Below are 57,671 nucleotides of genomic sequence, written 5' to 3' on the forward strand. Positions count from 1 at the left end.
CAATTGCGGTCTCTATTTTTTTTATCAAGTAGCTAGTATCAAGCAGTGTTGACTTACTATATTCTCGCGCCAGATTTCTTAAATGAACTTCTTCTTCTCATTTACCGCTTTGCGCAGCAACACAGAAGCACGATAACGGTCTTCGTGATAATCGTTGTACAACTGATCTAAAGTATCCAGCACTTCTTCAGCGCCCAGTTCATCACACCATTGCAGCAAGCCTTTCGGATAGTTCACACCTTTTGTCATTGCCAATTCCAGATCAGCTGCCGATGCAATATTTAAATGCAATGCTTCCACCGCTTCATTTATCAACATAGCGACGACACGGTCTACAATTTGCTGGCCCAAAGCAGTGTCTTTATTTGGTTCCGGCATTACTGCGCCCTCAGCATAATTATAAAAACCCCTGCCTGTTTTACGACCCAGCCAGCCTGCTTCCAACAAACGTTTCTGTGAGAAAGAAGGTTTATACCGCGGATCAAAGAAGAAGGAACTAAACACAGTTTCTGTTACTACATAGTTTACATCATGGCCAATATAATCAGTCAGCGTAAATGGTCCCATACGGAAACCGCCGAGTTCGGTCAACGCCCAATCAATTGTTGCGATGTCTGCAATACCTTCTTCGTAAATACGAATTGCCTCACCATAGAAAGGACGCGCAACGCGGTTTACGATAAAGCCAGGTGTATCTTTTGTGATTACCGGCGCTTTACCCCATTTCAGCATCAGTTCTTTGGCCAGCGGGATTAATGATGGTTCTGTTTGCACTGCAGGAATGATTTCCACTAATGCCATCAACGGCGCCGGATTGAAGAAGTGTAGCCCCATTACACGATCAGCCTTTGTACACGCGGCAGCAATAGAAGTAACTGAAAGCGAGGAAGTATTAGTCGCAAGCACACAGTCGGCATTTACAATTTTTTCCAGTTCAGAAAAAACAGCTTTTTTAACATCCAGTCGCTCAACGATTGCTTCGATGATCAATCCGCAATCTTTGAAAGCACCCATTTCTGCAGCGAAAGAAAAACGTCCGATGATTTCAGTCGCATTATTGATCTTTCCTTTTTCCTGCAATTTATTCAGCGTAGCAGTAAGGTTATTTTTAGCTTTTTCGAGTGCGGCGGCGTTGCTGTCGAACAACACAACGCTATGACCCGCCATTGCGGCTACCTGCGCAATACCTGCGCCCATAGCGCCTGAACCAACTACACCAACTACAATATTATTTTGAAGCATTGTTTCGTTTTTATAAAAAGAAAAAGGCTGACGTTTCAGCCAGCCTTGATAATTATGTTTTGAATTAAGCGGGCATTTTCTTGATCTTCAAAATGCTCCAGTCTGTATTTTCAGCAACAATAGTATTTTTCAGTTTACCCAGACCATCGATTTCCATTTCTACAACATCACCCGGCTGCAGCCATTGTACTTTATAATTAGGATCGTTCAGCAAACCAGTACCGTTTAACTCCAGGAAACAACCCGTTCCTACAGTACCACTACCAATTACATCGCCCGGCAGAATATCTGCACCATAAGCACAACGTTCTACGATTTCGGCGAATGTCCAGTCCATATCCGCCACGTTGCCTTCGCTTACCAGTACACCATTCACCCAGCATTTCATACCGAGATTATAGTTATTACCAACGTGGTTTGGTTTCGCAGGAACTTTATACGCTTCCAGTTCATCTGGAGTAACCAGGATCGGACCGATCACTGTGCTGAAATCTTTACCTTTTGCAGGGCCGAGATTGAGCAGCATTTCTTCCATTTGCAGGGTACGCGCACTCATATCGTTCATAATCATGTAGCCGGCGATATATTGGTCCGCTTCTTCAGCTTTTATGTTACGGCCTTTTTTGCAAAGCACCACCGCAGCTTCCAGTTCAAAATCAAGCTTTTGGAAATGATCCGGCATGCATGGAATTTCACCGGGACCCTGAATCGCATTGTGGTTAGTAAAATAGAAAATCGGATACTGGTCAAATTCGGCGATCATGTCCACTTTACGATTACGGCGTGCTGCAGCAACGTGCTGACGGAATGCATAACCATCGCGGCAAGAAGTTGGGTTTGGAACAGGAGCCAGAATGGTAGCTGTTTCAAAAGCAATGCTTTCTATATTGATTTTGCCGGATTTGATATCAGCTTCTGTACCACGGGCAATATCCACTTTAGCTTCCCAGTCTTTCAGTAACTCCATCATAGTAGACGGAAGTGCAGCGTTCGCAGTATTTGTATTGTACAGTTTATTGTCAATCAAAAAAGCAAGCTGTTCCTTGCCTTGTCTTGAATAAGTAACCAGTTTCATGTTTCTCTATTTGCGGCCGTAAAAGTAAGATGATTTTTAAACTTTTGCCGGCTGGCCCATTAACTACAGATTTAAAAAAATATCGTATATATTGATTAAATTTAACAGACATCTAACATAAACATTAAACCCAATACATTTTACCACAAATTCATTGCCTCAGACATTCATTTCAAATAATATGTACCAATGCAAAAGAAAATTTTTACACTCATCTTTCTGACCTTTCTTTCTTTTCATTCGAAAGCCACCTTCACCCCAGTAACGCTTACCGGATTTAATGGCGACGCAATTGCAAACGGAATAGGCAATGCTTCTGCTTCTACAACTGTAGATGTAGATGGCGTAAACTATGCTTTTGTCGCGCAGGATTTTCAGGCTACCTCTTCCAGTCCCGCTCCAAGTTATTACCTGCCCACAGGTGGCGCACTTACCAGCTTGCTAACTCCAGGCCTGGGATTTCAACTCGCCAGCTATAGCAGCAACAATGTACTTCGCCTCAGCGGGTCTACCTCAACGACAAACACAGGAACACTTTCTTTTGCAACGGCACAGACTGCCGGCGAATTGTATGTGTTATGCACATCAGGCAGCGGAAATTCAACAGCTACAATCACCGTAAATTTTACCAACAGCACTTCTCAGACTTTTACCAATATCAGTGTTCTGGACTGGTACAATGGTACTGCCAGCGTAGCCGGTATTGGCCGGGTAAATACGACCAACAATATTACTGAAGGAACTAGTGCGAATCCTCGCCTTTATGAGGTGAAGCTCACACTAAGCAGTACTAACTACAGCAATCAGATTGCGAGCATCACCGTTACTAAAACTTCCACTAGTACGGAAATTCTGGATGTGCTGGCTGTCAGTAAAAATGATGTCTGCACTGGCACACCAACAACTACCGGCATTACGCCAAGCCCTGCAACTGTTTGCTCCGGCAATGCTGCTGTGCTGACGGTTAACGGCGTTCCAACTTCCGCAGGTATTACCTATCAGTGGCAATCTTTAAGCGGAACAACCTGGGGCAATATCGCAAGTGCAACTTCCCAAAGCTATACAACGCCGGCATTAACCGCACAGGCTATTTACCGTTGTATTGTTACCTGCTCCGGAAGCTCACTCAGTGTTACAACGAATCCAGACACCGTAAATGTGGCAACCTCTTTCACACCGCCATATCTCGAAACTTTTGAGAGTATCATAAACGATAATGATATGCCAAACTGCATGTCAGGAACGCACGTCGGAACTTATATCTACACACGGTCTGCTTCTATAGGGAATAATACGGGCAACCATACGCCGGGCGGTACAAAATATGCTGCATTCAGATATAGTTGTCAGGACACCATGTTTACTCCGGCGCTGAATCTCACAGCGGGAACTACCTACCAGATCGGGTTCTGGTATAACACCGACGGACTAAGCGGATGGACGACCCTGGGTGCGGCAATAGGCACTACACCGAATAGCGCCGCGATGACGACCACAATAGGCACGCCACTTTCGGGCCCGACAAATATGACATACCAGCAATACACTGGTACATTTACGCCAACGACAAGCGGCGTCTATTTTGTAGGTATTTATTGCAAAGCGAATAGCATTCCATGGTATATCAGTATCGATGACATCAGCGTAAACATTTCTACTTGTGCAGGTACGCCAACAGCAGGTACGGCTGCAGCTTCTGTAACGGGAGGTTGTGCCGCTACCAACTTTACACTGAGCATTACCGGAGGCTCCACCGGAAGCGGTATCAGTCGCCAATGGCAATCTGCATCTTCCGCAACCGGCCCATGGACAAACCTTGCAAGTGGCACCACAACAACCTATAGTGTAAGCGGCATCACAGCAACTACTTATTACCGTAATTATGTAAGCTGCTCAGGATCTGGTCTTGGAGATACTTCCAATGTTGTAACAGTAAATAAATACCCACTTGTCTACACAGCCACTACAAGTGGCACTGTCTGTGCGGGCAGCAATGTTACATTGAATACCAGCAATCCTACACCTGGCGCAACCTACCAATGGAGCGGCCCTAACAGCTTTAGTGCCACTACCGCATCCGCCATAATCAACAATGCGACAACGGCGGCCAATGGTTCTTATACATTAACTACGACCGTAAATGGCTGTACGGCAAGCCAGTCTGTTACTGTAACGGTGAATCCGAAACCGGTGATTACCGCTACCGGCACCAACCCAACTACCTGCGGTGGCACCAATGGTACACTGATAGTTTCCGGACTCACTGCCAATACTGCGTACGTTATTGCCTATACATTCAACAGCTCCGCGTCCACGCATAATATCACCACCACGGCAACTGGCAGTTATACATTTACCGGTATGAGCACAGGCACTTACAGCAATATCAGCGCCACCTCAGCTGCAGGTTGTGTTTCTGACCCGGTGAATCCGGTAACAATTTCCAATCCTGTATCAGTACCCGATCCTATTGCTGGCAGCAATGCTCCGATCTGTACAGGCGCTACACTCTCGCTGAATGCCAGCTCCACGCTTTCGGGAGTTGTTTACCACTGGTCCGGACCAAATGGCTTTACAAGCACCACACAAAATCCTTCTATCAGTAACGCAACAGTGGCTGCATCCGGCACTTACACCGTTTATACTACTTATCAGGCATGTACGTCCAATACTGTTTCTGTAAATGCAGCAGTAAATCCGAAGCCAAATGCAAATATTTATGTGAGCAACAGTACAACGATCTGTCAGGGCAGTTTTGTAACGTTGTCTGTTAGCACCGTTGCACCGGGTAATACTTATCAGTGGCAAAACAATGGGGGCAGCATCGGTGGTGCTAACGGTAATACTTATGATGCCAATGCCGACGGTAATTATCGCGTCATCGTAAACAATGCATCTGGTTGCTCTGATACATCGACTGTAATTCCGGTTACTGTAATTGCGTTGCCTGCAAGCGCCATCACGCATTCAGGCCCGTTGACGATCTGCCAGGGTAATTCGACCTTACTTGAAGGACCAACTGGAACTGGCTATTCTTATCAATGGTATAAAGATGGCTCACAAATTTCTGGCGCCACAAATATCGATTACAGCGCTAAAAACGCGGGCTTCTATACATTGATTGTTACGGGAACAGGCGGCTGTAATGCTGTTTCTGCGGGTGTAACAGTTACGGTATCAACGCCGGTGACGCCAATTATCACTTTTGACGGAAGTGCACTCAGCACAAGCGGTTTTGCCTCTTATCAATGGTACAAAGACAACACGCCAATTCCGGGCGCTACCAATGCGACGTTGACGATTACTTCAAATGGTTATTACACCGTTACAGGCACTGATGCAGCAGGATGTACAACTATGTCTGCTATGGCATTGATCTCAACCTTGAATGTAGGCAACCTGACGGTAAATGGTAATGATGTAAACATCTATCCAAACCCAGCCAGCACAATGGTTCATATCGATGCTGCTGCTAAACTGAACGTTCAGATCCGTAATCTCGAAGGCCAGACAGTTATGACCAAAAAAGCTGCAAGTGATATCGACATCTCGGGTATCGCTAATGGGGTGTACATGATCTCGCTCACCGATAAAGATGGCAATCTGATTAAAATCGACAGACTGATAATCGTCCACTAATCCATATTTCAAATGCTGATTGAACTGCCGGAGGTTTTCTTCCGGCAGTTTTTTATGTCCGGCAGCTGACATGATACAATTCACATATATATCTCTAATAAACTTAACCCATAACTAACATTAATATTATTCAAGATGCTTTTCGCCGTACATTGGGCAACTTTTTAGTTTTACCCAAACCAAACATGCAAATGCAAAAAAAACTCTTTACGCTCATTTTCTTGACCTTTCTTTCACTGTCCTCGAAAGCTACATTTACACCAATCACACTCACTGGATTTAACGGCGATGCTATCGCAAACGGAATCGGAGCTGCTTCAACTTCTACGACGGTAGACATAGACGGTGGCAACTATACATTCATTGCACAGGATTACCAAACGACAGCTAATGATCCCACTCCCACTTATTACCTGCCTACCGGCGGCGCAGTCAACAGCCTGCTGACCTCAGGCCTCGGATTTCAACTGGCCGGCTATAGCGGCAACAACGTACTTCGCCTCGACGGCGCCACTACTGCGACTACAACTGCAACCCTGACTTTTGCAACTGCACAGACAGCCGGGGATTTGTACGTGTTGTGTACTTCAGGCAGCGGTACTTCTACAGCGACTTTTACGGTAAATTTTACAAACAACACTTCCCAGACATTCACTGGCATTGATGTTGACGACTGGTACAATGGCACTGCAAGTGTCGCTGGTATCGGCCGCATTAATACAACCAACAACGTTCCGGAAGGGAATTCTTCTGACCCACGTCTTTATGAAGTAAAACTGTCGCTCAACAGTTCCAATTACGCTAATCAGATATCAAGCATTACCGTAAGCAAAACATCTACTGGTGGCGAAGTACTAGTTGTACTCGCTGTTTCTAAAAACGATGTTTGTTCCGGCACACCAACCGCGGGCAGCATTGTTGCCAATCCAGCAACTGTTTGTTCTGGCAAAAGCAGTCTTCTGACGCTTTCCGGCACTTCCAGCTCAGCAGGTCTTACTTATCAGTGGCAATCTTATAATGGCACCGCCTGGAACAATATCACCAGCGCTACTGACAATAACTATACTACAGATCCGCTTACAGCGCAGGGTATTTACCGTTGTACTGTGACCTGTGTGGCAAGTACATTAAGCAGCACAACGAATCCGGATACAGTAAATATAAGTGCAGCGATGACGCCGCCATATCTGGAAACTTTTGAGAGTATACAGAACGATGAGGATTTGCCCGATTGTATGTCGGCAACAAATATGGGCAATTACGTGCACACCTTTACATCTCCAAACGGACATAACTCGGGTAACCATACGCCGAACGGCAGCAAATACGGCGCTTTCCAATGGAGCTGTCAGGACACCATGTATACGCCCGCCCTCAATCTAACCGCAGGTCAAATATATAAGGTGTCTTTCTGGTACAATACGGATGGTTTAACAGGATGGAATACCCTGGGCGCGGCAATCGGCGCCTCACCGAACAGTACTGCAATGACTATTCCTATTGGTACTGCTATTTCGTCTCCGGCCAACACAACTTATCAGCAATACACAGGCACATTTACCCCAACGACCAGCGGCGTTTATTTTGTAGGCATTTATTGCGGCGCAACTTCCAACCCCTGGTACATCAGCATTGATGACATCAGCGTGGTGCCATATAGCCCATGTACCGGCACTCCTACTGCTGGCGTTATTTTAGGAGATACTTCAATCTGTATGGGTGATTCTACGGAACTGAGTCTTTCCGGAGCTACCACCGCTTCCAGCCTTACGTACCAGTGGCAAACTTATAACGGTACTACATGGGTAAACGTTACTACAGGTTATAACGCTACTACCGACATCTACACAACAATACCACTTTCTTCAGACGTGCAGTATCGTTGCTCAGTTACCTGCTCCGGAAATACGGCTTATACGGCGCCGGTCACAGTACATGCCGGTCCTTCGAACATTCCTTATACAGAAGACTTCGAAAGTATTCAGAACGATGATGATATGCCAAACTGCATGAGTTCAACCAGCACAGGTACTGAAGTACTTACTTATACGACTTCAACGGGAAGTTATAATCAGGATAACCACACTCCAGGCGGCAACAAATTTGCTTCATTTAAATGGTCGTGCAGCGATTATCTGTTTACGAAAGGCCTCAACCTTATCGGCGGTCAGACGTACAAACTCTCATTCTGGTACATCACAGACGGCAATGCAGGATGGAATACACTCTCTGCTGCTTTTGGCACTACAGCATCTGCTGCGGGAATGACCGGAACAATTGGCACAGCGATCAGCAATCCTACGAATACAACTTACCAGCAGTTTATTGGCACATTTACGCCAACGACCAGCGGTGTATATTATTTAGGAATTTATTGCGATGCAACTTCCAACCCATGGTATCTCAGCATCGACGATATCAACGTAATCGTGTCTCCTTGTAATGGTACGCCAACTGCAGGTACAGCAGCAGCTTCTGTAGCAGGTGGCTGTGCAGGTACCAACTTTACATTGAACCTTACCGGCAATTCAACAGGCCTGGGCATTAGTGCTCAATGGCAGTCTGCGCCTGCTGCAAGTGGCCCTTGGACCAACTTAGCGAACGGCACCACGACAACAGATAGTGTAACTGGTATTGCAGCTACTACTTATTACCGTGCTTATGTCGCTTGTTCCGGTTCTGGATTAGGTGATACTTCAAACGTGGTAACGGTAAATCAATATCCGCTGGCTTATACTGCTACAGTATCTGGCGCAGCCTGTGCCGGCACCAATGTAACTTTGAACACAAGCAATCCAACAACCGGCGCTACTTATTCGTGGAGCGGCCCGAACAGTTTTACTGCCAATACAGCATCTGCAACAATCAACAATGCAACCCTTGCTGATAATGGTGCTTACACATTGACCACTTCAATCAATGGTTGTACAGGAAGTGAATCCGTTACGGTAACCGTAAATCCAAAACCTGTGATCACCGCTGCGGGTACTAATCCTACAAGCTGCGGCGGCAATGATGGTACGCTCACCATATCAGGACTGGATGCAAACGCAGCTTACACGGTTGCGTATGACCTGAATAGTTCCACAACGACCGCGAACATCACGAGCACAAATACTGGCGACTATACGTTTACTGGTACGAACGCAGGAACTTACGATAATATCATTGCAACATCTGTCGCGGGCTGTACTTCTGACCCTGCAAATCAGGTAGTGATTACAAACCCTATAGCGATGCCGGATCCTACGGCAAGCAGCAACGGCCCGGTTTGTGCTGGCGCAGACCTTGAACTCGATGCAGCGTCTACACTTTCTGGTGTTACTTACCACTGGTCTGGACCAAACGGTTTCATCAGTACTATGCAGAACCCAACTATTCCTGGCGCAACAGCAACGGCTTCTGGCACCTATACAGTTTATACTACTTACCAAAGCTGTACTTCTAATACGGTTTCTGTAAATGCTGTGGTAAATGACAAACCAGATGCAAACGTTTATACAAGCGGCAGCACAACAATCTGTCAGGGCACTACCGTAACATTATCTGTTGCTACGGTGACAGGCGGTAATACTTATCAATGGCAAAACAACGGCACTGATATCGCAGCTGCAAACGGTGCAACTTACGATGCATCTGCAGACGGACATTATCGAGTAATCGTTGAAAGCCCATTCGGATGTTCTGATACATCTGTTGCAACACAAGTTACTGTGGAGAGCGCACCAACAAGCACTATTACTTATTCCGGCTCACTTACTATCTGTCAGGGCAATTCTGTTGTACTCGACGGCTCTGCCGGAAACGGTTATAGCTACCAATGGTATAAAGATGGCAACCCAGTTTATGGCGCTACCAGCATCAGCTACACTGCTACTACCGGTGGTTACTACACACTGATCGTTACAGCGTCGGGTGGTTGTAACGCAGTTTCGGCAGGTGTAACTGTAGTCATAACTGTTCCAACTACGCCAATTATCAGTATGAACGGCACAGAACTCAGCACTACTGGTTTTGCGTCTTACCAATGGTATAAAGATGGCAATCCAATTCCAGGCGCTACAAATGCTACACTAACAGTTACAACCAATGGTTACTATACTGTTGCGGGAACTGATGCCGGCGGATGTACCAATATGTCGGCAATCGCCCAGGTTTCTACCCTGAGTGTCGGCAACCTGACGGTAAACGGAAATGATGTAAACATCTATCCGAACCCGGCCAGCACAACAGTTCATATCGACGCTTCAGCCAAACTGGATATACAGATTCGTAATCTCGAAGGGCAGACGATTATGACTAAAAAAGCGGCAAGCGATATCGATATTTCGGGTATTGCAAATGGCGTGTACATGATCTCACTCACCGATAAAGATGGCAATCTGATCAAGATCGACAGACTGGTGATTGTCCACTAGTCCTTAAATTCAATATACTTTGAACTGCCGGAGGTTTTTCTTCCGGCAGTTTTTATTTATGTTCGTATCGCTAAAAATTAAACGCCTCGTATGAAAAAAGCAGCGCTCTTAGTAACCTTACTGATTTTGTCTCTTTCCGTTTGGGCACAAAAAACAAAAGTTGTGATTACTACCGATTATGGTAAAATCACGATGATGCTGTACGATAATACACCGCAGCATCGCGATAATATGATCAAACTGATCAAAGAAAAATTTTATGACGGTACCTTATTTCACCGTGTGATTCCCGGATTTGTGATTCAGGGCGGCGACCCTGATTCTAAAAAAGCAGTGCCTGGTCAGGCATTGGGTGAGGGCGATCTGAAATATAAAATCCCTGCGGAGATCAATGACGAAGACTTTCACCAGCGTGGCGCATTAGCCATGGCCCGCGATGAAAATCCGGACAAAGCTTCTTCTGCCTGTCAGTTCTATATTGTGGTAGGAAAAAAATACACAGATGCAGATCTGGATAAAATTTCCCAGCGCAATGGCAGAAAATTCTCGACGACGCAACGCGAAATGTATAAAACAGAAGGCGGCACACCTAACCTGGATGGCAGATATACGGTATTTGGAATGGTAACATCCGGAATGGATGTGGTAGATAAAATCGTAGCCGAACCACGTGACAGCAATGATCGCCCAAAGAAAGATATTCATATGATCAGTGTCCGCATCGTGAAAAAGCACAAATTCCTGATCTTCTAATTTGAAAAATCCTGCTCAACGGCAGGATTTTTTGCTTAAGCACAAATCGTAAATTCGCAACGTGGCTATTGAAAATCTAAAAAAACTGCTCGACGAAAAAGTCGCACTATATAATCAACCGGCTTTTATTGAGAAAGATCCGATAATCATTCCGCATTCGTTTTCAAAGAAACAGGACGTTGAAATTTCCGGCCTTTTCGCCGCGGTATTGGCCTGGGGAAACAGAACAGCCATTATTAACAGCAGTAAGAAATTAATGCAATGGATGGATAACGAACCTTACGATTTCGTTTTGAACCATCAGGAAACCGACCTAAAGCCTTTCCTGCATTTCGCACATCGTACATTTAATGCAACAGATGCATTGTACTTCATTCATTTTCTGCAATGGCATTATCGTCAGCATGACTCCTTAGAAGATGCTTTTGTGCCAACAAAAACTTATACAGAAAACACAGTAGAGCAGGCACTCATTCATTTTCACAATTATTTTTTCTCGATCGAACATCCGGAAAGAACAAAAAAGCACATTGCCACACCCGCACGTAAATCGGCCTGCAAGCGTATTAATATGTACCTGCGCTGGATGGTGCGCAAAGACAACAAAGGTGTAGATTTTGGAATCTGGAAAAAGATAAAACCGAGTCAGCTCGTTTGTCCGCTCGATGTACATGTAGCAAGAGTAGCGCATCGTCTCGAACTGTTGGAAACTAACAAGTCGGACTGGAATAATGCGCTACAGCTCACTCTGCAATTACGCCAGCTCAATCCCAAAGATCCGGCGATTTATGATTATGCCCTGTTTGGCCTTGGAATGGCCGAACGTTTCTAGGCAAAAATCTCATGTTCAAGAACGTTCTTCAACCCTTGCTTTGCAGGCAACCCTTCTACTTCTTCTTTCTCAAGAATAGCATCTGGATAAAGGATCAGAGAAGTATTGTTGTTTTTCCACCAGTCGCTTTTCAGGCGGGAAAAATGAACGATACCAACGATAGAGCAACGTTTATCATTGCTTGTCCACTCTTCTATGCGTTCAAATAATTCGTGGCGCACCTGAAATAAGCCATCAAAACTTACATATACGCGCAGGTAAAAATCATCAGTCAGCTCAGCAGTGAGTCCACTGTTTTTCTTTTTGTATTCGTATTTATAACCGTAACGCAATGCAGAGAGATCGCTCAATACAGCAGAAGCTGTAGGAAAGCCCCCCGCGCCTTTTCCGTAGAAAAACTGCTTGTCTGCCAATCCACTTTCAATCACTACACCATTGTACTCGTTCTTCACATTATACAGCTGGTTTTCTTTAGTGATAAACTGAGGCAAAACAAAAGCCGCTACTTTACCGCTGCGCAATTTTTTTGCTTGTGCTACCAGTTTGATTTCATATTGTTTCTCCTTCGCAAAAACCGCATCCTGCGCGTGCAGCAAATGAATGCCGGAATGCACCAATTCCGTTGGGTGAGAAACAATGCCGTAAGCATGCACCAACAATAACGTGAGCTTGTTTACCGCATCAATACCTTCAATATCCAATGCGGGATTGCTTTCTGCGAAACCTTCGTCCTGCGCCAGTTTTAAAGCTGCAGCAAATGAAAGCCCATCTTCGGCAATACGTGTGAGGATATAATTTGTTGAACCATTTACAATGCCTTGCACACCTTGCAACAGATCATTGTCATAGTATTCTTCCAGATTGCGGATTACCGGAATACTCGCACAACAACCGGCTTCATAGAGGAATGGCGTTTTATTTTCCTTTTGCAGTGCCAGCAATTCCGGCAAATGTTCTGCAATCAGTTTTTTATTCGCGCTCACTACAGCTTTTCCGCTTTTCAGCGCACGGCTTACAATGTAGAATGCTGCGTCCGCATCATCAATCAGTTCTATGATCACGTTGATGGAAGGATCGTTGAGCAATACCTCCGCGTCTGTAGTAAATAATTCAGCCGGTGCGTTTCTCTTTTTCTCCGGATGTTTGATGCAGACCTTTGTGATGCTTGCATTCAGCGATGCCGTTTGCTGCAACACTTTATAGAGCCCTTCACCTACTACACCGAAGCCGAATAAACCAATATTGAGTTGTTTTTGTTGAATAGACATTTGGTAAGAATTTTATGTTGTTAAATAGTTTTATTGATTGTAAAGATGTTTTGTTTGATCGCGTTGATCACACCGACTAACTATGCTGAACCGCTATCTAAAAAGAGTGACAAGATGTGGCGTATAATTTTTCCGTCGCGAAATCAGATTGCAACGTCATCCCCACAGCTCTGCTGTTTGGGAATTCCTCGCAATGACCCGCAGAGGGTTATAACTCGCGTTGAGTAACACATAATCCCGGTCATCCCGAGGTACGACGTGGGGATCTGATTTCGGGTATAATACTCGCGCTGTTTCTCAAACTTGTCATTGGCACTCAGAAAGCAACCCGCAGAACTTAGGGCTACGATCAAATACTCGCGGTTATGTAGTTGTTAGATTCAGTATGCGCATGCACACGTTGCAATGCCTGATCAATATCTGCAATCAGATCCTCTGGGTCTTCCAGACCAATGCTCAGACGAATCAGACTGTCAGCTACACCAGCAGCTCTGCGTTTTTCAACGGGCACCGATTTATGCGTCATGTTTGCGGGATGGCAAAGCAAACTCTTGATCCCTCCAAGACTTTCTGCCAGCTTGAACAGACTTGTATTGCACACCACTTTGAATGCCGCATCTTCTGTATCATTTTTCAGCGTGAAAGAAATGACGCCACCGAAACCACTTTGTTGTTTTACAGCAATATCATGATTCGGATGTGATGGTAAGCCCGGATAAAACACCTGATCTACCAATGGATGCGTTTGCAAATACTCAGCAACGATTTGTGCATTCTTGCAGTGCTTTTCCACGCGCAGCGGCAATGTTTCAATACCGCGGATTACCAGCCAGCTATCATTTGGCGATAAAACGGCGCCGCTTGCGTTCTGTATAAATTTGATCTGCTCTCCAAGTTCAGCAGTGCGGGACACTACAATACCTGCAATGAGATCGCTGTGACCACCCAGATATTTGGTGGCGCTGTGCACAATAATATCCGCACCCAGTAAAATTGGTTGTTGTAATGCAGGAGAAGCAAATGTATTATCTACACAGAGCAGTAAATTATTTTGCTTCGCAACTTTCGCAATGGCCTCAATATCGCTGATCTTCAAAGTCGGATTGGTAGGCGTTTCCAACCAGATCAGCTTTGTTTTTGGCGTGATGGCATCGATCACGTTCGTAACATCTGTTGTGTCTACATAGTTTACGCGAATGCCAAATTTCTCGTAGATCTTCGTAAACAAGCGGAATGCGCCGCCGTAGATATCATCAACCGCTACAATTTCATCGCCGCTTTCCAGGAGTTTTACCACAGCATCGATCGCCGCAAGGCCGCTGGCAAATGCTGATGCAGCTGCACCACCTTCCAGCTTTGCCACAATCTTCTCCAGTGTTTCACGCGTCGGATTATTGCTGCGGGCATAATCGTATCCCTTGTTCACGCCCGGCGCTTGTTGCACGAATGTAGACGTCTGATAAATCGGCACTCCGATAGAACCTGTCAGCGGATCAACGGGAATACTGTGGATGAGTTCTGTAGCCTTGCTCATATCGTTTGGTTTGTTTTTGAAGTTTTGAAAATCTTACAAACACGTACCAAAAGAGGCTTACCGGACAAACCTTTCTATCGCACGGTATCTAGTACAGGTACAATAAAAAAGCTCCTCCGATAAGTCAGAGGAGCTTTAGTTATATTTTTCAGCTAAGCTGTTTTATTTAAACTATTGCATCTGACTTATCTATCACACAATTGTGTGATGGAATTAGCACCAGCTTCCCGTTGTTAAAAACGAGAGAGGTTGCTAAGGCTTCGCAGGGCCATTTCCCTCTGCCTTTCTTGATAAGTGACGTTGTAAAGAACTGATGCAAATGTAGCATCACGATTTTCAATTTTCCAAATTTTAAATAAAAATTTTTTTTCGAATTATCTGAAATCGTCTACAGTAGCGCGTTTGGGCAGGTATAAAAAATCTCCTTACCATATCCATCGCATTCCACGCATTAATTCATCTGATGTTCTCAGTTTCATCGACTAATTTTGCAGACATCAGATGTTTTTATGAAAAACGACAAACAGAAAAAATCTTCCAGCCTAGCTGATTTTGTAATCGAAAAACTGCAAAAAGAAATTGCCTCCGGAAAATTCAAAAAAGGAACAAAAATTCCACCGGAACCGGAACTGATGGAACGCTACAATGTAGGCCGCTCTACGATTCGCGAAGCAATCAAAACGCTCGCAAAACAAGGTATGCTGAAAGTACAGCAAGGATCCGGGACATTTGTAACCGGTGATAAAAACACTGCTGAGCCGCTGGAACAAAAATTGCGCAAAGCCGCAGCTAAGGAGATAAACGAAGTAAGCACACTGCTTGCGAAAGAGACTGCGCGTCTTGCCACAATCAACAGAAAAGAGAAAGATGTGAAAGCACTTGTGCAAACACTCGGCGAAAGAGCAAAAGCAATAGGTGCTGCAGAATATGACGCTGCGAAGGAAGCGGATGTACGTTTTCATTCCATCATCGCAAAAACATCTGGCAATACGGTAATGGCGGATCTGTACGAAACATTCACCCAAAGCATCCGCAATCGCGATAAAAGCCAGAATGTTTCATTCTTCCAATCCACCCAAAAACTGCTGGAACAATTGTTAACTGCCATCCAGTCTCAAAACGAGAAAAAAGCAGCGACCATTATTTCACAGTTACCACAATAAACAACAATAATGTCCATTTTAGTATTTACCCTGATCCTGCTGGTGGGCGCTTTTGCCGCCGGCTTGCTGGGATCACTTACAGGACTTGGCGGCGGTGTAGTCGTTATTCCACTGCTTACATTAGGTTTCCATGTTGACATTCGTTACGCAATCGGCGCTTCGCTTGTCGCATCAATTGCCACTTCTTCCGGCGCAGCTTCTGCTTATGTGAAAGAAGGAATCACCAATATCCGGATCGGGATGTTTCTGGAGATTGCAACTACTACCGGTGCGGTAATAGGCGCGCTATTGGCGGCATATGTAGCTCCGGGAATTGTAGCCGTACTCTTTGGCTTTGTACTAATTTTTTCCGCAATCATGTCGCTCAGAAAAAAAACAGAGCACCTCGAATTGTCTGATACTAGTCCGCTGGCGCAAAAATTGAAACTCAACGGCAGCTATCCAACTGCCGAAGGAAAGGTTTCTTATTATATCCGGAAAGTACCTGGTGGCTATATTCTAATGACTATCGCAGGTGTTATCAGCGGTTTACTGGGCATTGGTTCGGGTGCGCTTAAAGTGCTGGCAATGGATGTGGTCATGCATATTCCGTTTAAGGTTTCTACAACCACCAGCAATTTTATGATCGGTGTTACTGCCGCCGCGAGTGCGGTCGTGTATCTGCAGCGTGGCTATATTGATCCGGGCATCGCCATGCCGGTAATGCTGGGCGTACTGATCGGCGCCATGAGCGGATCTAAGATTCTGGTAAAGGCCAATACTCATAAACTACGTCAGATTTTTGCTGTCGTGATTGTATTCCTCGCATTTGAGATGATCTATAATGGTTTAACCGGTAAAATTTAATCGTATGCTGACTAAAAAATACTGGCAGGATAAAGATGTTGCTTTATTGGTAGGCAAAACCTTACGCACAGGCGTGCTTTGTGCAATGGGTATTACTATTGTCGGCGCGCTTATTTATCTGTTTCACAATGCTGGCGGCAAGCCGGAATATCATGTGTTTAAAGGGGCTGACCTTTCACTTCGTCACTTACCAGGGATTCTGACTGGTGTTACTCATTTCGACGGCATGGCCATTATCCAGCTAGGTGTCGTCATATTGATCGCCACTCCGGTAGTTCGCGTGATGCTTTCTGCAATCGGCTTTCTTATTGAAAAAGATTACATGTACGTATTTATTACACTACTTGTACTAAGCATCATTATCGGCAACATGCTGGCCGGTCTTGGCGGGTAATATTCCCCAGCAACTTACAGTCATCCGTTTTAAGCAACACTTCAGATGATACAATATTATAATCCTGATATGCACTGCATATCAGGATTATACATTTTTAAGAATTGTTATTTTCATACAAACGATGGCTTTCGATCTATAAATCCTGATTTTTTGAGCTAACTTGCACGCCCATCCTTCCAACTGAATGGACTTACCAGAAGGCAAAAAAATTTATTTCGCTTCCGATTTTCATCTCGGCATTCCCGACCGAGCCAGTAGTCTGGCACGTGAAAAACGCTTATGCGACTGGCTAGATACAATCAAGGCAGATGCAGCACAGCTGTACCTTGTTGGTGACATTTTCGATGTTTGGTTCGAGTACAAAAATGTAATTCCGAAAGGTTATACGCGCTTTCTTGGAAAGCTGGCAGAACTTTCTGACGCCGGTCTTCATATTGAAGCATTTACTGGCAATCACGATCTCTGGATGCGTGGTTATTTTCAGGATGAACTGAATATTCCGGTGCATCACGAACCAGTTGAGCGTACATTTAATGGAAAGAAATTTTTTATTGGCCACGGTGATGGCCTCGGCCCTGGTGATCATGGATATAAATTCCTGAAGTCCATTTTACGCAACCCGTTTTCACAATGGCTTTACCGCCGCATCCACCCCGATACAGGCGTTGGAATGGCTGGCTGGTTCAGTCGTCTTGGCCCTAAGCATGAAGATGGTAAAGAAGAAGTTTTTCAAGGCCCGGAAAAAGAGTGGCTGGTACAGTTTTGTCTTGAAAAATTAAAAGAAGAGCATTTTGACTATTTCATATTCGGACACCGTCATATAGCTATAGAATATCCGCTGCCGCAAAACAGTTTATATGTAAACCTCGGCGACTGGATTCGTTTTAATAGTTATGGCGTGTTTGATGGCCAAAATCTACGGTTACAGTATTATAAAGCGAAGCACTAGTTATGCAACGTACCTTGATAATGATTCGTCATGCCAAATCGAGCTGGGCTAATCCGCTGCAAAGCGATTACGACCGTCCGCTCAACGAACGCGGCTTGCACGACGCACCTATGATGGGAGAACGATTGAAGAAAAAAGGATTGATTCCTGATCTGATTATTTCCAGCACGGCGAAAAGAGCTGCACAAACAGCAAAGAAAATTGGCGCCGCGGTTGGTTTCAGTGAAGAAAATATTCTTTGGAAAAACCGTTTGTACCAATGTATCCCTTCAGTGTTTGAAGAAGTGATCCAGGAAATTGACGATGCTATCCAAACAGTTTTTGTTGTAGCACACAATCCGGGCATCACTGATTTTGTAAACGAACTCGTACCTGGCTTCCGCATTGATAATATGCCTACCTGCGCAATGGCAGGTGTACATGTTTCGGCAGAATCCTGGAGTGATTTTCTACACGCACAGAAAGAAGTTTTTTTATTTGATTACCCCAAGAAGCAACCATGACCGCAAAGACGACTACGACAGTAATCAGCACACTCGAAAAACTATTTGAAGAACATTTCGGTAAGCCATCTGAAGAAATCACCGCATTGCCAGTATCTGGCTCTGATCGCCGATACTACAGACTTTCCGCAGGCAGCACTACTGCTATTGGTACTTACAACGCCAATGTAGCGGAAAACAATACTTATTTCTATTTCACGGAACTTTTTCGCAAACACGAAATCAATGTTCCGGAAGTTTATAAAACCAGCAAAGACCGTCGTTCTTATCTGCAGCAAGATGTAGGTAGTACTACGCTTTTTGACCAGCTGATGAAAGAAGGTCTGACGGATGAAGTGCGTAAGAACTTTCACAAAAGCCTGGAGCAACTGGCGCGTGTACAGTGGATCGCTGGTCGTGAAGCAGATTTCAACCAATGTTTTGCCACCCGTCAGTTCGACGAAAAAGCAATCATGGGCGACTTGCTGTATTTCAAATATTATTTCGCCGACTTGCAAAAGGTGCACTACGATCGTCAGACGTTGATGGGCGAAATGGAACTTTTGAGTAAAGAACTCGGCCGCATTCAGCCGCAAATGCTGATGTATCGCGATTTTCAGAGTCGCAATATTATGCTGCACGAAGGCAAACTTTATTTCATAGACTATCAGGGCGGCATGCAAGGACCGCCACAATATGATATTGCGTCTTTACTCTGGCAAGCCAAAGCAAAATTGCCCGCTGCCTGGAAAGAAGATCTGCTGAACGGCTATATCGCAACACTCAACAGCCTGCCAATTCCACGCATGGACGAAATTCACTTCCGTCGTGGATATACGCAGTTTGTATTGATACGTTTGCTGCAAGTCCTCGGTGCTTACGGTTTCCGCGGTTTACTGGAACACAAGCCACACTTCCTGAGCAGCATCGGTCCGGCGCTGAAAAATCTGGAAGGTTTCATTTCTGATAATCCACAGTTATTGCCTTCTTATCCGGAACTGCGTTCATTGCTCGAAAAAATCAGTACTCCTGAAATTCAGGCTCGCTATGGTGGTGCAAAAACCGTAGCGGAAGAAGTAAAACTGAAAGTGGAAATTTCCAGTTTCTCTTATAAAGTAGGCGGCGTTCCGAAAGATAAAACCAGTCACGGTGGCGGTTATGTTTTCGATTGTCGTGGCATTCTGAATCCAGGCCGCTATTCGGCATATAAAACGCTTACAGGTCAGGACGAATTAGTGCGTCAGTTCCTTGATAAAGAAACCCAGATGCCGGAATTCCTGCAACACGTATATGGTTTGGTTTCTATCAATATCGATGACTATATCGCTCGTGGATTTGAGCATTTAAGTGTTGCATTCGGTTGTACGGGTGGCCAACACCGCTCTGTTTACGCAGCAGAATCACTCGCTAAATTTATCGAATCTAAATACCATGTTCCAGTAACAGTGACCCACCATAACCAACAGAAATGGGTACTTGCTTCTGAGCAGTTAAATGGTTAATTGGATAAAGGGTTAAATCAGTCGGTGATTGGGTAAATGGTTAAAACAGTAAAACTGTAAATCAGTTGTTGTGTGACTCGCGACGTATTAACCTTTTAACAGCTTAACGTTTTATCCTGCGCAACGACGAATTAACTTCAACGAAATAAGATTAAAAAAAAATGCCCCGCAATTTGCGAGGCATTTTTTTTTAAATCTTATTTCTGGTCATCACCCAGTGCTTTGCGCGGATTGCGCTCCAGCACTTCGTCAACCATACCGTAATCTTTTGCTTCCTGTGCAGTCATCCAGTAATCACGATCGCTGTCCTTTTCTACTTTGCTGAATTTCTGTCCGCTGTGGTTAGCGATAATTTCATAAAGTTCTTTTTTCAGCTTCACGATTTCACGTGCAGTGATTTCGATGTCGCTTGCCTGACCTTCAGCGCCGCCTAATGGCTGGTGAATCATCACACGGCTGTGTTTTAGTGCAGTACGTTTACCTTTTGTACCAGCGCACATCAGTACGGCAGCCATAGAAGCAGCAATACCGGTACAGATAGTAGATACATCAGGGTTAATGATCTGCATGGTATCATAAATACCCAGACCAGCGTAAACGCTACCACCCGGACTGTTGATGTACATCTGCACATCGCGGTTACGGTCAGTGCTCTCCAAGAACAGGAGCTGAGCAGTTACGATATTCGCTACATAGTCATTGATCGCTTCGCCCAGGAAGATGATGCGATCCATCATCAAACGGGAAAATACGTCCATGGAAGCTACGTTAAGCGGACGTTCTTCAATGATATAAGGCGTTAATGCCGATGGAGATTTTATCAGAGAAGAAGTATAATTGTCTAAAGCAAGACTGCTGATGCCATGATGTTTAATGGCATATTTGCGAAACTCATTTGAATTCATAAATCGTATTTTTGAACTTGAAGGTTTTCAAAAAATAATAAGGCAAATTTTAAACCATTATAAATATAGTGTCATTACGGCACTTTTCAATTTCACAATTTGGCATTTCGGCGATTTCGGTATGACTTAATTAATCATATCTAAATATTTATCTTGCCCGACTGCCAAATCTGCGACAACTAAATATGAAAATGGCGAAACTTACTCAGACAGAGTTACTTGAAATATTCCAAGCAGTCAAAAAAGAAATGAAACCTTATGAAAAAGGAACGATTGTAGCACGGTTCGATATAGAAGGCAAATATGATCTCTGGAGCGAAAAGAAAGGTATCAACACTTATGGACGCATCCGCGATGAAGTGGCATTTGCCGCCGCGATTGTACAAAGCACTTACGTAGGATTTTATTTCATGCCTGTTTACAGTTCTGAAGAAATCAAAAGTAAAATGCCCGAAGAATTAATGAAACTGCTAAAAGGCAAAGCTTGTTTCCATATCAAAAAGAATGATCCGGAAATTATGAAGCAGATCGGAAAAGCCCTGAAAATGGGACATGCTGGGTACGATAAGCTCGGCTGGATTTAAATAATGGACAATTGACAGTTGACAATGCTCATCGCGATTGTCACCCTGAGCGGAGTCGAAGGGTTTCTTGCGGATTGTTTCCACGCAAAGACTCGAAGGTTTTCTCTCACGGCGGCACAAAGGCGCTAAGCCCTTATTTACGTTTTACGAAACTCACAATTGACAACTCACCACTCACAAAATTGACTATTCACGGTGCCACGCACAATCCTTCGGCTACGCTCAGGATGACTCCGCGCAAGATTTTGAATTTTGACTTTTGAATTTTGACTTTGAAATGCAACTCACACTCGACATAAACATTCCCGCTTTACCAAAGCGCATTACTTACATCGATCAGCTTTTCCTGATTGGGTCTTGCTTTTCGGAAAATATGTATGAAAAACTGGCGCACCATAAATTTCAGGTGTTGTCTAACCCGCATGGTATTCTGTTTAATCCACTAAGTGTAACTCAAAGCCTGGATAGCTATATTGACGGAAAAACGTACACAGCCGGGGATCTGTTTCTGTTAAATGAATTGTGGAATAGCTGGGATCATCATACGCGGTTTTCAGATGTTAGTCAGGAAGAAGCGCTGCGCAAAATCAATACATCACAGGCCGAGGCGGCAAAAGCCATTCGCAAAACCAATTACCTGATCATCACTTTAGGCTCTGCATTTCAATATTATCTCAAAGAAAGCGGCCGCCACGTTGCCAACAACCACCGTGCGCCGGGACAATGGTTTGAGAAACGGCTTTTACCCATAAAAGAAATCACAGAAGCATTATCCAATACGCTCCAAAAGCTTATTGTCGTCAATCCAAATGTACAAATCATCTTCACAATCAGTCCGGTACGGCATATCAGAGATGGGGTGATAGATAATAATCGCAGCAAAGCGCGTCTGTTAGAAGCTGTACACGAATTATGCGAATTATTTCCTCAGGCGAATTATTTCCCTGCTTACGAATTGATTATAGACATTTTGCGTGATTACCGTTTTTACGATATTGACTTCGTGCATCCCAATTATCTGGCGACGAATTTCGTTTGGGAACATTTCGTAAAATCCTGCATTTCAGATGATACTAAAGATTTAATGAAACAGGTTTTAGACATAATGACCGCCCGCAATCACAAAACACGCTTTCCGCAAACAGAAGCACACAAGACCTTTTTGTCTAATTATACAGCCAAAGTGTCCAGCCTTTTAAAACAATATCCGTATCTGAATTTGCAAGATGAGCTGGCTTATTTCCAGAAAAAGGATTGACGGATTTTCTACAAATGGTTAAAAAATACCCCGTTTCCTCAAATCACCCTATAAATCACATATCCTAAAACATAAATAACCTACCTTTGCGGCTCATTTTTTCCCATTCATGGATCGTAATAATGTCATTGGATTTTCCCTTTTGGCGGCACTGCTAATCGGGTACATCGTTTACAACAACCACTCACAAAAGGTGATGCTGGAGCAAAAACAGAAAGATTCTGTAGCTTATGCAATCGCTCATCCTATCCCTAAAATCGATAGCACTGCGCTCAAAGCCAAACTAGCTGTAGCAGATTCTGTAACTGATTCTATCCGCAGAAGCATGCCACCAGCTTACAATGGAACCGCTCAAATGGTGAAATTGGAAAACAAGAAACTGGCACTGACGTTTACTACTAAAGGTGCTTATCCTGTTGTTGCCAACGTTAAAGATTATAAAACATACACACAGCAACCACTGTTGTTGTTTAACGGCGAGGGAAATAAACTGAGCGTTACACTGCCTATTAATAATAATGGCGTGGCCAGCTCTGATCTTTATTTTGTTCCTACGCAAAAAACGGAAACAAACGGTGACCAGACTGTAGACTTTGCTGCAGACCTCGGTGGCGGCAAGAAAATCGATATCGTGTACACCCTGCCAGCAGATGCATACATGATGAAATGTGCTATCAACGTAACAGGCATGCCAGCCAACAGCCTGCCTTTGCTTTGGGAAACACAAGCACTGCATACTGAAAAAGATGTTACTACAGAACGTACGACGACACAGGTTTACTACCGTTTCAAAAATGATGATCATGATTACTTCACTGTAAAAGGTGATGAGAAAAAATCATTGTCAGATAATACACATTGGCTCGCGCTGCGTACACACTATTTCAACAGTACACTGATTTCTGATAACAGCAGCTTTGGCCGTGTAGACATCAATGCGAACGTTACGTTGCCTGATAGCAATGTCGTAGTGAAAAGCAAAAACACAATGGAACTCGCATTGTCTGCAGGCGCTACGCAAACTGCTAATTTCAGCTGGTTCATCGGCCCGAACGACTACCGCACACTTAAATCATACAACATTGGCCTAGATGATATGGTACCGCTGGGTTATGGCCTGTTTGCGTTTGTAAAATACATCAACAAATGGGTGCTGATTCCGATCTTCTATTTCCTCGGTAGCTTCATTACCAATTATGGTATCATCATCATGCTGATGACTATTTTCATCCGTTTGATTCTTTCTTTCTTCACGTACAAAAGCTATTTGTCTGCTGCGAAAATGCGCGTGCTGAAACCAGAGGTTGATGCGCTGAGAGAGAAATACAAAGATGATCAGCAGAAATTCGGCATGGAGCAAATGAAGCTCTTCCGCACTGCTGGTGTGAATCCGCTCGGTGGTTGTTTACCAATGCTGTTCCAGATTCCGATTCTGTTTGCGATGTACTATTTGTTCCCATCGTTTATCGAATTCCGTCAGCAATCATTCCTGTGGGCGGGTGACCTTTCCACTTATGATAGCATTATGAAGCTGCCATTCAATGTACCATTCTACGGTGATCATATCTCTTTGTTCACTTTGCTGATGACAGCTTCCAGCTTATTCCTGGCGCTGTATAACCGCAACATGACGGCTCAGGATCCAAACAATCCGATGATGAAATATATGCCTTTCGTCTTCCCGATCATGCTGATGGGTGTGTTCAACAAAATGGCCGCTGCCTTGACTTTCTACTATTTCTTCTCTAACTGTCTGAGCATTCTGCAACAATTCATCATTCAGAAATACATCATTGATGAAAAGAAAATTCATGCGCAGATTCAGGAAAATAAAAACAAACCTGTAACGCCATCCAAATGGCAACAGCGTATAGATGAAATGCAGAAAGCGCAAGCTGCAAGACCTAAAAAATAGATTTTTTTGAAATAATTTTTGAAACCGGGCTCTGTTGGCCCGGTTTTTTTATAATTAAACCCAATACTGGTAAAAACCTTCGTTGGGATAATAAAATATATTATACGATCAATTTTTAGGACCTATTTTACTAGAAGAAAGCTTTTTACAAATTTTAATTAATTAAAGTTGACAATTTTACAAATAATGTCTTATATTGTGGTCGCATTACTTTGGGAGAGAGAGTATTGCAATTCACTTTTACGTTTTAATAAATCATTTTCTAAAGATATTTATTCGGTGGCAACGCTGAATTAACCTCGCTTTCGTTTCAATAGGGGTAAAGGTTTATTGCTTTCGCGCAATCAGAACCGCACAATGAAAAAGAGCCTTGTAGTCTTACAAGGCTTATTTATTTCCAGCAATTTTCGTTTTTAATATCAAGTAGTAAGTATCAGATATCAAGCTGGCGCTATAGCTATTCGACATGTCTGCATAGTATTGCAAAAGATCGAATCACAGATAAACCGCAATTCGCGATGGGCAAACACGAACCAATGTCGTTTCCTTAAGGAAAATTGAGTCGTTGTTTCTCGCGCCACCGCGAATTGCAGATGCGGTCCTTAAGGGAATGACATTAAAACACGAATGTCCCTTCGGAACATTCGCGCCAGAATAAGGCAATAAAAAAACGCTCCTCAAATACTGAGGAGCGTTCTTGCTTATCTTTTATACGATCAATTAAGCATCAATACGCGCGTATTTCGCATGTGATTCAATAAACTCTCTGCGTGGCGGAACTTCATCACCCATCAGCATAGAGAATACACTATCCGCATTTGCCATACTATCAATAGTGACTTGTTTCAGCGTACGTGACTCCGGATTCATTGTTGTTTCCCAAAGCTGTTCAGCGTTCATTTCACCAAGACCTTTGTATCGTTGTACCGCTACGCTGTCTTCCTTGCCATTCGCAAATTTCGTTACATACGCTTTGCGGTCTTCCTCATTCCAAGCATAAGCCTGTTCTTTACCTTTTTTCACGAGATACAACGGTGGTTGTGCGAGGTACAGATAACCTTGTTCCACCAGCTCTTTCATATAACGGAAGAAGAACGTGAGGATCAATGTCGCAATGTGCGAACCATCCACATCGGCATCGGTCATGATGATGATTTTGTGGTAACGAAGCTTCGTCAGGTTCAGCGCTTTCGGATCATCAGGCGTACCAACAGAAACGCCCAGCGCCGTGAACATATTCTTGATCTCTTCGTTTTCGTAGATCTTATGTTCCTGCGCTTTTTCAACGTTCAGAATTTTACCACGCAAAGGCAGAATCGCCTGATAAGAACGGTCACGACCTTGTTTCGCAGTACCACCGGCCGAGTCACCTTCCACCAGATACAGTTCACATTTTTCAGGATCTTTTTCAGAACAGTCAGCCAGTTTACCAGGCATACCACCACCGGAAAGCACGCTCTTACGTTGCACCATTTCACGGGCTTTACGTGCTGCTGCACGCGCCTGCGCCGCCAGGATCACTTTGTCAATGATCATCTTGGCTTCTTTCGGATGCTCTTCAAGATATGCTTCCAGCACACGGCTCATACAAACATCCACCACACCCATTACATCATTGTTACCGAGTTTGGTTTTCGTCTGACCTTCGAACTGCGGCTCTGGTACTTTTACAGAAATAACAGCGCTCAGACCTTCACGGAAGTCATCACCGGTGATTTCAACTTTAGCTTTTTCAAACAGTTTGTTTTTATCGCCATAAGCCTTGAACACGCGAGTGATAGAACGACGGAAACCTGCTACGTGCGTACCACCTTCAATGGTGTTGATGTTATTTACGTAAGAGAAAATATGCTCGTTGTAAGAAGTGTTATAGCTCATAGCTACTTCCACGGCTACATTACTATCAGCATCATAACCTTCTACGTAGATTGGCGCAGCCAACAACGGATCGCGTTTCCCGATTTTATCGAGCATCAGTACGAATTCGGTAATACCGCCTTCGCTGAAGAATACTTCCGTAACATACTGTCCGTCTTCACCTTGTTCGCGTTCATCAATCAGGGTAATCGAAATACCTTTGTTGAGGAAAGACAATTCACGCAGACGACCAGCAAGGATTTCGCGGTTGTAGATGTTTTCTTTAAAAATGGTAGTATCCGGATGGAAATGCTGCAGCGTACCACGTTTGTCGGAAGTGCCGATTTCACGCACTGCATATTGCGGGATACCCTTTGAGTACTCCTGTTCAAATATTTTTCCTTCGCGGAAAACGGTTGTATGCATGTGGTCACTGAGTGCGTTCACACAGCTTACACCTACACCGTGCAGACCGCCGGAAACTTTATAAGAATCTTTATCGAATTTACCACCAGCGTGCAATACCGTCATTACTACCTCCAGTGCAGAGCGGCCTTCTTTCGGGTGAATGCCCGTAGGGATACCGCGACCATCATCCAAAACGGAAATGGAGTTGTCTTTGAGAATAGTAACAGTGATGTTTTTGCAATAACCGGCCAGGGCTTCGTCAATAGAGTTATCAACTACTTCATACACCAGGTGGTGCAAACCTTTGACACCGATATCGCCGATATACATGGCCGGGCGTTTTCTTACCGCTTCCAGACCTTCCAAAACCTGTATACTTCCGGCATCATAGCCTGCTGATGAAGGCTGTAAAACCTCGTTTTCTGTACTCATATTTACTGACCGAAATAATTTTAAAAATTGCGGAAAATTCTCCACACTTTCATAGAAAAATGTATCGAATAGAACATTATATTATCTTGAAATATAACTATACAAAGATAACGAATATTAGCAGGCTTAACAAGGAAAAACGTGCCTTTTAAACGATTAAAATGACACCGGTGAATACCGTGGGAACATTTAATGAAACAGGCTATCCCAGCATATCATCCAGCTCTTCTTTACGCAGCATCATAAACACCTTTTTGCCATCTGGTGTATATTCTGGCTGCGAACACGCGAAAAGCTCGTCTATGAGTGCCTGTTGACCCTCAGGCTGTTGAATGGCGTGCTTGTTTCTGGACAAACGGCGGGCCATTTGCATGAGAATACGTTCGGTGCGGGAAGCCACAGCATCGTGCGATTCATGCTTTAATTGGTCCAGTACTTCGTCGAGCACATTTTTCTCTTCGCCGGCAGGCAAATCAGTCGGAACACCCTGTACAACAAACGTATTTTGTCCGAAAGGAGAAATATCAAAACCAATGCGTGCGAGATCCGGCAATACTTCAGTCAGCAAAATGCAATCCTGTGGCGGCATTTCGTAAGATGCAGGGAAAAGCACCTGTTGAGAAGGCGTGTTACCGGCATTCCACTGTTGCAATAAACGCTCGAACCATATGCGTTCCTGCGCCCTGCGGATATGAATCAGCATCAGGCCCGAGCGAACTGTAGTAACCAGCATAGAGCCTTGTACCAGCAAATTATTTTGCCTCCCCGATGACGGCACGTTTTCGTTTTCCGGCAACAATGTAGCGGACTGCGACGGAATAGTTGTCCCCTGTGTTGCGCCGCCATCTGTGCCATTGCCCGGCTCTGCGATTTCATACAGTTCTTTCCAACGTTGCAGGCCTTCTTTGTGCTCTACAAAATGCGCCTGATTTTTCTGGGAAAATGTATTAAACAGATAGCTTTTTTGCGCATTGGCCATCGTCTGCTGCGTATGCGGCATTTGAATGGCTGGCAATTGCATTACTTCCGAATTCAACGTGAAATCAAGCGACGGCGCGATATTATAGCGGGCCAGGGCGTGTTTCGCCGTAGCATGCAAATATGCATACATCATCCGGTCATCGTCAAACTTTACTTCCTGTTTGGTTGGATGCACGTTCACATCTACACGCGAAGGATCCACATCCAGGAATAAAACATAAAACGGAAACGCTTCTTTTTCGATCAGTCCTTCATATGCCGTCATGATGGCGTGATTCAGGAAAGAACTTCTGATAAAGCGGTTATTAATAAAGAAAAACTGCATGCCGCGGGTGCGGGTAGCAGCTTCCGGCTTGCCAATAAAACCGGAAATATTGATGAGTTCGGTATTTTCTTCTACCGGAACCATATTTTTCTCGAAAGAGTTGCCCAAAAGGCCAATGATGCGGGTTTTCAGATTGCCGGCTTCCAGATGGAATTGCTCCACATTGTTGTGCCACAAACGAAATGCGATCTTTGGATGGGCGAGTGCCACGCGGGTGAATTCGTCCAGTATATGACGGAATTCAGTGGTATTGCTTTTTAAAAAATGACGACGGGCCGGAACGTTGTAAAACAGGTTTTTCACCATGATATTGGTGCCCGGCGCTGCTGCTGCCGGCTCCTGCAGTTTTACATCGGTTGCTTCTACGCAGATGCGCGTACCCACTTCGGCATCGTGTTGCCGCGTTTTCATTTCTACCTGCGCAACGGCAGCAATAGAAGCCAGCGCTTCGCCGCGGAAACCCATTGTACGGATGGTAAAAAGATCGTCTATGTTGCGAATCTTAGAAGTGGCATGACGCTCAAAACTCATTCGGGCATCTGTCACCGACATACCTTTGCCATTATCGATCACCTGTACCAGCTCCTTACCAGCATCTCTGACTACCAGCTGAATTTCTGTAGCACCAGCATCAACAGCGTTTTCCAGTAACTCTTTTACAGCCGACGCCGGCCGTTGAATTACTTCACCGGCAGCTATCTGGTTAGCAATATGGTCTGACAAGAGTTGGATTACGTCTGGCACAGTGCAACTAAAAATTTGCGCAAAGTTACATCTTTACGGGCAGGGTTTAAGCTTGTTATTTTACAATTTCTTCAAGCGAGTTTTTTCTTTTTGTGCATTTATTGATTAAGGACTTCCGGCAGCGACAAAACCTGTAAACCTTTGTCAACTACACGATACAATTTGTCTGCATATATATCATTAGACTTTGCCGGTTCTGTTTGCAAAACTGCCTGACCATCTTTCAGGAAAAGTAACTGCCCGTCAAAATTATCCAGCACCTTCATATCGCGGTATTGTTGCTTATACAGCCAATACGCGGCAGGTTGCAAAGTCTGCAATAAATTTCCATTAACGCCATATACTCTTAGTGTACCTGCTTCATTATCCTGCAAAACAAAATCAGCAGCATATCGAGTAGCTAATGTCTGTATTTTCCCTTCCGCACCAATTACAAAAACGCGATTGGCAGATTCAACAACGGCTTCAGACGCCGGCGCATTTTTTCCATGAAAATAGATGGTCTGAAATTTTCCGTCTGCAAGATTTACATGAAAAAGGCTGCCATTATAAATCCAGCAATCATTGCCTTTTGTCCAATAAGAAGAAACACTTTTTTTGCCGAGTGTATCAAAGAACAACGGGGCTCCGGAATTCCTGTTGTATGCCGCCAAAAAGGCCGTAGTGCCGGCATTTACATCCGTTTTATAATTACCACCCACAGCGCCTCTGTTCAGTAAATACACGATATCTCCTTTTATGAAAATATGTGAACGGCTCATCATTTTTGTTTCGATTTCCTGCTCCCAAACCACTTTACCAGTTGCTGCATTCCAAGCCATCAAACCGATCCAGTCGGCCAGATAAAACTGAGCCGTATCGTAACCGATATCAGAACTAATACTGGTTTTCAAAATAGATCCGCCCCTCATCACAACAGGCACTCCTGGCAACATATTCGTTTCGGCACCCATACCTGAGGAACCCGTTTTACTGGTGACCATTTCATAATCCCAGCCTTTACCATTCTTTAGATTCAACACATGCAAACCAGAATAAGAAAAGGCAACGATGCTGTCATTGAGCACCTTTATACTTTCCGCTACATTTTTCTCCTGCGTTTTAATTGAATGCTGCCATAACTGGGCACCGGTAGTCAAATCAAAACCTGCTACACCGTCGTAACCAATATCATGCCTGTAGTCGGTGAATAAGAACTTATCATGGTCCTACACCACTATTTCTTTACCATCTGCAAGGTTAAAAACCTTAGCGCCGCCATTATAAACGACTGTATTTTTCGTCTTCTGAATATCGAAATCCCTTATCGGTGTCTCCCACTGAAACAGTCCCGTAGTGCAATTAAACAGCCCAAGTTTTCCACCACCTGCATATCTGCCATACCTGTTAATTTCCCGCAACACTAATAAAGCAGTATTGTTCTCCGAATCAATATTTATTTGAAACACATCCATCGGCAAATCAAATTGCGTGGCATTTACAGGTTGGTTACCGTAAGCACGTCCGGCAACGACTGTTTTTTGCGAAACACTATTTGCATCGTTGCGCGCTATGGCAATAAATGTTGCCCATACACTCAAGCACGTAAGAAGCGTTTTTTTCATGGAACGTAATCCTTGTGGGTTGTACATTTTAAATTATCCTGGGTTCAACTCTAGTTTGCGAGCACTTCTGGCAAAGAAATTACCTGCAATCCCCTATCTACAACGCGATACAGTTTATCACCCAGAAACTGATCCATAATTGCGGGTTCTAAAGTCGCAATCTTTTGCCCGTTGCGCTCAACGGCGAGTGTATGGTTGATATGATAAAGGATACGACTATCGTTATAGCGTCTATCCAATGTCCAATAAGCATCAGGTCTCAACCGGGCTTTGACGTCGTTGTTATTGCCATACATTATAATTGCGCCGTTTGCATCCTGCACCGCAAATGAGCCAGGGAACTGCCTTTTCAGACTTACCATTTCGGATGCTCCGCGCTCAATAAAAAATTCTTCGGGATCAATCAGCCATTTAGTTTCAGTACCGCCGGTGATTTTCAAAGACAAATGTTTACCAGTGTTCAGATCAACTTTGCAAACACTTCCGTTATAGAGCAAACAAGTATCACCCTGAACAAGCACAGAGGAAATACCCGATTCGCCTAATTCTTCAAAAAACAATTTAGCGCCAGTCTGCTTATTATATGCGGCAATAAATGGCTGTCCCATTTCTTTGTTACCAAGATGACCTTTGTTGACCAGGTAGATGTTTTCACCTGCTATAAACAACTCAGAACTGCTTGTCTTTTTCGAAGGAAGTTCATTTTCCCACAGAACAGCGCCCGTATTGATATTCCAGCAAACTATGCTTTCCTTGTCAGCGAAATAAATATTTTGATTGTCAAAGACGATATTTGATTTCATCCCTGTCTGAAAACGAACTGCAGGCACTACCGCAACCGGCGTCAGCAAACCGGTAGCAGCACCGATTCCAATACTGGCAGCTATCGCCACACCCATACCTTTTGTGGTTTTCATCTTGTAATCCCAACCTTCACCGGTTTTTATATTGAGCACATGCATTCCGGCCCAGGAAAATGCAACCATACTATCGTTGATCTGCCGAAGGCCATCAAAAGGCACATCCGAATTGCGGATAGAATGCTTCCAAATCTGTTTACCGGTTTTCAGATCAACGGCATTGACACCGTCGTAGGCTATATCATTATGGTATCCGAGAAAACAGAAATTATTGAGCGATGCAGGCAGGCGCTTTTTATCGGCTACGTTGAAAATGGAAGTTCCTGCCTTACTTTGATAGAAAATCGTGTTGCGGGTGCGGTGTACTTCAGTTCCTTTTACTCCAAAATGCCAATCAAAATTTCCAGCTTCAAAATTGAGCAGTGATAATTCTCCGTCTCCGTAAAACCTATTGTTTTCGTCCACATTTCTCAGCAAAAGCACTGCATTATTCTGCTCATTATCAATACCAATCCGGAATATCTCTGCCGGCAAACTATAGCAGGCCGCATGCAGCGGCACCTTATTTATATTGTAACCAATGATAGAGTCTCTTCGCTGCGTGGTAAAATTATCCGTCCGGGATTTTGCAGCTGCCGCAGCGCTCAGTGCCAGAAGGGAGGCAACAAAAAAGGGTTTAAGCATGTTTAATCTATTTTCGGCGGCGAAGTTAAGGAACTTGAGGTTTTTGAATTTTGCACGGGAAGGCTTAATTATTGTCTCACTGTTTATCAATCGGCAAAAACATCGGATAACGAAATCACCTGCACACTTTTGTCTGAAATGCGGTATAATTTATCGCCGATCAGGTTGTCATGAAATCCGGAAGGAAGTTTGAGCGTTATTTTTCCATCGCGTTCCAAAGCCGTTTCTCCCTTACCGTTCAACAGTATATAATTGTCTTTATACCGTCCATTCACCAGCCATAAATTGTTCGATTTTAATACTTGTCTCAATTCAGCGTTTCTGCTGAAAACACAGATTTCATTGTTTTCTGTGACCATAAAAAAATCTCCATGAAATACCGTTCCGGCGCTTGTGAGTCCTTTTATATTTTCGACCAGCAAAGTAGAGGGGTCTACAAACAATCGTTTAGCCGTTACGTACTTATTGGCAATAAAATGCTGACTTTTTAATTCGCCCGTATTTAAATCTACTCGATGCAGATCCCCGTTGTATATCCAGCAGGTATCATTTTCTATTCTGTATGACATGATTCCCCCGGTACCCAACGTTTGAAAAAATGCTTCGTTGCCGGAATTTTTATCATAGGCTGCAATAAAAGGGGTTCCAATACTACCCTGATCAGCCAACCCTTTATTAATAATATAAATCGCCCCGTTTTTGATAAATATTTCAGAACCACTCATTTTCGATCTTGAAATTTTCTGGCGCCAGATTAATTCACCTGTTTTTACATCCCAGCAGAGCAGACCTAGTTTATCTGCAATGTAAATCAAGCCATTATCGCTGGCGATATTTGAGTTAAAACCCGTAAGACGGGGCGACCCAGGCCCCATACTAACCGGAGCAACTGCCATACCCTGGTATAACCCGCCAACCATCCCTGCGCCAATGAGCGTCCAAGTAGTTCCCGGATTGCCTTTGGTGGTGGAAAGTTTATAATCCCAGCCCTTGCCGGTGTATAAATTCATCACATGCAGCCCACCATAACAGAAAGCAACCAGGCTGTCATCAATATGATATAATTCACCCGGCAGTTCGCCATCTTCCGCGGTTACCGGATGTCGCCAGATGCACTTACCCGAAATCAGATCTACGCCATATTCTCCACCAAAACCGATATTGTTTTCATAGTCCATGAAAAGATAAGGGCCGGGTACTTTTCTAATCTCCGAACCATCTGCCATACTAAATAATGAAGCTGTGGTTCCTTGCTTACAATAGATGGCGTCTTTTGACCGCCTAATATCTATCCCTTTTACCGTAAAATGCCAGCCGAAATTTCCCGTTTGAAAATTGAATGCAGATAATTCTCCGCGACCATACACGCCCCATTTCGGATCGATCTGTTTCAATAAGATCAGAGCCTGATTTTGGTCCGCATTCATACTTATCTGAAAAATCGGCGCTGAAAACTGATAGCAATTTCCCCGGATTGGTTCTTTACTGGCTGTATACCCGACTACAGAATCGGTATGAATCACAGTAAATGCTAGTTCCTTTTTTGTTTTAGCTGTCAGATTCTGGCAGACCAAAAGCGCTGCCACAAGTATTAAAAAGGGTCTGGACATTTTGGACTTTTATATAGTGGTAAAAATAAAAGAGAATTCTACCACTATCAATAGCCAATTAATCTGGTTTTTGAATGACCGGATTCCGGTGCTTCTGGAAAAAACTTCAAAAAAGTTGAAAAAAATTTAACGCAAAACCCCTACCTTTGCGCCTCGGGCGTTGAGCCCGATTTTTGTATCTACTCAGCGCGCCGAAGGTAAAAAGTGAGCTCTGTTTTCTGAACTGCTCCGTTTTGCTTCTTCATTGACTATTAATATTTAGTATACATAATATGCCGCGCGACAATTCCATTAAATCTGTACTCATTATCGGTTCTGGTCCAATTATCATCGGACAGGCTTGCGAATTTGACTACTCTGGCTCTCAGGCTGCCCGCAGTCTCAGGGAAGAAGGGATTAAAACGATCCTGATCAATTCCAACCCTGCCACGATCATGACGGACCCGATCGTTGCCGATAAAGTTTATTTGCTGCCGTTGACTGTTGAAAGTATTGAACAGATACTGGAAGAAAACCAGATTGACGCAGTATTGCCTACCATGGGTGGACAGACTGCTCTCAACCTCGCTAAGGAATGTGACGAGGTGGGCGTTTGGGAAAAATACAACTGTCGACTGATCGGTGTAGACATTAAAGCAATTGACAAAGCGGAAGACCGCGAACTGTTCCGTCAGTGGATGATTGAACTGAACGTACCGGTAGCAACTGCAAGAACTGCCAACTCTTTGCTGGAAGGTAAAGAATTTGCGCAGGAAATCGGTCTGCCGCTCGTAATCCGCCCTTCATTTACACTGGGTGGTACCGGCGGTGGTTTCGTGATGTACAAAGAAGAACTGGATGCTGCGCTGGAACGTGGTCTCACAGCTTCTCCGATTCACGAAGTACTGGTAGAAAAAGCGGTACTGGGCTGGAAAGAATTCGAACTGGAACTGCTGCGCGATGCTGCGGACAACGTGGTGATCATCTGTACGGTGGAAAACTTCGACCCAATGGGCATCCACACGGGTGACAGTATCACAGTAGCGCCGGCAATGACGCTGAGTGATACAGCATTCCAGCTGATGCGTAACACTGCCATCATGATGATGCGCGACCTTGGTAACTTCTCCGGCGGCTGTAACGTGCAGTTTGCACTGAATCCGGAAACAGAAGAAATCATCGCGATTGAAATCAACCCGCGCGTGAGCCGTTCTTCTGCACTGGCTTCTAAAGCAACTGGTTATCCGATTGCGAAAATCGCTGCAAAACTGGCCATTGGTTACAATCTGGATGAACTGAAAAATCCGATCATCCAGGAAACTTCAGCATACTTTGAGCCGGCGCTCGACTACGTAATCGTAAAAATGCCGCGCTGGAACTTCGATAAATTTAAAGGCGCCGACGATACACTCGGTCTGCAGATGAAATCAGTAGGTGAAGTAATGGCAATCGGCCGTACTTTCCCTGAGGCACTGCAGAAAGCATGTCAGAGCCTGGAAAATAACGCAACAGGGCTCACTTCTATCAGTCGCAGCCAAATGCGCCCTGAAGAATTGATCAACTACCTGAAGCGCCCGACCTGGGATCGTATCTTCCGTATCAAGGAAGCAATGTCAGCAGGCATCTCTATTAAAACAATCCGCGAGGAAACTTTGATCGACCGCTGGTTCCTTTACCAGATTCAGGATATTGTAAGCCTGGAAAATAAGATCAGAGAGTACAAACACCTCGAAAAACTTCCGAAAGATCTGCTGGCACAGGCAAAACGCATGGGCTTCAGCGACGAGCAGATTGCATCTTTTGTAAAAGACTGCACTGCCGACGAAGTATATGAACACCGCAAAGCACTAGGTATTACCCGCGTCTACAAAATGGTGGATACCTGCTCTGCAGAATTCGAAGCAAAAACGCCTTATTTCTACAGTACGTTTGAAGAAACTGCACTTTCTGAAGGCGTAATGCAAAATGAAAGCACGAAATCAGATAAAAAGAAAATCATCGTCCTCGGTTCCGGTCCAAACCGTATCGGTCAGGGTATCGAATTTGACTACTGCTGTACGCACGGTCTGATGGCGATCAAAGACTGCGGTTACGAAGCGATCATGGTAAACTGTAACCCGGAAACGGTTTCTACAGATTTTGATATCGCAGACAAACTGTACTTCGAACCAGTATACTGGGAACATCTTTGGGAGATCATTGAACACGAACAACCAGACGGCGTGATTGTACAGCTCGGCGGACAAACGGCGCTGAAACTGGCAAAACGCCTGAATGAAAAAGGCATCAAAATCATCGGTACCTCCTTCGATGACATGGATATCGCAGAAGACCGCGGTCGTTTCAGTGACTTGTTGAAAGAGCTGAACATTCCTTATCCAAATTACGGTACCGCCTACACAACCGACGAAGCAATTGAAGTTGCCAATCAGGTAGGTTACCCGGTACTGATCCGTCCTTCATACGTACTCGGTGGTCAGCGCATGCGCATCGTGATTAACGACGAAGAACTGGAAAAGAACGTAATCAATCTCCTGAACGATCTGCCAGGCAATAAAATCCTGATCGACCACTTCCTTGATCGTTGTCAGGAAGCAGAAATCGATGCGATCTGCGACGGTGAAGAAGTGCATATCATGGGCATCATGGAGCACATTGAGCCAGCAGGTATTCACAGCGGCGACAGCCACTCCGTACTCCCTGTTTTCAACATGGGCCAGCTGGTAGTAAACGAAATGATTGATATCGCGAAGAAAATTGCACTGAAACTCCAGATCAAAGGTTTGATCAATATTCAGTACGCGATTAAAGACAACAAAGTGTATGTGATCGAAGCGAACCCACGCGCGAGCCGCACTACTCCGTTTATCGCAAAAGCTTACGGTGTTCCTTACCTCAACATTGCGACCAAAGTAATGATGGGCGAGAATAAGTTGAAAGATTTTACCATCGAGAAAAAACTGGAAGGTTACGCGGTGAAAGAACCTGTGTTCAGCTTCAATAAATTCCCGAATGTAAATAAAGAACTCGGACCAGAAATGAAGAGCACGGGCGAAGCGATCCGCTTCATCAAGAGCCTGCGCGATCCATGGTTCCGCACTTTATACAAAGAAAGAAGCATGCACCTCAGCAAATAAAAAGTTTCTTATATTTTACTATCTTGTCTGTCGAAAGCCGCCCAATAAGCGGCTTTCGGCTTTTTCATGAACGCGAACCCGGTTTTTAAAAAGGCAGCGATAATAGCTGTCGCAACATTGGCCATTTTATTTCTGGGCGCCCTCTATTTCTGGCGCGAACGAGCCCTTTTTGTAGACGACGCCTTCATCCCTTATCTAATTGCAAGCAGTGGCAAACTGGCAATACAGGAACAACGGTATGGATCTTTTATAACACAGCTGGTTCCGTTACTTTCCATTAAGCTTCATTTGCCGGTTCAAACGATGCTGCTACTGTATTCCACCAGCTTCAATCTGTTTTTTCTGCTGGTTATCGCGCTGCTTACCTTCCGGTATAAACAGTATGCACTAGCCGTTTTGATGGGATTATACTATACCATTTTTGTTAGCGATTCTTTTTACTGGACCAATAATGAAGTACATCAGGGCATTGCGTGGATGTTTCTCTGTCTCGGAGTCATTTTATGGAAGAAAGAACGGCAGGTGGCGACCTGGCAATATGCAGCAACCATTTTGGTTTTCGGCGGACTGGCCATTTTTACACATCCGCTGGTAGGTGTTATTTTACTTTACCTTATCGGCTTTATGTTTCTTACCAAACGTTACTGGCCTTTCTCAAAAAAAGAAAGCCTCACTATTTGCTTACCGCTGTTCCTCATTTTTCTTGCTAAATTCTTTATCAGTCAAAACAATAATAGTTACGATTCCGGGAAGTTGTACGACATCACGCATACAACCTTGCCGCTCATATTGGGCACTTTTAAAGGAGATGCAGCCAATAGCTTTTTTCAGGATTGCAAAACTGATCATTGGTGGATATTTATCATTATTGTCCTTGGGCTCGGCACTATGCTAAAGGCGCGCAAATGGCTGCTCACGTTCTGGACCGTATTGTGCAGCGTTGCTTATTTTGTTTTCATCTGTCTTACTTTTAGCAGCTCTTACGATTTCCATACCCGTTTTTATATGCAAAGCGAATGGATGGGGTTTGCCATTTTGCTCAGCGCCCCTTTTGTTTTCTATTTCCTTCCTTTGCTTTCAGAAAAAAAAGCAGCATTGCTATTGGCCGCCATTTTCGCCACCCGGCTTATATACATTGGCTCCTCGTCAAAGATGTTTACAGAGCGGTTTGTTTACATGAATAAAATGCTGCAGCAAATGGACAAAACCGGGTGGACAAAAGTCATCATCCGGCAAAACCAGAAGATGGAAGATGTCTTGATTATGAGCTGGGGATTGCCGATAGAAAGCATGATGATCGACAGAATGAACGGGCATACGCAACTGCAGCGCACAATGATCACACTGCCGGATGAAGTAATCAAAGAGCGATTTACTACTAAGAAAAATGTGTTCATGTCTTGCTTTGTCAATGATTCTCTAAGAAAATTGAACACCCGTTATTTCGTAATGGATACCGTTCAGCAATACCGCGTTGTGTCTGAAGAGCAGTTCTGGAAAGGAGAAGATACAGGTTATGTGGCGCCGCAAAAGCCATAATGCTTAGCTTTGCGCCGCAACAAAGAACCTGTTTTGAAGAAAATACTACTCTTGGGGGTTATATGCCTGCTTGCAAAAAGCAGTGCATTTGCCCAGAAAGCTAATACTGATCTTGATTCTGTAATTATACACGAAAACCGTCTGCAAGCTGCATACGGCCGTCAGAACCGGAATATACAAGTGCTGGATGCGAAGCAAATTGCAGTACTGCCGGTAAAATCCGTAAACGAATTACTGACTTATGTAGCGGGTGTGGATATGCGCCAGCGCGGGCCATGGGGCAGTCAAAGCGATGTAAGCATTGACGGAAGTTCATTTGACGAAGTGCTCGTACTTGTAAATGGCATCAAAGTTTCTGATCCGCAGACCGGTCATAACATGATGAATCTGCCGATTCCGGTTTCTTCTATTGACCACATTGAAATTCTCCGCGGACCTGCTGCAAGAACATATGGTGTAAATGCACTGGCTGGCGCAATCAATATTGTTACTAAAAATCCGCAGAAAAGCGAAGTAAGCGCGCAAATATATGCTGGTAGCAGCTTCCAGAAAGATACCAGCAACGGCGATACGTATTACGGCTGGGGTGCACAAGCCGCTGCAACATTAGCAGGGAAAGATCAGTCGCACACTTTTTCTTTCGCACATGATCAGGGAAATGGCTATCGCTATAATACAGCATTTGATGCGTACCGCTTGTTTTACCAAAACCATTTTCGCCTCAGCGATAAAAGCAGCATTGAAGCGATGGGCGGTTATGTATCCAACAGCTACGGCGCTAATGGTTTTTATTCGGCGCCGGCAGATAAAGAATCAAAAGAAACGGTACAAACGGCAATCGCAGGCATTGGCTACACATTGCAACTGAACAAGCGGATCAAAATCATGCCGCGCTTGAGTTATCGCTACGCGAAAGATGATTATATTTTCATTCGTCAGAACCCTGATTATTACCACAATATTCATGAAACGAATGTGGTGACAGGTGAAATACAAAGCACCATCCAGATCGGCAAAGGCATTATGGGTGCGGGCGTAGAACTGCGCAACGAAGGCATCAACAGTAACAACTTAGGCAAACACGACCGTAATAATCTGGGCATTTATGCTGAGTACAAATACCATTTCAACGACAAGCTAAACGCGAGCGCAGGACTGTACGGCAATTACAACAGTGATTACGACTGGCAAATCTTTCCTGGTGCGGACGTTGGCTATTATATCCTTCCGAAATGGAAACTTTTTGCGGCCGCAACAACAGGTCAACGCCTGCCTACCTACACTGATCTTTATTATAAAGGGCCAACCAATATCGGTAACGATCAGCTGAAACCGGAACTGGCAAGCTATGCCGAAGGCGGCGTACAATACAAGCCAGGACTGATTTCCGGACAACTTAGTTATTTCTATCGCCATGTATCCGACTTTATTGATTGGGTGAAAGCAACAGAAAATGACCCATGGCAACCACAAAATTTCCAGTCGATCAATACACAAGGCGTGACACTAAGTCTGCAATATGAACTAAGCAGGCATTTACACCTTTCTGATAAGGCGCAACTGCAACTGCAGGCATCGTATACCTATCTCGACCCTTCTGTAAAAGCTTCAGATGAGCTGATTTCTAAATATGCTGTAGAAGCACTGAGACACCAGTTAATTTTCGGGGTACATGGATTATTCTTCCATAAACTGGAGATTAATTTCAAAGGAAGATACCTGCAACGCATCAGCGCGAATGACTATACATTACTAGATACACGTATCTGTTATCAGTTGAAGCAGTTTAATATTTATGCCGATGTGAACAACCTGCTCAATACCCAGTATAAGGAAATAGGTTCCATTCCAATGCCGGGCAGATGGTTTTCACTCGGAGTTAAGTTCTCTGGCCTGTTTGACAAATGATAAACTGGAATATCTTTGGGCCCTCAATTCAACCATCTATACTTTCAAAAAACGAAAACAATGAGCGTCATCCGTCATAACTGGACCAAAGAGGAAATCAGTGGGATTTACCATAAACCGCTATTGCAATTAGTTTTAGAAGCAGCCGACATGCACCGCCAGCAACATACATTTGGCGAAGTGCAGGTGAGCAGTCTGCTCTCTATTAAAACCGGCGGCTGTTCTGAAGACTGCGCATATTGTCCGCAGGCAGCACGTTACCACACAGGCGTACAAGTACAGGCATTGATGAAAGTGGATGATGTGGTAGAGAAAGCCAAGCAAGCTAAAGAAGGCGGCGCATCCCGTTTCTGTATGGGTGCTGCATGGCGCGAAGTACGCGACAACCGCGATTTTGACCGTGTATTGGATATGGTGAAAGAAGTAAACAAACTGGACATGGAAGTATGCTGTACACTCGGTATGCTTTCCGAATCACAAGCTGCAAAGCTTGCTGATGCTGGTTTGTACGCTTACAATCACAACATCGATACTTCAGAAGAATATTACAAGAACATTATCAGCACCCGCGATTTCGACAATCGACTGGATACGCTGCAACACGTACGCAAAGCGGGTATCACTGTTTGCAGCGGTGGTATCATCGGTATGGGCGAAACAGATGAAGACCGTATCGGCATGATCCACACACTGGCTAATCTGCCGAAACATCCGGAATCCGTTCCGATCAATGCGCTGGTTCCGGTAGAAGGTACACCACTGGAAGATTCCAAGCGTGTTCCGTTCTATGATCTGGTTCGTATGATTGCAACAGTTCGTCTCGTAATGCCAGAAGCTGCTGTTCGTCTTTCAGCGGGCCGTAAAGAGCTTTCACTGGCAGAACAGGCAATGTGTTTCATGGCGGGTGCGAATTCAATTTTCGCCGGCGACAAACTGTTGACCACACCGAATCCTGAATTTGGAGACGATATGGAAATGTTCCAGCTGCTGGGGCTGAAATCAAAAGCACCTTTTGCAGACAAACCTGAAATGAAAAAGGTAGCAGTAGAAGCGGCAGCACATGCTTAACGCAGTCACTCAACAGCTATTAAACAAATTACAACAGCGCGAGCTGCAAGGCAATAAACGCAGGCTGAAAGAAGCAGGCGAAGGAATCGATTTCTTCTCAAACGATTACCTGGGTATTGCCAAAACGAACGCGTTACGGGAGTCTTTGTCTCATACGGAGCCTACAGCTTCTTATGGCGCAACAGGCTCCCGCCTTTTATCCGGTAATTACCAGACAATAACTGATTTTGAAAACTGGCTCGCTGACTTTCACGATACAGAAGCGGCACTTGTTTTCAATTCGGGCTACGATGCTAATCTCGGCTTGTTAAGTTGTATTGCAGACAGGCATTCCACTATTCTTTACGATGAATATTGCCACGCAAGCATTCTCGATGGTATTCGTCTGAGCCAGGCAAAATACAGTTATCGTTTCGAGCATAATAATGTTGGAGAACTTCGCGAGCGGCTGCAAAAACATGCAGGCAACGGCCCCGTATTCGTAATCATTGAATCGGTGTATTCGATGGAAGGAGATGTAGCGCCATTACACGAAATTGCAGCACTTACGAAAGAATACAACGCCGCGTTGATTGTTGATGAAGCGCATGCCACAGGTGTTTTTGGGAATAACGGAGCCGGATTGATACAACTCTTCCGCCTGCAACACGATGTTTTCGCAAGAGTGCATACGTTTGGTAAAGCAGTGGGCTGCCACGGCGCCGTGATTGTTGGCTCACGAATACTGAAAGAATATCTCGTCAACTTTGCACGTTCATTTATCTACACTACTGCAATTCCGGAAACCGCTGTGCAGACAGCGAAACACGCGTATGAATGGATACAGCAAAACAGTGCTGTCCGGACGCAATTACATCAGAACATCCACCATTTCAGAAGTCTGCGTCAATCTTATGAAACGGCCTACTGGCTGGAAAGTGCCGCGCCGATCCAAAGTCTGATAATCGGAAATAACAATACGACGAAGGCATTGGCGACATTTCTGCATGAACAAAAAATACTTGTTTCCGCCGTCATGCATCCAACCGTTCCACAAGGAAAAGAGCGCATCCGCATTTGTTTGCACTCATTCAACAGCAAAGAAGAAATAGAACTTTTGCATCATCATATACATTCGTTTTTATGCAAAAAGCAATAGCCATTGCCGGCATTCATACCGATATTGGCAAAACAGTTGTTGCCGCCATTGTTACAGAAGCATTACAGGCTGATTACTGGAAACCAGTACAGGCGGGCAGTCTGGATAATAGCGACAGCATTACCGTAAAACGGCTTTTATCGAACACGCGTAGTATTGTGCACCCGGAAGCAGTGCAACTACAGATGGCTGCTTCACCGCATACAGCTGCAAGGCATGAAAACAGAACGATCGATTATCGTGATTTTTTACTGCCGCAAACAAACAACACACTGGTTATAGAAACCGCCGGCGGCCTGTTTTCGCCAATTGATGAAAATGGGACGATGGCTGATTTTTTACAACACCAACAATTACCTGCTTTACTTGTAACGCGTCATTATCTCGGTAGCATTAATCACACACTGCTTTGCATCGAAGCAATGAAGCATCGCGGCATTCCTTTACTGGGCTTGATTGTAAGCGGCAATCCAGATGAAAATTCTGAAAGTTTTATCCGGAATTATGCGGGCATTGATGCTATATACCATACCGGAGAACTGACTACTGTCAATAAAGAAACCATTCACGAAGTAGCCACGAAAATGAAACCGTGGATTCAAAACTTGCTGAACAATGGCTAAAACACTGAAAGAAAGAGACGCCGAGGTAATCTGGCATCCATATACACAAATGAAAGTATGGCCCGAAGCTATTGGTATTACCAAAGGTGAAGGCGTTTACTTAATCGACGAAGAAGGAAATCAATATCTTGATGCCATTGCATCATGGTGGGTGAATCTGCACGGACACTCGCACCCATACATTGCACAACGTGTCAGCGAGCAACTAATACAATTGGAGCACTGCATTTTCGCGGGCTTCACACATGAACCTGCCGTGCAATTAGCCGAACGGCTATTACCATTGCTGCCAGGCCAGATGAAAAAAGTTTTCTATTCAGACAATGGTTCTACTGCGGTGGAAGTGGCGCTGAAAATGGCTTATCAGTATTGGCAGAATAAAGGCATCGATCGCAAAAGAATTATTGCGCTCGAAGGCGCGTATCATGGTGACACCGTTGGCGCTATGTCGGTAAGTGCACGCAGCTTGTTTACGAAGAAATTTGATCCATTGCTGTTTGATGTTTCGTTCATTCCTTTTCCTACGGAAGAAAATTGCATTGCATCACTAAAGCAAATACTGGAGAAGAACGACACGGCAGCCATTATTCTGGAACCGTTAATTCAAGGTTCTGCAGGCATGCGCATGTACGGTGCTGAAGCGCTGGAAGAAATCATCACGGTGTGCAAACAACATGATTGTCTCGTGATCGCCGATGAAGTGATGACGGGCTTTGGCAGAACGGGTACGTTGTTTGCCTGTGATCAACTGACAAAAGCCGAACCTGATATTATTTGCCTTTCGAAAGGCTTGACTGGCGGTACTTTACCATTGGGCGTTACAACTTGTACGCAGGATATTTACGACGCTTTTCTCGGCGATGACGGCATGACTACGTTGTATCACGGCCATTCTTTTACTGCCAATCCAATTGCTTGTACAGCCGCACTGGCAAGTCTTGATTTGTCCCTAAAAGATGAATGCATCGAAAACATCAGACGAATTTCTGATTTGCATCGCACATTCTTACAAACTGCGAAGCAACATGAAAAAGTACTGGATGCACGCCAGTGTGGCACTATCATTGCGCTTGAACTGAATACCGGCAACGCTACCAGTTACCTCAATCAGCAACGCAATTTTATCTATCGTTTTTTCCTGGAGCGAAAAATATTGATGCGCCCCCTGGGCAATATTATTTACATCCTGCCGCCGTATTGCATTACGAACGAAGAACTTTCTTTTATCTACGAACAAATCCAAGCGCTGCTTGAAGTTATTTAACGATCAGAAAAACATTTCAATGAGCCATATTTTTAAAAATACACTGGAAAAAATAATTGCGAATGATGCGCTGCATGCGCGCTTCCTGAATACGCTTTCACTGATGGAAAATGTTGGTGCGCGGAAAATTTCCCGTTACGAACATCCGGTGCATACAAACATCACAGTGCTGAAACATGCAGCAGAAGAGGCACGCCATGCTTACTATCTTAAAAAGCAAATCAGCAAGCTGGGTGAAGATTATTGTCCGGATTATGCATTTGATTATTTGCTTGCTCCCTTTAATAGTTACCAATATCTGCATCGTCTGGATGTTTCGGTATGTCGATATTTAAAAGAAACACTGAAACTGGAAGGACGTGCAGCAGATGATGCGGCTTATATCCTGGTGACTTATGCTATTGAAGTGCGTGCCGACGAGCTCTACGGCACTTATCAGGAATTGCTTACTGCAGCAGGTTCTAAGGTGAATGTAAAATCAATCATCATGGAGGAAGCCGGGCATCTGGAAGAAATGACGCGTATGTTGAATGAATTCCACCCGGACTGGCAACCGGTTGCAGCTGCTGTTTGTGCAATTGAAGATGAATTGTATCAGAACTGGGTAGTGGGACTGGCCGCTTCGCTGAATTAGTGTGAATGGTCAATGGTGAATGGTCAATATTTGTCAGTTGTAAGCACTCATATTTCCTCGCTGGCCACGCGGAGCTTAGGAAGGAAGTCCCCTTCGTCTATGCTCAGGGTGACATGAAAGGTTGTAAAATAAAAGCTTTGTGCCTTTGTGATCGCCGCGAGACCAAAAATCTTGCGTGCTTTGCTCCTTTGCGGGAAACTCAGTAACTTAAAGTACAAACTTAGTTATGGCTCCGAAACATTGTAAAGACAGCGCGAATGTGATGAGTGAATTGGTACTGCCGAATGACACGAATACTTTGGGTAACCTTATGGGTGGCCGGCTCATGCACTGGATGGATATCGCAGCGGCAGTGTCTGCGATGAAGCACAGCAATACACCAGTGGTTACAGCCTCTGTAGATAATATTTCGTTCGCCAGTCCGATAAAGCTGGGCAACGTAATTACAATTGAATCGATGGTGACGCGGGCTTTTAATTCTTCGATGGAAGTATATCTGAAAGTATGGGCTGAAGACCTGCACGTACAATTTAAATACCTGAGCAATGAAGCCTACTTCACGTTTGTATCTTTAGATCCTCATGGCAAACCAAGAAAAGTGCCGGAACTGGTTCCTGAAACAACTCACGAGAAAGAAATGTTTGATGGCGCCTTGCGCAGAAGACAGCTTCGCCTGATTCTGAGCGGAAAAATGTCTCCATCCGAAGCACCAGAGCTAAAGGCTTTGTTTAATCGGGACTAGGATCGTGAGCGGTGAGTGGTCAGTTGTGAACGACGATGTTGTAATACGTATTAAAGGAGAACAGTCAGATGACTCAAAGTTGTCCGACTGTTCCCCTACGATTTGCGGGCCATTTTCAAATTGCCGAATCGTCAAATTATCTAAAGAGAAATCCAACAGACAGGGAGAACACTCTGTTTTTGTATTTATCATTGTCGTTATTGCTGGAACCCGGGGCAATGTTTGCCAGGCCCAGTCCATAATTCGCATTTAGCGTAATGCTGTTGATTTCCACACCGGCCATAAAATTCAAACCCCAGTCAAAACGTTTCACATCTCCTGAATTACTGCTGCCGTTGTTGCCATTCGTCGGGTCATCATTACCAAATTTGATATTGTGCTCATCAGAAAAACTCACACCAAGCAATTGACCGCTGGTCTTTGTTTTACCGGCTACACCCATTGCGCCATAAGGACCGGCACCAAAGAATATATTGGTACGTGGCGCCAATGGAATTTTTCCGACAGCATAAACCGGGATTTCAAGGTATAGCGGGTTGGTTTTGGTTTCTACCCAATTCTCACCATTCTTATCGCCCGAGGTAAATTTTGCTCCTTTGCCGGTAAACATCACTCCGGCCTGCAGGCTAAACACCGGCGCAATCGGAAAATCGAAATACCCTCCGACATTAAAAGAGGAAAGTGCATTTTTATCGTCGACGGTACCGTCGGTTTTGATACTCATATTGGCACTGTTCCAGCCGCCTTTAATGCCGAAGCCAACACCCATATCATCTGCCGGAGTTGACTGCGCCATTGCAAGAGAACCGGCCATCATAAACGGAATTACTAAGAGAACTTTTTTCATAGCTGTAGTTTTTATTATCAGCAATCGTTCTAAAAAATATGCCCCCGGCAATCCAGACCATTCCTATCTCAAATATAATCAGTCAGTTGCAGCGGTTTTATTACCCGTGGCTCATTCTTTTTGTAAGGAGCTGATTTTGTGGAATTCATCCCACAATGCCCACAAAAATCAAAAATTGTCGTGCTGCATTTGTCTTTTATCTTTGGTGCAAAATCAAGCTATGAGTTTAGACCGCGTCACGCCACCCGCTATACACGATGCCATTGAGTTCGATTATGTACTTCCGCCAATCAATCAGGAGCAACTGGCCAATGGCCTGCCGATTCACTGGCTGAATGCAGGAGTGCAGGAAGTCGTAGAGATCAATTGGGTGTTTCCTGCGGGCATCTGGCACGAAAGCAAAGAATGCGTTGCGAATGCCACGGCAGGATTGCTGAAGAACGGGACTTCAAAATATACGGCGCATCAGATCAATGAAACGATTGAGTTTTACGGCGCGAGTCTTAAGGTACACGCCGGCAATGATTTTTCGACCATCACCATACATTCTCTGAATAAACACCTGCCGCAGCTGCTGCCCGTAATTCTGGAAATAATTACCGATGCTGTTTTTCCGGAGCAGGAACTGACCATTTATAAACAGAATACAATACAGCGCCTGCTGGTAAATCTCCGCCAATCTGAATTTGTGGCGAACCAGCAGATTGATGCGTTTCTGTTTGGCATGAACCATCCATATGGCCGCTATACACGCAAAGAAAATATCGAGGCGCTGACTCGTGAAGACCTGCTGTCCTTTTACAAAATGCATTTTGCACTGGCGAATATGCAAATCTTCATGGCAGGCAGGGTAGATAGCAACACAGTAAAAATGGTAGACGAAGTATTCGGCAAATGCGAAGTAACCACTAGCACTATTGTTCCTGCAACCTTCGATATGAATCCGAACACTGAAAAGAAACACCATATTATAAATGACGAGAACGGCGTACAAGGTGCTATTCGCATTGCGCGTACATTCCCGAACCGTCATCATCCGGACTTTGCCCCGATGGTTGTTTTAAATACCCTTTTCGGCGGCTATTTCGGCTCCCGCCTCATGAGCAATATTCGCGAAGACAAAGGATATACGTATGGCATCTATAGCTCATTAAGCCCAATGATCAATGGTGGTGCTATTACTATCCACACAGAAGCCGGCCGCGACGTGCTCGAAGCTGCTGTGAAAGAAATCTATCATGAAATGGATTTGCTCTGCAACGAACTGGCTGATGATGAAGAACTTCTGCTGGTAAAAAACTATCTTCTGGGGAACCTCCTGGGTGACCTCGATGGTCCGTTTTCCATTTTGCAGCGCTGGCGTATGCTGATCTTAAATGATCTCGACGAAACACATTTTAATAACAATATTCGTATTTACAAATCGATAACAGTTGAAGAACTTCGTGAATTGGCAAGGAAATATTTAAATAAAGATCATTTCTATGAACTTGTCGTTATTTAAGTTCTTGTTAAATTTTTCTAAAAAGCCTCCAAAAGGAGGCTTTTTTATTTGAGGCGCCCCTAACGCTTTTTTATTCATTACTGTCTATCAATGTGAAGAATATGTGTCCCTACTGTTGCAAAAAGTCACTAACATAGTTATATTTACTAATTGAACCCCGTAAAAAAATACCAATTTTCAAAGATGAAAAGAAATATACTCTTTGTTTTCTGCTTGTTACTCACCGTCCCGGTACTTGCCCAATCCACGGGTCCTGGCGGTATCAGCTCTGGCCTGAATTTTTGGATTAAGGCAAATACCGGTACCACCGTTGCCGGCGGTGTAGTAAATCAATGGAACGATATGTCTGGTGCGGGTATTACCGGAAATATGAACCTTTCCGCACTCAATCCAAACAATTTTGGACCTAGTCTGGCGCCTGTGGGCATCAATTTTAACCCGCACGTAGTTTTTGACCGGACAAAACCCAACTCCATGATTACCGCGAACCAGTTTCTTGGTAATCAGCTGTTTAACCCTTCTAATGTTACCATTCTTCAGGTAATTAAACTCCATAGTTTTACCGGAACCGGTGTATGGCTGAAATGGGAAAACTGGAATCAGTCTCCGCGTCTGGGTTTTGAAGTAGATAATGGTGGCACAACTATCGGTCAGCTGCGATTTGACTTTGGCACGTCTGGTACAACGATGTTTACCCCGGTCAACGTAAATGATCAGTATATTCTTTCAGATGCCTTTGTGGCACCGACTACAGGCACCAATGCGCTGAAAACAGTTATGATGAATGGCGCACAAATCGCAACAGCCACTACCACTGCCAATACCACTACTTGTCAGGGTAAAATAGGTTTGGGCAACGAACCTACGGCAACGACTCCTGCCTGCGGTGGTACCTCAATCGACCAATATCCAACTACCGTTGACGTAGCAGAAATCGCGATCTACAACCAGACGCTTTCTCCTGCAGACCGCAATAAAGCCGAGTCTTACCTTGCGGTAAAATACGGTTTCACTTTAGATCAATCAGCGACCTACGCTAATAACTATACATCAGCTTCAGGCACTACCATCTGGGATCGCACTGCAAACCTGCCGTTCATCAATAACATTACAGGTATTGGCCGTGACGATGCTTCAGCACTCGATCAACGTCAGTCAAAATCGATCAATACAGCCGGTCTTGTTACCGTTCTGAATGGTTCATACAATGGTAGCACAAGTCCGGTAGACAATGTCAGCAATACAAACACATTTGCTGCCAATAACTCATTTTTATTGTTTGGCGATAACGCAGCGGCTATTACTTATACCCGTTGTTTTACTTCTACCGTGAGCGCACAACGCATCAGCCGCGTCTGGAAAGTGCAGAAAACAGGTTCTGTAAATACAGTAACGATTTCAATCAAAGCAAGTGACTTCCCTGCAGGCATCAAACATCTGCTTGTTTCTACAGACTCTGCAATCAGTCCGACAAATACGACTGTTTATGCAATGACCAGTCAAAATGGTATTCTGACAGCTTCTCTGACTTTAGCGAATAATAGTTATTTCACTTTTGCGAGCGATACCCTGGCGCTGCATCCTACTTCAAATTCACCTTTGTGTACGGATGCAACCATACAGCTGAATGCCAATCTTTCAGGTACAGCAGCGGTTCAATGGGCCGGTCCAAACTCATTTACTTCTACACAAGCCAACCCTTCTATTCCAAACGCGACTCCTGCAAATTCTGGTGTATACACTGTTTCAGGTACTATAAACGGTTGTCCTCTGACTCCAGGTTCTGTAAACGTGCAGGTAACCAATATGCCAGCTCCGCCAACCGTAACTACGCCAATTTTCTATTGTACAGGTGATAACGCGGTTCCGGTAACAGCTAATGGCACTAACCTGTTGTGGTATTATTCGCCAAATGGTGGCACTGGTACAGCAACACCGCCAACACCAAGCACTCTTGCTGCCGATACACTTGTATACTGGGTAACACAAAGCGTTAATGGCTGTGAAGGTATCCGTACTAAACTTGAAGTAGCAGTACGTACTCGTCCAAACGGAATCATCCTGGCTACACAGTCCACCATCTGTCAATATGGATTAGATACATTCAACTACTTCGGCAGTGCGCTTACTACAGATCAATATGACTGGAAGTTCCCGCTGGGCGCATCTACATTATTGAGTGGTTCCGGACAAGGTCCGTTTATTGCGCGCTTCGATTCTACAGGTCCGCAAAAAGTCCGTCTGCAGGTAAACCACGAAGGTTGCGTAAGTCCGGAATCGTTTTATACTGTTCAGGTAAACGCTGCGCCACAGCTCAGAACAGCAATCAAAGATTCTGCCTGTGCTAATGAAACGGTTATAGTAAGTCTTAACTATGCAACACCGGGCATTGATAATTATACCTGGAATTTTGGTAGCGGTACCGTAGTTTATGGTGCAGCAGGCGGTGGTCCGTTTGGTGTGAAATGGGCGAATGCAGGCCCGCAACAGGTTACAGTAATTGCTTCTGCAAAAGGTTGCCCATCGATGATTTACAGAGACACCATCAACATTCATCCGTTACCATATGCGCACCTCGACAGCATCTCCAACACAGACATCTGTTCTGGTGATACGGTAGCCATCAAAGCAAATCTGATCGATTCAGGCTCACATTACACATGGACACCTGTACGTTACTTCGGTGTGGTACCAGATACACAACGCCTGGCCTATGCGCAGGTGCCATTGCCTGGCTACCTCGCTATGTATGTAACCGATTCATTTGGTTGTGTTGCCGGGGACAGTGTTTTTGTAAATGCGAAAAATTGTTGTGAAGTTTATCTCCCAGATGCCTTTACACCAAACAATGACAGCAAGAACGATATCTTTAAAATCATCACAATTGGTAATCATAAAATTCAGACATTCCGCATTGTAAACCGTTGGGGACAAGTCGTGTTTGAAACAGCAGACGAATCTGTAGGCTGGGATGGTACATTCGGTGGTGCTAAACAAGAAATGGGCACTTATTTCTATTACCTCAAATACAGATGTGTAAACGGAAAAGATTACGAAATGAAAGGTGAATTGACACTGATCCGATAATCATCCGATTCGAAATAATATAAACAGGAAACCGCTTCAGATTGAAGCGGTTTTTCTTTTGCCGGTCAAAAATTAAATAGGCAAAAGGTTAAATGGTCGGTGTCTACAATCATATCGGGCAGTTATTGTCCCTTTTTAGAAAGTCTTAACGCTTCCGCAGAATCTTTTCATCCCGTGAAATCGTTAATTTATGTAATGAAATAATTGCCCCATGCGCTACCTTAGTATAATATTATCGATTTGTGCCATTCTTCTATGGACACAATGCTCCAACGCTCAGAAAAATAAATCTATGGATACAGAACATAAAAACAATCCTTATTACTCCCGTACAGACACTACGCATTTGCATGTAAGTGATGCCGAGTGGAAAAAGATACTTCCAAAGGAAGTGTATAACATCGCCCGTGAAAAAGGGACAGAATGGGCATTCACCGGCAAATACTGGAACGCTGACGACAAAGGCACTTATTATTGCGCTGTCTGCGGCAACCCGCTTTTCAGATCAGATGCAAAATTTGCCAGCACTTGCGGATGGCCGAGCTTCTTTGAAGCCTTGCGCCCAAATAGTGTACGTTATGAAGAAGATCGTTCTCACGGAATGGATCGTACCGAAGTGCTTTGCGGCCGCTGCGACTCCCATCTCGGTCATATTTTTGACGACGGGCCGCCACCGACGTACAAACGCTTTTGCATGAACTCTGCGGTATTGGAGTTTGAACCAGACGCTAAATAATTTCTAACAAACAGGATTCATTTTAACCCGTTATTTTGCAGAAAATAACGGGCTTTTTTTATGACGAAGAAAGAGAGATATGCGTATGTGATTGACTGGTTTGAGCAACACATGCCGGTGGCGGAAACAGAATTGATGTATGATAATGCTTACCAGTTGCTGGTAGCCGTGAGCCTTTCTGCGCAATGCACCGACAAGCGGGTCAACATGACGACACCGGCTATCTTCGCTGCATATCCTGATGCTGAATCGTTATCTAAAGCTACGTTTGACGACTTATTCCCATTAATCAGAAGTATCAGTTACCCGAACAATAAAACCAAACACCTCATCGGCATGGCGCAAATGCTGATGCAGGATTTTAACGGCGAAGTACCACATACCGTAAACGAACTGGTGAAACTACCAGGTGTGGGCCGGAAAACTGCGAATGTGATTACTTCCGTTATCGACGAACAACCGAACATGGCGGTGGACACACACGTATTTCGTGTTTCTGCTCGTGTAGGTCTTACGACAAATGCCAAAACTCCGTTGCAAGCCGAGCAACAGCTCATTGCCAACTTCCCGAAAGAATTAATCCATAAAGCACATCACTGGTTAATCCTTCACGGTCGCTATATCTGCGTTGCCCGTCGTCCCAAATGCGAAGATTGCGGTATTACTGCCGCCTGTAAATTTTATAAAACCGATATGCGGTATGTGGTGGAAGGCCTGCCTAAAAAGAAGTAATATTTCTTTTCAGGGGGAATGGTCAAATCAATGCAAGCGAAACCTGGATACAAAAAAGCTGCCTCATTTCTGAGGCAGCTTTTTTATTCAATTTCTCTATTACATGTGCAATATCTCGGATACTCACAACTGACAATTGACCACTCACAAATCAGCCATCGAAAATTCAGTCATCAGCGATCCGTTAATTCCAGGTGGCTTTAAAACCTTGCTGATAATCCGGAAATGGTACTGTTTTATAAGTATTCTCACCCAGATATTTCAGGATCATCTCCATGTTTGGCACATCAAGATAACCCGGTATCGGTTGTGGTTGTAAAAAGTTCTCTTCGAAAATTACACTGGTAGGATACGACATCTGCCCGTGCAAAATATCTACAGCAAGCTGATTGGCTCTATACTCCGGAACAAATCCGTACAATTTACCCAGGAAACGGATACTATCTTTTTGTTCGGCATTGAGGCGAACCGCATAAAACTTCTGATTCATGTAGCGGATCACATTCGTGTTGGTGAATGTTTTCTTCTCCATCACCTTACACCAGCTGCACCAGTCGGTGTACACATCCATGTACACTTTCTTTGGCTGCTTCTTCATTGCTTCCTGTACCTGGTCTAACGTCAACCAGTGAATCTCTGTGCTGTCAGTATTCACCTCAGTCGATGCACTATTTTTTTTCTTTTTATTACCGTCAGCCCAAAGCGCTGTTGATACCGCAACTGTAGCCACCACCGCCAAAAGAATAAACTTCATGTACTTCATAAAAAACCTGGCACTGCTTTTACCCTATTGGTTTACAGTGTCACTGCCACCAATTTACAACTATTTCCCCGTAGCTTTGTTAATATTATTGTATCTTATTATAAAAAGGTAATATGAATATTGCCGTAGCGGTCACTGGTGCCAGCGGATCTATTTACGCCAAAGTATTGCTCGACAGATTGCAGCAGATGAAAACGCAGGTTGGGAAAGTGGACCTCGTCTGGAGCACTAATGCACACACTGTCTGGCAATATGAACTGGGCAACGATGCCTATACCGGCTACCCGTTTAAAGTCTGGGACAAAAATGATTTTATGGCACCATTTGCATCTGGCAGTTCTTCTTACGAGGGACTAATTATTTGCCCCTGCAGTATGGGTACAATGGGCCGCATTGCACATGGCATCAGCAATGATCTGGTAACTCGCGCGGCCGACGTAATGCTGAAGGAGCGCCGAAAACTGATCTGCGTGGTTCGTGAGACGCCCTACAGCCTCATTCAATTGCGCAATATGACAGCCGTGACAGAGGCGGGCGGTATTATCTGCCCGGCATCACCATCATTTTACAGCAGACCGCAATCGTTTGAGGAACTGGCAGACACGGTGGTACAACGCGTGCTGCAGCTGATGGGCTTACAAACGAATGGCTTTAAATGGGGCGAAGAAAATCCCGAATAGTAAACAACGAAAAGAAAATCTATGGAATACGCACAATCATTGGAGCGACTGAGAAATATTCTGGATGAACTGAGAGAAAAATGTCCGTGGGACAAAAAACAAACCATTCATACACTGCGTCAGCAAACAATTGAAGAAACTTACGAACTGGCTGATGCAATCACAGAAAATGACTGGAAAGGACTCAAAGAAGAGCTCGGCGATCTGTTGCTGCACATTCTGTTTTACAGCAAAATCGGCGCGGAGCAAAATCAGTTTACGCTTGAAGATGTGATCGAAGGTGTTTGCAATAAACTGGTTACCCGCCATCCGCATATCTATTCCGGTGTGAAGGTTCAGGACGATGAAGAAGTGAAACAAAACTGGGAGAAAATAAAACTGAAGGAAGGAAAAAAATCCGTACTGGCTGGCGTTCCACCTTCTTTGCCTGCAATAATGAAAGCTTTGCGCCTCCAGGACAAAACAAAACAGGTAGGTTTTGAATGGGATCATATAGATCAGGTGAAGGAAAAAGTGGACGAAGAAATCAGCGAATTATATGAAGCAATTGCAACAGATAATCCTGAAGAAATAGAACAGGAATTTGGCGATGTACTTTTTGCATTGGTCAACTATGCCCGTTTTCTGAAGCTGGATCCTGAAGCTGCGCTTGAAAAAACAAACAAGAAATTCATCAGACGTTTTCAGCAAATGGAAGTAATGGCCCAGGAAAAAGGCAAACAGCTTCACGATATGACCCTGCTGGAAATGGATGATCTATGGAATACGGTAAAAGCCACAGAACGTAACTAAAATTCCGCCTGTCTGCTAAAAAAATACCCATACTGGATTGTGTTGTCTGCCTGTCTGATCTGCTGGGCAGCAGCCTTCTTTTCTTTTCAGTCGGGGAAAAAGGCGGCAACTCCGGAAGGCATGGCACAACTCATTTCCGCCGATCTTCAAAAAAGATTACATGCCTATGAAACATTCAGAAACAACTATGCTTTATTACAAAAGGTAAAAAATCACTCGATCAGCGACGACGAGTTAAAAAAAATCGTTGACCTCCCTTTTCTGTTCTACCTCTACCAGGGCGAGAAACTTATTTTCTGGAATTCGAACCTGGCCTCTGCCGGCAACAATCCTGCCTATGAAAATAAGATCTACGACAGCACACATATCGAAAGGGATATTTTCTACACGCTTAAAGATTCCTTGCAAATCGACGGTAAAAGTTATAGCATTTCTGTACTGACACCGATTGCATGGTTATATCCGTTCGAAAATGAATACCTCACGCCATACTGGGAAGCAGCACAACAAATTCCCAACTCGACGGAAGTACTTTACCATGCCGAGAAAAACAGCTATCCAGTATATGGACTCAGCAAAACACCCGCTTTTTATATCCGGGTACATTCGCAGGATATAAAACCGACAACACCTGGTACACTCACCATTTGCCTGACATTGGCGGCGATAATACTGGCACTGTTGTGGCTTCAGCTGATGGCACTTCATATTGCCCGCAGCTATGCACCCAAGGTTGGCGGCTGGTTTACACTCTGCGGTGTATTGCTGCTACGGTTGATTATCTACTTTTTCGGATTGCCATTTCAAATGGGTGAGCTGGAATTGTTTTCTCCAAACTTATATGCATCCAGTGCGTGGTTTCCATCGTTAGGCGATCTCATGATCGATACACTCTGCCTGACATGGATCTTTCTGTTTACAGCCATTCACAAACCTATCTGGATAAAAGGCGGGATCGAAAAACAACCCACCATTATCCGCTATTCCGTATTTGTGCTCGCACTCATCTGGTTGCGAATCTGCACATTTGGTTTTGTTACACTGCTGCAAAGTTTAGTGGTCGACTCTAAAATATCGTTTGATCTTAATCACTATGAAACGATCGACCGGTATACCATCATTGCCTTTCTGATCATTGCACTGATCATCAGCGTGACGGCGATGATCTTTTACTACATGAACCTGCAGTTCAATAAAATGATTCCGAACAGGTGGCTGAAATACCTGTTTGCACTGATTCTAAGCTGTATCAGTACAGCCATACTTGTTTCTTACCATAACGAAAACTTAATCTTTCGCCAGGCTGTTTCTGTATGGGTTGTACTTTTCCTGATTTTACTCGACTCAAAACACCTCAAAATTTCCCGGGAATTTTTGTCTCCGCCCATGGTACTCTGGGCAGTGTTTTTATGTATTTCAGCTACTACATTGCTACAGCATTTTGCTTTGGTAAAAGAACAGGAAACACGAAAAATTACTGCGGAGAAACTGACGAATCCATCAGATGACCAAATGACACGTTATGTCTTCGACCTGATCATTCCGGAGATGCAACACGATAAGGTGCTCAGCTCATTCTTTACCCAACCCACAGCAGCTTTCCGCCAGCAACTGAATAATAGACTTGGCGTGTTTTACCTGGAGCGCCTCAAAAAATATCAATGGGATATTTACCTTTTCAATGCAAATAACGAACCGTTATTCAACAGTGACTCCCTTACCATTCCTGAATTAAAACAATGGCTTTATAGTCCTGTTAGTAAAGACAGCATAGTTTTCCTCAATGACAACGCGCATAATAATAATGCCCATGTTTATCTCGCCAGATTTCGTGCGTACAATGACAGCGACCATGTGATCGGTAAAGTGTTCATTGAACTATCACTGAAAAAATCAGATAATGAAACCGTTTACCCCGAGCTATTACAACCATCCAATCTACGGCAGCAAAAGATGGATCAAAACCATGCCTATGCTATCTATGATCACGGAAAATTAATATCTCAGAGCAATAATTATTCATTTGAACTGACCGCGCCGTCAAACAAAAATGATCCGGAATATGAGTTTAAAAACAAAAATGGATATTCTATTCTCTACTACCGGCCTAATAAAGAAACAGCTGTCGTTGTCTCCTACAGACCAGAGCATCTCTGGTCGATAACACGCATGTTTTCATTTGTGTTTGCCGCACAGATAGTCATAACCCTGCTGTATACTGTACACAACCT

At 44.3% G+C, this 57,671-nt stretch carries 42 protein-coding genes and 1 riboswitch (1 of these 43 running past the window's edge); of the genes, 29 read left to right on the plus strand and 13 right to left on the minus strand.

The features are described 5' to 3' along the window. Nucleotides 1–78 precede the first annotated feature (78 nt). Nucleotides 79–1,242 (minus strand): 3-hydroxyacyl-CoA dehydrogenase NAD-binding domain-containing protein, encoded by a 1,164-nt coding sequence (locus DN068_RS10165; protein WP_207798903.1) that lies wholly within the window; start codon nt 1,240–1,242, stop codon nt 79–81. A gap of 64 nt (nt 1,243–1,306) precedes the next feature. Further along, a complete protein-coding gene (locus tag DN068_RS10170) occupies nt 1,307–2,317 on the minus strand; it encodes a fumarylacetoacetate hydrolase family protein (RefSeq protein ID WP_110998808.1) in 1,011 nt (336 codons plus the stop codon). Between the two features lie 189 nt (nt 2,318–2,506). Between DN068_RS10170 and DN068_RS10175 the strand changes: the two genes are divergently transcribed. The 4 genes from DN068_RS10175 (at nt 2,507) to DN068_RS10190 (ending at nt 11,959) form a co-directional block, all read left to right on the plus strand. Beyond that, on the plus strand, nt 2,507–5,956 hold the full coding sequence (locus DN068_RS10175; RefSeq protein ID WP_110998809.1) for a beta strand repeat-containing protein: 3,450 nt from the start codon (nt 2,507–2,509) through the stop codon (nt 5,954–5,956). Nucleotides 5,957–6,147: 191 nt separating this feature from the next. Beyond that, on the plus strand, nt 6,148–10,374 hold the full coding sequence (locus tag DN068_RS10180) for a T9SS type A sorting domain-containing protein (RefSeq protein WP_165836351.1): 4,227 nt from the start codon (nt 6,148–6,150) through the stop codon (nt 10,372–10,374). Nucleotides 10,375–10,464: 90 nt separating this feature from the next. Then, the gene (locus DN068_RS10185) at nt 10,465–11,127 is read left to right on the plus strand and encodes a peptidylprolyl isomerase (RefSeq protein ID WP_110998811.1); all 663 of its coding nucleotides are present in this window, start codon (nt 10,465–10,467) and stop codon (nt 11,125–11,127) included. A 61-nt stretch (nt 11,128–11,188) separates the two neighbouring features. Then, nucleotides 11,189–11,959, plus strand: a complete 771-nt coding sequence (locus tag DN068_RS10190; RefSeq protein ID WP_207798905.1) for a TIGR02757 family protein — start codon at nt 11,189–11,191, stop codon at nt 11,957–11,959. On the opposite strand, the gene DN068_RS10195 is transcribed toward DN068_RS10190, so the two are convergent. Together DN068_RS10195 and DN068_RS10200 are read right to left on the minus strand one after the other, a co-directional pair. Continuing rightward, nucleotides 11,956–13,227, minus strand: a complete 1,272-nt coding sequence (locus DN068_RS10195) for a homoserine dehydrogenase (protein WP_110998812.1) — start codon at nt 13,225–13,227, stop codon at nt 11,956–11,958. The genes DN068_RS10190 and DN068_RS10195 overlap by 4 nt on opposite strands. A 349-nt stretch (nt 13,228–13,576) precedes the next feature. Then, nucleotides 13,577–14,761 (minus strand): trans-sulfuration enzyme family protein, encoded by a 1,185-nt coding sequence (locus DN068_RS10200; RefSeq protein WP_110998813.1) that lies wholly within the window; start codon nt 14,759–14,761, stop codon nt 13,577–13,579. Nucleotides 14,762–14,943: 182 nt separating this feature from the next. Further along, a riboswitch (SAM riboswitch) is annotated at nt 14,944–15,058 on the minus strand. Nucleotides 15,059–15,270: 212 nt separating this feature from the next. Here DN068_RS10200 and DN068_RS10205 point away from each other — a divergent pair. The 6 genes from DN068_RS10205 (at nt 15,271) to DN068_RS10230 (ending at nt 20,100) form a co-directional block, all read left to right on the plus strand. Next, nucleotides 15,271–15,924, plus strand: coding sequence for a FadR/GntR family transcriptional regulator (locus DN068_RS10205; protein WP_110998814.1), 654 nt, complete (start codon nt 15,271–15,273; stop codon nt 15,922–15,924). Nucleotides 15,925–15,933: 9 nt separating this feature from the next. Beyond that, nucleotides 15,934–16,770: a sulfite exporter TauE/SafE family protein gene (locus DN068_RS10210; protein WP_110998815.1), complete on the plus strand. Its 837-nt coding sequence runs from the start codon at nt 15,934–15,936 to the stop codon at nt 16,768–16,770. A 4-nt stretch (nt 16,771–16,774) separates the two neighbouring features. Further along, nucleotides 16,775–17,164 (plus strand): DUF1634 domain-containing protein, encoded by a 390-nt coding sequence (locus tag DN068_RS10215; protein ID WP_110998816.1) that lies wholly within the window; start codon nt 16,775–16,777, stop codon nt 17,162–17,164. A 187-nt stretch (nt 17,165–17,351) separates the two neighbouring features. Next, complete coding sequence (locus DN068_RS10220) at nt 17,352–18,116, plus strand: UDP-2,3-diacylglucosamine diphosphatase (protein WP_110998817.1); 765 nt, start codon at nt 17,352–17,354, stop codon at nt 18,114–18,116. Nucleotides 18,117–18,118: 2 nt separating this feature from the next. Then, on the plus strand, nt 18,119–18,619 hold the full coding sequence (locus DN068_RS10225) for a SixA phosphatase family protein (protein WP_110998818.1): 501 nt from the start codon (nt 18,119–18,121) through the stop codon (nt 18,617–18,619). Further along, nucleotides 18,616–20,100: a RapZ C-terminal domain-containing protein gene (locus DN068_RS10230; protein WP_110998819.1), complete on the plus strand. Its 1,485-nt coding sequence runs from the start codon at nt 18,616–18,618 to the stop codon at nt 20,098–20,100. The genes DN068_RS10225 and DN068_RS10230 overlap by 4 nt, the downstream gene beginning before the upstream one ends. A gap of 197 nt (nt 20,101–20,297) precedes the next feature. On the opposite strand, the gene clpP is transcribed toward DN068_RS10230, so the two are convergent. Continuing rightward, a complete protein-coding gene (gene clpP / locus DN068_RS10235) occupies nt 20,298–21,005 on the minus strand; it encodes an ATP-dependent Clp endopeptidase proteolytic subunit ClpP (protein WP_110998820.1) in 708 nt (235 codons plus the stop codon). A gap of 191 nt (nt 21,006–21,196) precedes the next feature. Between clpP and DN068_RS10240 the strand changes: the two genes are divergently transcribed. The 3 genes from DN068_RS10240 (at nt 21,197) to yidC (ending at nt 24,762) form a co-directional block, all read left to right on the plus strand. Then, nucleotides 21,197–21,589, plus strand: a complete 393-nt coding sequence (locus DN068_RS10240) for a DUF1801 domain-containing protein (protein ID WP_123985303.1) — start codon at nt 21,197–21,199, stop codon at nt 21,587–21,589. Between the two features lie 277 nt (nt 21,590–21,866). Further along, nucleotides 21,867–22,847 (plus strand): GSCFA domain-containing protein, encoded by a 981-nt coding sequence (locus DN068_RS10245; RefSeq protein ID WP_110998822.1) that lies wholly within the window; start codon nt 21,867–21,869, stop codon nt 22,845–22,847. A gap of 109 nt (nt 22,848–22,956) precedes the next feature. Next, complete coding sequence (gene yidC, locus DN068_RS10250; protein ID WP_110998823.1) at nt 22,957–24,762, plus strand: membrane protein insertase YidC; 1,806 nt, start codon at nt 22,957–22,959, stop codon at nt 24,760–24,762. A 720-nt stretch (nt 24,763–25,482) separates the two neighbouring features. Here the strand turns inward: yidC and gyrB are convergent. From gyrB to DN068_RS10280, 6 genes are all read right to left on the minus strand, one after another. Continuing rightward, the gene (gyrB, locus tag DN068_RS10255; RefSeq protein WP_110998824.1) at nt 25,483–27,459 is read right to left on the minus strand and encodes a DNA topoisomerase (ATP-hydrolyzing) subunit B; all 1,977 of its coding nucleotides are present in this window, start codon (nt 27,457–27,459) and stop codon (nt 25,483–25,485) included. A 202-nt stretch (nt 27,460–27,661) separates the two neighbouring features. After that, nucleotides 27,662–29,509, minus strand: a complete 1,848-nt coding sequence (gene mutL / locus DN068_RS10260; protein ID WP_110998825.1) for a DNA mismatch repair endonuclease MutL — start codon at nt 29,507–29,509, stop codon at nt 27,662–27,664. 98 nt (nt 29,510–29,607) lie between these two features. Then, complete coding sequence (locus DN068_RS10265) at nt 29,608–30,678, minus strand: outer membrane protein assembly factor BamB family protein (RefSeq protein ID WP_110998826.1); 1,071 nt, start codon at nt 30,676–30,678, stop codon at nt 29,608–29,610. A gap of 39 nt (nt 30,679–30,717) precedes the next feature. Continuing rightward, complete coding sequence (locus DN068_RS10270; protein ID WP_110998827.1) at nt 30,718–31,113, minus strand: hypothetical protein; 396 nt, start codon at nt 31,111–31,113, stop codon at nt 30,718–30,720. A 50-nt stretch (nt 31,114–31,163) separates the two neighbouring features. After that, nucleotides 31,164–32,657, minus strand: a complete 1,494-nt coding sequence (locus tag DN068_RS10275) for an outer membrane protein assembly factor BamB family protein (RefSeq protein WP_123985304.1) — start codon at nt 32,655–32,657, stop codon at nt 31,164–31,166. Between the two features lie 86 nt (nt 32,658–32,743). Further along, a complete protein-coding gene (locus DN068_RS10280) occupies nt 32,744–34,267 on the minus strand; it encodes an outer membrane protein assembly factor BamB family protein (protein WP_110998829.1) in 1,524 nt (507 codons plus the stop codon). A 272-nt stretch (nt 34,268–34,539) separates the two neighbouring features. Here DN068_RS10280 and carB point away from each other — a divergent pair, with 272 nt between their 5' ends. The 9 genes from carB (at nt 34,540) to DN068_RS10325 (ending at nt 46,299) form a co-directional block, all read left to right on the plus strand. Then, nucleotides 34,540–37,383: a carbamoyl-phosphate synthase large subunit gene (gene carB, locus DN068_RS10285; protein ID WP_110998830.1), complete on the plus strand. Its 2,844-nt coding sequence runs from the start codon at nt 34,540–34,542 to the stop codon at nt 37,381–37,383. A 66-nt stretch (nt 37,384–37,449) separates the two neighbouring features. Beyond that, the gene (locus tag DN068_RS10290) at nt 37,450–38,922 is read left to right on the plus strand and encodes a hypothetical protein (protein WP_110998831.1); all 1,473 of its coding nucleotides are present in this window, start codon (nt 37,450–37,452) and stop codon (nt 38,920–38,922) included. 33 nt (nt 38,923–38,955) lie between these two features. After that, nucleotides 38,956–40,830, plus strand: coding sequence for a TonB-dependent receptor plug domain-containing protein (locus tag DN068_RS10295; protein WP_165836353.1), 1,875 nt, complete (start codon nt 38,956–38,958; stop codon nt 40,828–40,830). 60 nt (nt 40,831–40,890) lie between these two features. After that, on the plus strand, nt 40,891–41,898 hold the full coding sequence (bioB, locus tag DN068_RS10300; protein ID WP_110998833.1) for a biotin synthase BioB: 1,008 nt from the start codon (nt 40,891–40,893) through the stop codon (nt 41,896–41,898). Beyond that, complete coding sequence (locus tag DN068_RS10305; RefSeq protein ID WP_110998834.1) at nt 41,891–43,036, plus strand: aminotransferase class I/II-fold pyridoxal phosphate-dependent enzyme; 1,146 nt, start codon at nt 41,891–41,893, stop codon at nt 43,034–43,036. Before bioB ends, DN068_RS10305 begins: the two co-directional genes overlap by 8 nt. After that, entirely contained in the window at nt 43,021–43,659 is a 639-nt protein-coding gene (gene bioD / locus DN068_RS10310; RefSeq protein ID WP_110998835.1) for a dethiobiotin synthase, read from the plus strand. Before DN068_RS10305 ends, bioD begins: the two co-directional genes overlap by 16 nt. Continuing rightward, nucleotides 43,652–44,923, plus strand: a complete 1,272-nt coding sequence (gene bioA / locus DN068_RS10315; RefSeq protein WP_110998836.1) for an adenosylmethionine--8-amino-7-oxononanoate transaminase — start codon at nt 43,652–43,654, stop codon at nt 44,921–44,923. The genes bioD and bioA overlap by 8 nt, the downstream gene beginning before the upstream one ends. A 19-nt stretch (nt 44,924–44,942) precedes the next feature. Beyond that, nucleotides 44,943–45,557 carry a hypothetical protein gene (locus DN068_RS10320; RefSeq protein WP_110999061.1) on the plus strand — a complete coding sequence of 205 codons (615 nt, stop codon included), beginning with the start codon at nt 44,943–44,945 and terminating at the stop codon, nt 45,555–45,557. A 226-nt stretch (nt 45,558–45,783) separates the two neighbouring features. Next, nucleotides 45,784–46,299 carry an acyl-CoA thioesterase gene (locus tag DN068_RS10325; protein ID WP_110998837.1) on the plus strand — a complete coding sequence of 172 codons (516 nt, stop codon included), beginning with the start codon at nt 45,784–45,786 and terminating at the stop codon, nt 46,297–46,299. A 136-nt stretch (nt 46,300–46,435) separates the two neighbouring features. On the opposite strand, the gene DN068_RS10330 is transcribed toward DN068_RS10325, so the two are convergent. After that, a complete protein-coding gene (locus DN068_RS10330) occupies nt 46,436–47,146 on the minus strand; it encodes a porin family protein (protein WP_110998838.1) in 711 nt (236 codons plus the stop codon). A gap of 220 nt (nt 47,147–47,366) precedes the next feature. Between DN068_RS10330 and DN068_RS10335 the strand changes: the two genes are divergently transcribed. The 4 genes from DN068_RS10335 to nth all read left to right on the plus strand — a co-directional run bounded on the left by DN068_RS10335 (nt 47,367) and on the right by nth (nt 53,205). Next, entirely contained in the window at nt 47,367–48,650 is a 1,284-nt protein-coding gene (locus tag DN068_RS10335; protein WP_110998839.1) for a M16 family metallopeptidase, read from the plus strand. A 183-nt stretch (nt 48,651–48,833) separates the two neighbouring features. Beyond that, the gene (locus DN068_RS10340) at nt 48,834–51,737 is read left to right on the plus strand and encodes a gliding motility-associated C-terminal domain-containing protein (RefSeq protein ID WP_110998840.1); all 2,904 of its coding nucleotides are present in this window, start codon (nt 48,834–48,836) and stop codon (nt 51,735–51,737) included. 292 nt (nt 51,738–52,029) lie between these two features. Further along, nucleotides 52,030–52,473 (plus strand): peptide-methionine (R)-S-oxide reductase MsrB, encoded by a 444-nt coding sequence (msrB, locus tag DN068_RS10345; protein ID WP_110998841.1) that lies wholly within the window; start codon nt 52,030–52,032, stop codon nt 52,471–52,473. A 60-nt stretch (nt 52,474–52,533) separates the two neighbouring features. Further along, a complete protein-coding gene (gene nth, locus DN068_RS10350; RefSeq protein ID WP_110998842.1) occupies nt 52,534–53,205 on the plus strand; it encodes an endonuclease III in 672 nt (223 codons plus the stop codon). Between the two features lie 184 nt (nt 53,206–53,389). Here nth and DN068_RS10355 read toward each other — a convergent pair whose 3' ends face one another. Then, the gene (locus tag DN068_RS10355) at nt 53,390–53,959 is read right to left on the minus strand and encodes a thioredoxin family protein (protein ID WP_165836354.1); all 570 of its coding nucleotides are present in this window, start codon (nt 53,957–53,959) and stop codon (nt 53,390–53,392) included. Between the two features lie 122 nt (nt 53,960–54,081). Here DN068_RS10355 and DN068_RS10360 point away from each other — a divergent pair, with 122 nt between their 5' ends. The 3 genes in view from DN068_RS10360 to DN068_RS10370 are tightly spaced (at most 39 nt apart) and all read left to right on the plus strand, a layout consistent with a single transcriptional unit that may run on beyond the window. After that, nucleotides 54,082–54,648, plus strand: a complete 567-nt coding sequence (locus tag DN068_RS10360) for a UbiX family flavin prenyltransferase (RefSeq protein WP_110998844.1) — start codon at nt 54,082–54,084, stop codon at nt 54,646–54,648. A 21-nt stretch (nt 54,649–54,669) separates the two neighbouring features. Next, complete coding sequence (gene mazG, locus DN068_RS10365; protein ID WP_110998845.1) at nt 54,670–55,440, plus strand: nucleoside triphosphate pyrophosphohydrolase; 771 nt, start codon at nt 54,670–54,672, stop codon at nt 55,438–55,440. A gap of 39 nt (nt 55,441–55,479) precedes the next feature. Then, on the plus strand, nt 55,480–57,671 hold the 5' portion of the coding sequence (locus DN068_RS10370) for a sensor histidine kinase (RefSeq protein WP_123985305.1). It continues 1,522 nt past the right edge of the window; only the first 2,192 of its 3,714 coding nucleotides appear in the window; it begins with the start codon at nt 55,480–55,482; its stop codon lies beyond the right edge, outside the window.

The sequence above is a fragment of the Taibaiella soli genome, from assembly GCF_003236175.1.
Taxonomy (GTDB): domain Bacteria; phylum Bacteroidota; class Bacteroidia; order Chitinophagales; family Chitinophagaceae; genus QKTW01.

Bases quoted from the DNA above. Each gene is read 5' to 3' on its own strand.
- DN068_RS10245 (WP_110998822.1), top strand. From the start codon at position 21,867: ATGCAACTCACACTCGACATAAACATTCCCGCTTTACCAAAGCGCATT.
- DN068_RS10210 (WP_110998815.1), top strand. From the start codon at position 15,934: ATGTCCATTTTAGTATTTACCCTGATCCTGCTGGTGGGCGCTTTTGCC.
- carB (WP_110998830.1), top strand. From the start codon at position 34,540: ATGCCGCGCGACAATTCCATTAAATCTGTACTCATTATCGGTTCTGGT.
- mazG (WP_110998845.1), top strand. From the start codon at position 54,670: ATGGAATACGCACAATCATTGGAGCGACTGAGAAATATTCTGGATGAA.
- msrB (WP_110998841.1), top strand. From the start codon at position 52,030: ATGGATACAGAACATAAAAACAATCCTTATTACTCCCGTACAGACACT.
- DN068_RS10175 (WP_110998809.1), top strand. From the start codon at position 2,507: ATGCAAAAGAAAATTTTTACACTCATCTTTCTGACCTTTCTTTCTTTT.
- DN068_RS10205 (WP_110998814.1), top strand. From the start codon at position 15,271: ATGAAAAACGACAAACAGAAAAAATCTTCCAGCCTAGCTGATTTTGTA.
- DN068_RS10360 (WP_110998844.1), top strand. From the start codon at position 54,082: ATGAATATTGCCGTAGCGGTCACTGGTGCCAGCGGATCTATTTACGCC.
- DN068_RS10280 (WP_110998829.1), bottom strand. From the start codon at position 34,267: ATGTCCAGACCCTTTTTAATACTTGTGGCAGCGCTTTTGGTCTGCCAG.
- DN068_RS10230 (WP_110998819.1), top strand. From the start codon at position 18,616: ATGACCGCAAAGACGACTACGACAGTAATCAGCACACTCGAAAAACTA.
- DN068_RS10215 (WP_110998816.1), top strand. From the start codon at position 16,775: ATGCTGACTAAAAAATACTGGCAGGATAAAGATGTTGCTTTATTGGTA.
- yidC (WP_110998823.1), top strand. From the start codon at position 22,957: ATGGATCGTAATAATGTCATTGGATTTTCCCTTTTGGCGGCACTGCTA.
- DN068_RS10270 (WP_110998827.1), bottom strand. From the start codon at position 31,113: ATGAAAAAAACGCTTCTTACGTGCTTGAGTGTATGGGCAACATTTATT.
- nth (WP_110998842.1), top strand. From the start codon at position 52,534: ATGACGAAGAAAGAGAGATATGCGTATGTGATTGACTGGTTTGAGCAA.
- DN068_RS10320 (WP_110999061.1), top strand. From the start codon at position 44,943: ATGAGCCATATTTTTAAAAATACACTGGAAAAAATAATTGCGAATGAT.
- DN068_RS10220 (WP_110998817.1), top strand. From the start codon at position 17,352: ATGGACTTACCAGAAGGCAAAAAAATTTATTTCGCTTCCGATTTTCAT.
- DN068_RS10305 (WP_110998834.1), top strand. From the start codon at position 41,891: ATGCTTAACGCAGTCACTCAACAGCTATTAAACAAATTACAACAGCGC.
- DN068_RS10170 (WP_110998808.1), bottom strand. From the start codon at position 2,317: ATGAAACTGGTTACTTATTCAAGACAAGGCAAGGAACAGCTTGCTTTT.
- clpP (WP_110998820.1), bottom strand. From the start codon at position 21,005: ATGAATTCAAATGAGTTTCGCAAATATGCCATTAAACATCATGGCATC.
- DN068_RS10200 (WP_110998813.1), bottom strand. From the start codon at position 14,761: ATGAGCAAGGCTACAGAACTCATCCACAGTATTCCCGTTGATCCGCTG.
- DN068_RS10195 (WP_110998812.1), bottom strand. From the start codon at position 13,227: ATGTCTATTCAACAAAAACAACTCAATATTGGTTTATTCGGCTTCGGT.
- bioA (WP_110998836.1), top strand. From the start codon at position 43,652: ATGGCTAAAACACTGAAAGAAAGAGACGCCGAGGTAATCTGGCATCCA.
- bioD (WP_110998835.1), top strand. From the start codon at position 43,021: ATGCAAAAAGCAATAGCCATTGCCGGCATTCATACCGATATTGGCAAA.
- DN068_RS10290 (WP_110998831.1), top strand. From the start codon at position 37,450: ATGAACGCGAACCCGGTTTTTAAAAAGGCAGCGATAATAGCTGTCGCA.
- DN068_RS10355 (WP_165836354.1), bottom strand. From the start codon at position 53,959: ATGAAGTTTATTCTTTTGGCGGTGGTGGCTACAGTTGCGGTATCAACA.
- DN068_RS10275 (WP_123985304.1), bottom strand. From the start codon at position 32,657: ATGCTTAAACCCTTTTTTGTTGCCTCCCTTCTGGCACTGAGCGCTGCG.
- gyrB (WP_110998824.1), bottom strand. From the start codon at position 27,459: ATGAGTACAGAAAACGAGGTTTTACAGCCTTCATCAGCAGGCTATGAT.
- DN068_RS10185 (WP_110998811.1), top strand. From the start codon at position 10,465: ATGAAAAAAGCAGCGCTCTTAGTAACCTTACTGATTTTGTCTCTTTCC.
- DN068_RS10325 (WP_110998837.1), top strand. From the start codon at position 45,784: ATGGCTCCGAAACATTGTAAAGACAGCGCGAATGTGATGAGTGAATTG.
- DN068_RS10165 (WP_207798903.1), bottom strand. From the start codon at position 1,242: ATGCTTCAAAATAATATTGTAGTTGGTGTAGTTGGTTCAGGCGCTATG.
- DN068_RS10335 (WP_110998839.1), top strand. From the start codon at position 47,367: ATGAGTTTAGACCGCGTCACGCCACCCGCTATACACGATGCCATTGAG.
- DN068_RS10340 (WP_110998840.1), top strand. From the start codon at position 48,834: ATGAAAAGAAATATACTCTTTGTTTTCTGCTTGTTACTCACCGTCCCG.
- DN068_RS10180 (WP_165836351.1), top strand. From the start codon at position 6,148: ATGCAAAAAAAACTCTTTACGCTCATTTTCTTGACCTTTCTTTCACTG.
- DN068_RS10330 (WP_110998838.1), bottom strand. From the start codon at position 47,146: ATGAAAAAAGTTCTCTTAGTAATTCCGTTTATGATGGCCGGTTCTCTT.
- bioB (WP_110998833.1), top strand. From the start codon at position 40,891: ATGAGCGTCATCCGTCATAACTGGACCAAAGAGGAAATCAGTGGGATT.
- DN068_RS10225 (WP_110998818.1), top strand. From the start codon at position 18,119: ATGCAACGTACCTTGATAATGATTCGTCATGCCAAATCGAGCTGGGCT.
- DN068_RS10240 (WP_123985303.1), top strand. From the start codon at position 21,197: ATGGCGAAACTTACTCAGACAGAGTTACTTGAAATATTCCAAGCAGTC.